Raw genomic sequence first — 57,671 nt, 5'->3', positions numbered from 1 at the left:
CAGGGTCCATGGATGGCAAGCCGCGTACAAGCTGCTAGACTAAACCACACTCGCTTGACGGGGTGCCGGTGGAACCGGCTGAGATGGCGCAGGAGTGGCAGAACGGCTCCCGAGCGCCGATCCCGTTGAACCTGATCCGGGTAAAGGGTGCGATGCACCGCTGAACCGGCGTAGGGAATCAGGCGTGGCTCGGTCTGTTTTTATCCTTCCGTACCACCCCTGCTCCTTCAGCCCGGATCGACGCATGAATGGAGTTGACATGGGGTATCGCTTCGACGATCTGAAAGCCGCCTGCCAGGACGATTGGGCGCGCTATATCGAGCATGACTTCGTCCGCCAGCTCGGGGCAGGCACCCTGCCGGCAGACGCCTTTCGCCACTACCTTCAGCAGGACTACCTGTTCCTGATCCATTTCGCCCGCGCCTTTGCGCTGGCCATTTACAAGAGTCGCTCGATCGGTGAGTTGCGTCATGCCTATGACGAGTTGAAGACCATCCTCGATATGGAACTCGATCTCCATATCGACTATTGCCGGGCATGGGGAATCGACGAACAGCAACTGAGCAAACTGCCCGAAGCACGGGCCACACTGGCCTATACCCGCTACGTGCTGGATATCGGAGCGCGCGGTGACCTGCTCGACCTGCACGTGGCGCTCGCCCCCTGCCTGGTCGGTTACGGCGAAATCGCCAACTGGTTGAACCGGCAGTCGTTTACCGTCAGAGGCAATGACAACCCTTTCGATGCCTGGATCGCCATGTATGAAAGCCGGGAATTTCAGGACGCCATGGAACGCGAGAGGAACTGGTTGAACGCAAGCTTGAACGACGTGACCCCGGCACGTTTCCACGAGCTGACCACGGTCTTTCATGATGCGACCCGACTGGAGATCGACTTCTGGCAGATGGGATTGGATCAGGCCGACTGACCGTCCCATTGCCACGGCCGGACGGGGTTCCCGTTCGGCCATCCAGGTATCGCGCAGCGCGATGCCATCGCTTGACGGGGTGCCGGTGGAACCGGCTGAGATCATGCAGCGTCATCAACGCCGAGCATGGGGCCCGTTGAACCTGAACTGGTTAATTCCTTCGGGAGGGTACCAGCGTAGGGATCAAGCGACATGCAGGACGACAACCGATACCTGCCACTGTCCTACCTTCGCGACCTCCCCATGACAATGGGAGAGCAACACCGATGGCCACTACCCATCACTTTCTCGCTGAAACCGCGCACGTCGACGACGCAGCCGTTCACGCCCTGCCCGGTTCGCGCAAGATTTACGCCGAAGGCTCACGGGAAGACATCCGCGTGCCCTTTCGGGAGATATCACTGTCGCCGACCAAGACGTCTGGAACCGATGAGGAGAACCCTCCGCTGCTGGTCTACGATACGTCCGGCCCCTATACCGATCCCGATGCCGACATCGATCTGCGCAAGGGACTACCGGAACTGAGACGGCGCTGGATCGACGAGCGTGACGATACCGAATGGCTCGACGGACCGACCAGCGAGTACGGGCGGCGACGCGCCAACGACCCGATGCTCGCGCCGCTGCGTTTCGACCTGACCCGCACACCGCGACGGGCGAAGTCCGGCAGGAATGTCACCCAACTCCACTATGCTCGCCAGGGCATCATCACGCCGGAAATGGAATTCATCGCCATCCGCGAAAACCAGCGTCGTCAGGCACTGGGATCCGACGAGGTGGAACGCATTCTGGGCCATCAGCACGCCGGGCAAGGCTTCGGCGCCAAACTGCCCGAGGAGATCACCCCGGAGTTCGTGCGCCGCGAGGTCGCCGAAGGTCGCGCCATCATTCCCAACAACATCAATCACCCGGAAACCGAGCCGATGATCATCGGTCGCAATTTCCTGGTGAAGATCAATGGCAACCTGGGCAACTCGGCGGTGACCTCCTCCATCGAGGAAGAAGTCGACAAGATGACCTGGGGCATCCGCTGGGGTGCCGACACCATCATGGATCTTTCCACCGGCCAGAACATTCACGAGACCCGCGAGTGGATCATTCGCAACTCGCCGGTACCGATCGGCACCGTACCCATCTACCAGGCGCTGGAGAAGGTCAATGGCGTCGCCGAGGACCTGACCTGGGAGGTGTTCCGCGATACGCTGATCGAGCAGGCCGAACAGGGGGTGGACTACTTCACCATCCATGCCGGCGTGCGATTACCGTTCGTGCCCCTTTCCGCCGACCGGGTCACCGGCATCGTCTCCCGCGGTGGCTCGATCATGGCCAAGTGGTGCCTGTTCCACCATGAGGAAAGCTTTCTCTATACCCACTTCGAAGACATCTGCGAGATCATGAAGGCCTATGACGTGGCCTTCTCCCTAGGCGACGGTCTGCGCCCGGGCTCGGTGGCCGACGCCAACGACGAGGCGCAGATGGCCGAGCTCCGCACTCTGGGCGAACTCACCAAGGTTGCCTGGAAGCATGACGTGCAGGTGATGATCGAGGGCCCCGGCCACGTGCCCATGCATCTGGTGAAAGAGAACATGGACAAGCAGCTCGAGTACTGTGACGAAGCGCCCTTCTATACCCTGGGGCCGCTGGTCACCGATATCGCCCCGGGCTACGACCACATCACCTCGGGGATCGGGGCGGCGATGATCGGCTGGTACGGCTGCGCCATGCTCTGCTATGTCACACCCAAGGAGCACCTCGGCCTGCCCAACAAGGACGACGTCAAGACCGGCATCATCACCTACAAGATCGCCGCGCACGCCGCCGATCTGGCCAAAGGTCATCCGGCCGCCCAACGCCGCGACAACGCCCTGTCCAAGGCACGTTTCGAATTCCGCTGGGAGGATCAGTTCAACCTGGGGCTCGACCCGGACACCGCCCGCGCGTACCACGACGAAACCCTACCCAAGGACTCCGCCAAGGTCGCGCATTTCTGCTCCATGTGCGGACCGAAGTTCTGCTCGATGAAGATCAGCCATGAAGTTCGTGACTACGCGCGGGAGAAGGGCCTGACCGGCGACGAGGAAGCGATCAAGAAAGGCATGGAGGAACAGGCCGAGAAGTTCCGCCAGCAAGGGGCCGAGTTGTATAAGGAGGTGTGAACCCGGTCACGATTCAGCGACGCGGGGGTGCCCCCTGCGTCGTGCCGCGAACCGCATCAGACGCCCAGCGATTTGACGCTGGCGACGAAATCGCTGAAACGCTCGCCCTGGATCAGGACGTGATCGCGCAATTCCTGCTGTGCCCGCTCGGCATCACCATCGACGATCGCTTCGACAATGCGTCGATGTTCGTTCATCGAGTGGTTCATACGCTTGCGCACCTGTAACTGAAGACGCCGGTAGGGCTTGAGCCGCTGCTTCAACTGCCGCGCTTCTTCGGCCAGGAAACCATTATGACTGGCCGCATAGATACACTCGTGGAAAGCTTCGTTCTCGTAATAATACTCGTCGGTATCGCCTGCCGCGGCCGCAGCTTCACAGCGCTCGAGAGTGGCGCTGAGTGACGCAAGTTCCGCGGCACTGATCCGCCGCGCTGCCAGGCGTCCGCACATCCCCTCCAACTCGGCCATCACCTCGAACATCTCGATCAACTGTTCGATTCCGACCTTGGCCACGAAGGTCCCTTTCTTGGGTGACACCGTAACCAGGCCGCTGGCGACCAATTGCTGGATCGCTTCACGTACCGGGGTACGGGAGACATCGAACTCGCGACACAGGGTATCGGGATCCAGGCGCTCCCCGGGCACCCGATGGCCATTGATGATGTCATTTTCCAGAGAGTCTCGCAGCCGCTGGGCATTGGATCGCTTCATGCCATCTCTCCTTCCTGCATGGGCTTCGCTCGCTCTACCACCATTGTCTACCCCGGGACGTTTGACACTAGTATATCTATAGGCCTATAGAAGTATACATCAGCAGTGCTGATGAATATGAGATACCACAACAACAATCTATTGGAGCTATCATGACACGCCCACTCACTCCCGCCGTCACAGCGTTATCGCTGGCGGCGCTGACAGCCAGTTCTCTTGCGTCCGCCGACACCGTATTGCGCGCCTCCCACCAATTCCCCGGCGGCCAGGGGGACGTCCGTGACGAAATGGTGCAGATGCTGGCCGAACGCGTCGCCGAAGCCGATGTCGGCCTGGAAATCGAAGTCCATCCGGGCCAGTCACTGTTCAAGGCTGATGAACAGTGGGGCGCCCTGGTTCGTGGCCGCCTCGACATTACCGCTCTACCGCTGGACTATGCCAGTGGTCGCCACCCTGAGTTCTCCGCCACGTTGATGCCCGGCCTGGTCCGCAACCATGAGCATGCCCAGCGTCTCAATGACTCCGAATACATGGACATGATCAAGGACGTCATTCAGGAAGGCGGTGCCCGCGTGCTGTCAGATGCCTGGCTGGCCGGTGGTTTCGCATCCAGCGAACGCTGCATCACCTCACCGGATACCGTCGAAGGCCAGAATTTCCGTGCCGCGGGTCCGGCGTTCGAGCAAATGCTGGAAGCCGCCGGTGCGTCGATCTCCTCCATGCCTTCTTCGGAGATCTACACCGCCATGCAGACCGGCGTACTGGATGCCGCCAACACCTCGTCCATGTCGTTCGTTTCCTTCCGACTCTACGAGCAGGTGGAGTGCCTGACCGAGCCGGGCGACTATGCGCTGTGGTTCATGTATGAACCGATCCTGATCTCCGAACAGAGCTGGCAGGACCTCGATGAAGAACAGCAGGCGGCCCTGATGGCCGCAGCGGAAGAGGCGGAAGAATTCTTCGCCAACGAGGCTGCCGGCCTGGACGACAAGATGGTCGAAGTATTCGAAGAGAACGGCGTCGAAGTCGTCAGCATGTCAGAGGAGGACTACAACGCCTGGCTGGAGATTGCCAAGGAAACCTCCTACAAGAACTTTGCCGAGGAAGTCGAGAACGGTCAGGCGATCATCGACGCCGCTCTCGCAGTGGAGTGATCCCCGGCCGCACGCCCTGCGGACCGGAGGGACCGCCCCTTCGGGGGCGGACATCCTGTTATTCCGGAGAGATCCATGTCTCATACGACGTCATCCTCGGCCCCCTCTCGCAGCGTGATCGTCGGCGGCTACATCCGGCTGATGGATGCTATCAGTCAAGCCTTGGCTTATCTGGCAGCCGCACTGTTCATCGGCGGTACATTGGCGGTCACCCAAATGGTCTTCGTACGTTACGTACTCGGTATGAGTACCAGTTGGCAGACCGAGTTCACGGTTTTCTCGGTCACGGGCGCGATGCTGTTGGGTAGCCCTTATGTGTTGTTGACCGGTGGACATGTAGCCGTACGCGTACTGCCGGACAAGCTCAACGGTATGCCTCGCAAGTTGATGAACCTGGCTGCGTCGTTATGTGGACTGGCCTTCTGCGCCTGCCTCGCCTACGCCTCATGGGTGTATGTGTATGAAGCCTGGCATGGCGGCTGGACAACCGGTTCGGTATGGAACCCACCGTTATGGCCGGCAGTCCTGCCCATGGCCATAGGCGCGACCCAGTTGTCCTTGCAGTACATTGCCGAAATCCTGCGTGGGGAGGAGTGAGTATGGATCCCATTACCGCCGGTATCCTCGTCGCCATCGGGCTGATCGTACTGATGGGCATCGGCATGCCGATAGCCTTCGCCCTGGGCGGCATCTCACTGATCGCTCTGGTCAGCAGTCGCGGCATCGCGGAACTCACCTATTTCGGTGAGACGTTTTTCGACCGGATCGCCGAATTCGGCTTCATCGCCATCCCCATGTTCATCCTGATGGGCGCCGCGGTGGCGTCCTCACCCACCGGGCGCGACCTTTATCGCTCGCTGGACCTGTGGCTGGGCCGACTGCCTGGAGGGCTGGCGATCTCCAACATCGGCGCCTGCTCGATTTTCGCCGCCCTGTCCGGCTCCTCGCCGGCGACCTGTGCAGCCATCGGCAAGATGGGCATCCCCGAAATGCGTACCCGTGGCTATCCGGACGGCGTGGCCGCCGGCTGTATCGCCGCTGGTGGCACACTGGGCATCCTCATTCCCCCCTCGGTGACGATGATCATCTACGGCATCTCCACCGAAACCTCCATCGGCAGACTATTCATTGCCGGCGTAATCCCAGGCTTCATGCTGGCGGGGCTGTTCATGGCCTGGACGCTGATCGCCTGCAAACTGGCCGGGGGATACCACAATCCGCTGGCAACGACTACCGAGAGCCTCAAACGCAACATGCGTGAAAACATCGATGCCAATCTCAAGGCATTGGTGCGGGTTCTCCCCTTTCTGGTCGTGGTACTGGGAATCCTGTTCGCTCTCTACGGCGGTGTGGCCACGCCGTCAGAAGCCGCCGGTGTGGGCGCCATACTATGCCTGGCACTGGCGATCCTTATCTATCGCATGTGGCAAATCGGGCCGATCAAGCTGATCATGCGTGATTCGTTGCGTGAGAGCGTGATGATCATGTTGATCATTGCCGCCGCCGAAGTTTTCGCCTATGCCCTGTCCTCTCTGTTCATCACCCAGACCGTGGCCGGAGCGATTGCCGACCTGGAAGTCAATCGCTGGGTTCTGATGGGCGTGATCAATATCTTTTTGCTGGTAGCCGGTTTCTTCCTGCCACCGGTGGCGGTGATCGTGATGACCGCGCCGATCCTGATGCCGATCATTCTGGCTGCCGACTTCGATCCTTACTGGTTCGCCGTGGTACTGACCATCAACCTGGAGATCGGACTGATCACGCCGCCGGTCGGCTTGAACCTGTTCATTATCAACAGTATTGCACCGGATATTTCACTACGAGACGTATTACTCGGCAGCCTGCCCTATGCCCTGTGCATGGTGCTAGGCATCCTCCTGTTGTGCTTCTTCCCGGGACTGGCTACCTGGTTGCCCGATCTGGTGATGAGCTGAAGGACTCCGCGATCATGAACATGACCTTCCTGCAAGAGTTGTTTCAATCCATCACCCAGCGCGATGCGCTGTTGCGGCGCCGACAGGGCGATGGAGAGCCTCCGGATCACCGGCGCCTCATCGAGGCGTGCCACACCCTGCTGGCCAGTGACGGCGAGGCGTCCAGTATTGCCCTGGCGAGTCGAACGCTCGGCATGTATCAACGGCTTGGCACTGACGAACGCGAACGCTTCTTCGAGCGACTGGCCGACGACTTTGCCGCCGACCCTGACGCGATCGACGCGGCCTACACTCGTTATGCCGAGCGGCGAGACAACGACAGTCTGGGGGCGTTGTTCAGGGCATGCGAGCCGCGACGCCAGGAACTGATCCGGCGTCTCAATCTGACCAGCGGTGGCACCACGGAACTGGTGCACATGCGTGAAGACCTGCTGGCCTTATTGCGCGACCGACCGGAGCTGACACCTATCGACGCTGATTTCGCTCATCTCTTCGGCTCCTGGTTCAATCGCGGTTTCCTGGTACTCAAGCGTATCGACTGGAATACACCGGCCTCGATTCTGGAAAAGATCATCCACTACGAAGCCGTGCATGAGATTCGCGACTGGAACGATCTGCGCCGTCGCCTCGATGCCCGGGACCGGCGCTGTTTCGCCTTTTTCCACCCGGCCATCGGCGATGACCCGTTGATCTTCGTGGAGGTGGCACTTCACAAGGGACTGCCCGACCGCATTCAACCGATTCTTACCGGCGACGACTCAGGCGTTCAGGATCCGGAATCCGCGGACAGCGCTGCCTTCTTCGGTATCAGCAACTGTCAGATGGGGCTGCGCGGCATTTCCTTCGGCAACTTCCTGATCAAACAGGTGGTGCAGGAACTCAAACAGGAACTGCCCCAACTCAAGCATTTCGTGACTCTTTCCCCCGTCCCGGGCTTCGCTCACTGGCTGGCCGAACAACGTGAGAACGAGACGCTATCCAAGGACGTGCTGGACACGCTCGCCGAACTCGATACGCCTGACTGGCATGCCGATGTCGAGCGCTGCGAACGACTCAAGTCCGTGATCAAACCCTTGGCAGCCCGTTATCTGGTCGACGAGAAGAACAGCCGTGGACTGCCGCTCAACCCAGTGGCGCGTTTTCATCTGGGCAATGGCGCGGAATTGCATCGCATCAACTGGCTTGGCGACGTCTCCACCAAAGGTCTCAAGCAAGCCGTCGGGTTGATGGTCAACTACCTCTATGTCCTCGACAATATCGAGCGCAACCACGAAAACTACATCGCCAACGCCACCGTGGCCCGTTCCAGCGAGGTCCGTGACCTGGCCCGTAAAGCCAGGAAGCTGGCCAAGGGAGAGACTGTCAAATGAACCATAACCTCTTCGCCATCTTCGAACGACGCATGCGAACGCGCGGTGATGCCGATTTCATCGGTACCCGCGATAGTCGTCGCTACGCTTACCAGGAAGCACTCGATGCCACCGAGCGTCTGGCCGGGGCCCTCACCAAACTCGGGGTCACTCCCGGTGATCGGGTCGCGGTGCAGGTCGACAAGAGCCCGGAGACGATCCTGCTCTATCTCGCCACACTACGGATCGGTGGCGTTTACCTGCCCTTGAACACCGGTTATACGAGCGACGAGGTTCACTACTTCCTGAGCGATGCCGAACCGGCACTCTTCGTTTGCCGACCTGCCGATCGCCCGGATGCCGAACGCGTGGCCACTGCCGCCGGTTGCCCACAAGTCGCCACACTGGGTACCAACGCCGACGGCAGCCTGATGGACATTGCCGAACAGACTGCGCCCCGCACCGATATCGTCATGCGGGAAGAGAACGACCTGGCGGCCATCCTCTATACATCGGGCACCACCGGTCGCTCCAAGGGCGCCATGCTCACCCATCGCAACCTGAGTTCCAATGCCGAGGCACTGGTCAAGTACTGGCGCTTCAGCGCCGATGACCGACTGATCCACGCACTGCCGATCTTCCACACCCACGGACTGTTCGTAGCGTGCAACGTCTCGCTGATGGTGGGGTCAAGCATGCGCTTCCTGCCACGATTCGATGCCGAGGCGATCCTGGATGAGCTACCACAGGGCACGGTGATGATGGGCGTCCCGACCTTCTATACCCGGTTGCTTCAGGACGAACGGCTGACACCCGAACTCACCGCCAACATGCGCCTGTTCATCTCCGGTTCGGCGCCATTGACCGCCGAAACCCATCGGGAATTCGAGCAGCGGACCGGGCATGCCATCCTCGAACGTTACGGCATGACCGAAACCAACATGAACACCTCCAATCCGTACGATGGGGAACGTCGTGCCGGCACGGTGGGTTTTCCCCTGCCCGGCGTGGAGATCCGTATCACCGATCGCGAAACCGGCGACGAGGTTCCCAAGGGGGACATCGGCATGCTTCAGGTACGCGGACCAAACGTCTTCATCGGGTACTGGCGCATGCCCGAGAAAACCCGCGAAGAACTGCTCGACGATGGCTTCTTCATCACCGGCGACCTGGCCATGGTCGATGAACGCGATTACGTCCACATCGTCGGCCGCGACAAGGACCTGGTCATCTCCGGGGGCTACAACGTCTACCCCAAGGAAGTCGAACAGGTGATCGACGAACTCGAAGGGGTCGTGGAATCCGCGGTGATCGGGGTGCCCCATCCGGATTTCGGCGAGGGGGTGACCGCTGTCGTGGTCCCCGACGCCGATGCCGATATCGACGAGGACAAGGTGCTGTCCTTTCTCGACGGCCGACTGGCGCGCTACAAGCAACCCAAGCGGATCTTCTTCGTCGACAGCCTGCCTCGCAACACCATGGGCAAGGTACAGAAGAACCAGCTTCGCCAGCAGTTCCGGGATAGTTATCGGTGAGCCATCAACGCCCCTTCGACACGCTCAGCACCACGATACCGGCCAGCACGACCGCACCGCCCATTAGCTGGATGGGGGTCAGAACCTGGCCGAGCACCAGGTAGCCCAGCAACAGGGCGGCCACCGGCTCGATATTCATGACCGGGGCATTACGCGGCATGTCGAGCCGTGGGACGCAGGTGAAGAGGACCGAAAAGCCGACACCGTAGAGCACCGCCAGCAGGATCAGGCCATACCAGCCCTCGATACGGCTCGGGGTTGCCAGACCACCCGGCAGTATTCCCGACATACCGGCGAGCACCATGCAAATGAAGACGGTAACCATCGTCAGCAGGGTGCGCACGGCACCGTCGAGGCCTTTCAGCTTGCGATCGGTGACCCATAGTGCACAGGAAAATGCCGAGGCCGCCCCCACACCGAAAAGGATTCCCGGCAGCCATTGCGGCCCCATCGCTTCCGGCCGGGACAACCAGGTGGGGATGTCGAGCACCAGCACTAGACCGATCAGGATACCGCCCATGATCAGGCTTGCCCGTAGTGATGGCCGTGCACCGCCCAGCGCCCAGGTCAACAGGGCCAACTGGATGGGGAAGGTATTCATCAACAGCAATGCCACGGCCACCGGCACCCGAGCAACGGCTGAATAGAGACACAAGCTCTGCAGGGTAATCAGAAAACCGACCAACAGCTGCCAGCGTCGTTGTCCCGACGGAACCGCCAGGGTTTCGCGCCGCCAGACCACGATCGCCGACAGCACGACGATCGCCACGCCCGAACGCGCCAGCACGGCCAATAGCAAGCCGGTGTCGGCATCGAAAGCGATGCGGGCGGCCACATGATTCGAGGCAAACAGGCAGGCCACGCTCATCAGGATGGCGATGGCCAGTTGGCGAGAGAAAACCGCCGGCGTGTCCGGGGCTGCGGACGATATGGATGACGAGCGTTGTGACGTCATGAAACTGACTCCGATTCAACGTGGGCGGACCTTCGCTCGCGAGTGGTCAGGACGACACCGGCGATCACGACAATACTGCCCACGATCTGCGCCGGCAGGATGCGATCGCCCAGCAACCACCAGGCGCCGAGCATGGTGAAGATCGGTAACAGATTGAGGAACACCGCTGCCTGGGTGGGACCCACGTCGCCGATGGCACGGGTATAGCACAGCAGCGCCACCACGGACGGGAAGATCCCCAGATAGAGCAATCCCAGCCAGTGGCCAGTATCCAGGGCCGGCGGCGTCCCGAGGGCCAGATTCTCCCACAAGGCAATGGGCGCGAGCGCGAGATTGGCGATGACCAGCATCACCAGCAGTCCCCCGAATCGTGGGAACGTCGACAAATGATCCTTGACCAGCAGCGAATAGCCAACCCACATCAGTACCGCTACTGCCATGATGCCATCGCCGATGTTGACCGATGCCAGGCCAGCGTCGGCTGAATCCGCCATGACGATCACCGCGATGGCTCCCGCCAGCGACATCGCCACACCCAGCCACTGGATGGGCCGATAGCGCTCACCCAGTAATAAAAAACTGAACAGAATCGTCACCACCGGAATCGTGCTCTCCAGGATGGCGACATTGGTGGCCGACGTGTATTGCAATGAGGTGTAGATCAAGGCATTGAAGAATGTCACGCCACTCAATGCCAGTCCCAACAGCACACCCCAGTGTTGACGAAATGCTTGGCGCGCTTTTACCGCCTGCCGCCAACCAAGCGGTATCATGAATAACAGGGCGATGAACACGCGACCGAAGGAAATGGTCAACGGTGGCAAATCGCTGAGGGCCTTGCCGACCAGGATGTTGCCCGAAAAAATGATCGCGGTCAGCAGCAGCAACATATAGGGAACGAAGGCGCGCATACCCCTCCACTGGTTAGCGGGATTTTTTGTATGGATGGCTAAAAACCGGCGTTTTTCCCTGGCTTTTGGCCCGGCCAACGCCATAGTCTAATGGGTTACATAACGAAATAGGGAGTGAATGCCATGCCCGGTCTATTACCCGACGTCGATCCGGATGGATTGCTCGAGTATTCGGTGGTCTATACCGACCGATCGCTCAATCACATGTCGCAATCGTTCCAGCAGGTGATGCGCGACATTTCCCATACCCTCAAGGCAGTCTACCATGCCGAAGCGGCAGTGATCGTACCCGGTAGCGGTACCTTTGGAATGGAAGCCGTGGCACGCCAGTTCGCTACCAACGCCTCGACCCTGGTGATCCGCAACGGCTGGTTCAGTTACCGCTGGACCCAGATCTTCGAGATGGGCGATATCCCGGCGTCTTCACGAGTCATGAAAGCCCGGAAGATCGCCGACGGTGCTCAATCCCCTTTTTCCCCCGCTCCCATCGAAGACGTGGTGGACGCCATCGAAACGGACAAACCGGATCTGGTCTTCGCTCCTCATGTAGAGACCGCCGCCGGCATGGTCCTGCCCGATGATTACCTTCGCCAGGTTGCCGAGGCGGTGCATCGCGTCGGCGGCATGTTCGTGCTCGACTGCATCGCCTCCGGAACGGCCTGGGTCGACATGCAGGCGACCGGCGTGGATGTGTTGATCAGCGCTCCCCAGAAAGGCTGGAGCGGTTCGCCCTGCTGCGGCATGGTGATGCTGTCACCGCGGGCACTGGAACGACTGGAGACCACCACCAGCACCAGTTTCGCCGCCGACCTGCGTAAATGGCACCAGATCATGCAGGCCTACGAGAATGGCGGGCACGCCTACCACGCCACCATGCCCACCGACGGGCTACGTCGCCTGCGCGACATCATGCGGGAAAACGAAGCCTATGGTTTCGACAAGGCATGCGATGACCAATGGCAGTTGGGGAGACGCGCCCGTGCAGTGCTGGAACGACACGGCTTTCCCAGTGTCGCCGCCGAAGGCTTCCAGGCACCCGGTGTCGTGGTCAGCTACAGCGACGACCCCGCGATCGCCGCGAAATTCATGCAAGCTGGATTGCAGGTCGCTGCCGGCGTTCCCCTGATGTGTGATGAAGGAGCAGACTTCCAGGTCTTCCGTATCGGTCTATTCGGTCTCGACAAGTTGCAGAATATCGACCGAACCGTCGACCACCTGGAAACCGCACTCTCGCAATTGCCACGCTAACCGCCCGACCGGCCTGTATCCAACTCGTGACGACCCCATGCGTCGTCACGAGACGGGCCACGCCGGGCCTGGATGTGACAACCTGCGACAAATCGTCCCTTCCCTTTACCGCCTCTGATCACGATAATGCCATCCCCGTGAGAAGAGGCTCGATCGGCGACTCCCATTTTCCGCCCCGAGCCTGACACCCGACTCCCTTGCGGTTTCCGCTCCGTAGCATCTCAGGATAGCTTATAGCGAGTGCCACGACAGGGAGAGTCCTGGAATTGCCGTTTTTAGCCTGCTAACAGGTGATATGGATGATGTCCTGCCTCCAAGCCCTGACGAGGTCGTAACATGAGAAGACCCCACCACTTGCGCGTGCTCGGCATCTTGCTGCTGCTGACGCTTACCCTGCTGCTGACGGGATGTAGTTCGGAGTTGCTGGATCCCATGGGCCAGATCGGTTCGGAACAGCGGACCCTGATTCTGACGTCATTTGCCCTGATGCAGATTGTCGTCATTCCCGTCATCGTGATGACACTGCTGTTCGCCTGGCGCTATCGCCGTAGTAACAAGGACGCGGCCTACCATCCGGAATGGGCGCACAATAACTGGATCGAAGGGATCGTCTGGTTCATTCCCTGCATCATTATCATCTTCCTGGCCGGGCTGACCTGGTATACGTCGCACAGCCTGGACCCACACAAACCGATCGCGGATGACCCATCAGAGCAGATGGAGATTCAAGCGGTATCGCTGGATTGGAAGTGGTTGTTCATCTATCCGGAGCAGGGCATCGCAACGGTCAACGAAGTGGCCTTCCCCACTGACGTACCGGTGCGCTTCCGGGTCAGTTCAGGTTCAGTGATGAACGCCTTTTTCATTCCGACCCTGGGTAGCCAGATCTACGCCATGGCCGGCATGGACAATGATGTTCACCTGATCGCCAATCACGAGGGGGTCTACGACGGTCGCTCCACCAACTACAGTGGCGCCGGCTTCTCAGGCATGACGTTCGATGCGATCGCCACATCACAGGAGGAGTTCGAAGCGTGGGTCGACGAGGTTCGTGAATCCGACCAGACGATCGACTTCCCCGACGGCTACAACGAGCTGGCACAACCGACCGAAGACCATCCGGTGGAGTATTACTCGGAGGTCTCACCCGGCATGTACGAAGACATCATCAGGAGCTTCCATACCGGCAGCGACGATGGCGATATGCACGCCGGTCACGGCGAGGCAGAGGACGACCACGGCGATATGCCCATGAGTGCGGAGGCAGCGGAGTAACACTATGTTCGGAAAACTCAGCATAGACGCGATCCCTTTCCACGACCCCATCATCATGGTGGTCGCGGTCGCGATGGCGATCGGAGGCATCGCGTTGATCGGTGCCATCACCTATTTCCGTAAGTGGAAGTGGCTGTGGACGGAATGGTTCACCTCCGTCGATCACAAGAAACTCGGCATCATGTACTTCATCGTCGCTCTGGTGATGCTGATCCGAGGGTTTGCCGACGCCATCATGATGCGGACCCAACTCGCCATGGCTTCGGCCGGCGCTGAGGGATATCTGCCACCCGATCATTATGACCAGATCTTCACCGCCCACGGCGTGATCATGATCTTCTTCGTCGCCATGCCCATGGTCATCGGCCTGATGAACCTGGTGGTGCCGCTGCAAATCGGAGCGCGCGACGTTGCCTACCCGTTCCTCAACAACTTGAGTTTCTGGCTGTTCGCGGCCGGTGCGATCCTGGTCAACATCTCGCTGGTGGTGGGTGAATTCGCCAAGACCGGCTGGTTGGCCTATGCGCCATTATCAGGGATCGAATACAGTCCCGGGGTCGGGGTCGATTACTGGATATGGGCATTACAGATATCGGGGATAGGGACGACGCTCACCGGTATCAACTTCTTCGTGACGATCCTGAAGATGCGTACCAAGGGCATGACAATGTTCCGCATGCCGATCTTCACCTGGACGTCGCTGTGCGCCAACGTATTGATCATCGCCTCTTTCCCGATTCTGACCGCGACCATCGCCCTGCTGACGCTGGATCGCTACTTCGGGATGCACTTCTTCACCAATGACTTTGGCGGCAACATGATGATGTACGTCAATCTCATCTGGGCCTGGGGCCATCCGGAGGTGTACATCCTGATCCTGCCGGCTTTCGGCGTCTTTTCCGAGGTCATCGCCACTTTCGCCAGGAAGCGTCTGTTCGGCTACGGCACGATGGTCTGGGCCACGGTGGCGATCACCATCCTGTCGTTCATTGTCTGGCTGCACCACTTCTTCACCATGGGGGCGGGCGCCAACGTCAATGCGTTCTTCGGCATCATGACGATGATCATCGCCATACCCACCGGGGTGAAAGTGTTCAACTGGCTGTTCACCATGTTCCGGGGACGTCTCGAGTTCACCTCGCCGGTACTGTGGACCCTGGGCTTCATCATCACCTTCACCCTCGGTGGCATGACCGGTGTGATGCTGGCCATTCCAGGGGCGAATTTCGTGCTGCACAACAGCCTGTTCGTGATCGCGCACTTCCACAACGTGATCATCGGCGGTGTGTTGTTCGGCATGCTGGCCGGCCTGACCTACTGGTTCCCCAAGGCGTTCGGCTTCACGCTGAACGAGAAATGGGGCAAGCGTTCTTTCTGGTGCTGGCTGATCGGCTTCTATCTGGCATTCATGCCGCTCTACGTGCTGAGCTTCTTCGGTGCCGTGCGTCGCATGCAGTCCTACGACACCGCTGAATGGCAGCCATGGATGCTGTTGGCCTGGGTCGGTGCCGTCATCATCCTGTTCGGTATCATTTGCACCGTGATCCAGTTCTACGTGAGCATTCGTGACCGCAAACAGAATCAGGATGTCAGCGGCGATCCCTGGGACGCTCGTACGCTGGAGTGGTCCACCTCGTCGCCGGCGCCGTTCTATAACTTCGCCCATCTGCCGAATGTCAGCGGCATCGATACCTTCTGGGCACAGAAGCAGGCCGGTGCCAAGACGGTAAGCGAAGGACCGTATCAGGATATCCACATGCCAAGAAATACCGTAGCAGGGCCCATCATCAGCCTGTTCGCCCTGATCCTCGGCTTCGCCCTGGTATGGCATATCTGGTGGCTGGCAGCGGTCGGTGCGATCGGCACCTTCGTCAGCTTCCTCGCGCGCGTGTTCAATGACGACATCGATTACTACGTACCCGCTTCCGAGGTCGAACGTATCGAGCGCGAACACAAAGAACGGCTGGAGATGCAGGCGTAACTATGACAACGGAAACCATGAGCAATCACGACGCCCATGCCGATGAGCATGAGCACCACGATGCCGGTGGCATAAAGATCTTCGGCTTCTGGGTCTACCTGATGAGCGACCTGGTGATCTTCGGATCCCTGTTCGCCACCTATGCCGTGCTCATGAAGGGCACGGCCGGCGGCCCCACTGGCGCCGATATCTTCGAACTCCCGCTGATTCTGATCAGCACCTTCCTGCTGCTGTTCAGTAGTTTCACCTATGGCATGGCCGTACTGGCCATGAATGCCAACCGTGTGACGCAACTGAAGGCTTGGCTGGGCATCACCTTCCTGCTGGGAGCCGGATTCATCGGGCTGGAACTCTATGAATTCCAGCACCTGATTCATCTCGGTTACGGGCCGGATCGCAGTGCCTTCCTGTCCTCGTTCTTCACATTGGTCGGCACTCACGGCCTGCACGTCTTCTTTGGCCTGGTCTGGCTTCTGGTGATGCTGGTGCAGCTACAGACCAAGGGGCTCAACGACATGACCCGCCCGCGCATCATGTGCCTGAGCCTGTTCTGGCACTTCCTGGATATCGTCTGGATCTGCGTTTTCTCTTTCGTCTACCTGATGGGAGTCCTGTGAGATGAGCGAGTCGCACTCTGCACACGGCGAGCACAGTCACGGCAGCGTCAAGTCCTATGTCATCGGATTGATCCTGTCCCTCGTACTGACCATTATTCCGTTCGCCGTCGTCATGACCGGAGCCATGGCCACGACGCCCACGGTATTGATCATCGTGGCCACTGCCGTAGCGCAGGTTCTCGTCCAGCTGGTGATGTTCATGCACATGAACACCAAGGCGGATGAAGGCTGGAACTTCATGTCCTTCGTCTTCACCATCACCATCCTGCTGCTGGTCATTGGCGGCACATTATGGATCATGCACCACCTGCACCTGAACATGATGATTGGCTGATCAAGATTCGACGATAGTAGCGAGTTAGCGCGACGGCTAGGCAAAGCCGTCGCACTCCTGCCTATAATGTCAGTGAGGCCCGTTAGCTTACGCAGGGCACGAACTGGAATGTTCCAGTTTCAATTCTGACAGGTAGGAGGTTGTGGATGCTGACTCATGTTTGGGGGCTTCTTGCCCATCCCCACCGCGAGTGGAAACAGATCCAGCATGAGCGTGAAACGCTGACGCATCTCTATGCGCATCACGTTCTCGCCCTGAGTGCCGTTCCCGTCGTCTGTGCCTTCATTGGCACCACCCAGGTCGGGTGGGGCCTTGGCGGCGACCGTACCATCCTGCTACATCCGTTGGACGCGTTCTACGCGGGCTGTGTCTTTTATCTCACGATACTTGCCGCCGTCTATCTGATGGGCAGCGTCATCCATTGGCTGGGCCAACGCTACTCGGCCCACCCGAGCCGACGCGCCTGCGTCATCTTTGCCGGCTATATCGCCACGCCCATGTTCCTGAGCGGTATCGTCGCGCTCTATCCGATTATCTGGCTATGCCTGCTGGCCGGGATCATCGGGCTGTGTTACACGGCGTACCTGCTTTATATCGGGATCCCTGCCTTCCTCGGCATTAGTAGTGAGGAAGGGTTCATCGTCTCCAGTTCGACACTGGCCATTGGCGTGCTGGTACTCGAGGCGATGCTGGCGGCCACCGTGCTGTTGTGGGGCTACGGCGAACGCATCATACTCTCGATATTGTGACATGATTCCCCGCGGTCATACCCCCACGATGCGGGGGGTATGACCGGGCAGGCCTTCACGCAATGCGTCGTCCGCATCGCCGTCAGTGACGATGACATCGAACTCATCCAGCCGAGCGAAATAGGCAGGCCGGACAACACCCAGCTTGCTGTCGTCGCAGACCAGGATGCGTTGCATGGCGGACGCAATGGCCGCTTGTTTGGGCACCACCTCGTGAAAATGGAAACAGCTCACACCGCGCTCGACGTGCATACCGGCCGCGGAGATGAAGGCTTTATTGATCCCCAGCCGACGAATGGCCTGCGGCATGTCTTCGCTGCCGAACGACAGAGATGATGCATAAAACAACCCGCCGAGCAGCACCAGTCGCACGTTCGGTAAATGACCGACGGCATTGGCGACATTGAGTGCATATGTCACGACCGTGACCTCATACTCTACGGATGCCAATGACGATGCCAGCGGCATGAGTGTCGTCCCGCAGTCGACGAACAGCGTATCACCCGCCTCGATGAACGCTGCGGCTCCTTGGCATAGACGCTGTTTTGCCAAGGAGTGACTCCCCTTCTCTGCATCCAGATCATAGAGCGGTGCGTATTGCGGATTATCGGCCATCACCAACCGACCGCCCAGAAAGACCATGGCACCATCACTGGCAGCCACATCGCGACGAATGGTCATCTCCGAGACACCACACAGTCTTGCCGCCTCCGAAAGATGGATCGTGCCCCCCCGGTTGAGAATATCCTGCAGACGTGCCAGACGCTGTGCACTTCGGCCTTTCATTACCCCTTGCTCCTTGCTCCCGTCGTGTAGTTCCAGTCGAGTGGCTTATATCTTATCAATCAGAGAGTTACTCGAGCCATTCAACACCCTCTTGACCCATCCATGCTGCGACAGGCGTCAGCAGAAAACCAGCGAAAAGCGAATCGGCCTTAAAAAATGTTAGAAAAATAACACTAGATGTTATATTTTTCACTTGTTATGCGCTGCCGGGTTCCCGGTAACCACAACGACAACTCCGAGGTCCCCATGACACTACTCATGAGCTTGGTCGGGATGGCGACGCTCATCCTGATCGCCGTACTGTTCTCGTATAATCGCAAGGCAATACGACTTCGCACCGTGGGCGGCGCTTTTGCTATCCAGGCGGCAATCGGCGCCTTCGTACTCTATGCGCCTTTCGGTCAGGCCGCTCTTCAGACGATATCCGACGGTGTCAGCCAGGTCGTGCTTTATGCCAACGATGGTATCGAATTCCTGTTCGGTGGCCTGGTCGATGAAGAGGACATCGGCTTCGTCTTCGCCATCAATGTACTGCCGGTCATTATCTTCTTTTCGTCGCTGATCGCCGTACTCTATTACCTCAACATCATGCAGTGGGTCATCCGCATACTTGGAGGCGCACTGCAATGGGTGCTGGGTACCTCGCGTACCGAATCGATGTCCGCCACGGCGAATATCTTCATCGGGCAGACCGAAGCACCACTGGTGGTTCGTCCCTTCATTGCTCGCATGACACCCTCGCAACTGTTCGCCGTGATGTGCGGCGGTCTGGCCTCGGTGGCCGGTTCAGTACTGGCCGGTTATGCCGCGCTGGGCATCCCCATGGAATACCTCATCGCCGCCTCGTTCATGGCAGCACCGGGAGGCTTGCTGTTCGCCAAGCTGCTCATGCCCGAAACCCAGCAACCGGAAGACAGCGTGTCAGCTGCGCAGGAAATCATCGAAGAAGAAGACCATCCAACGAATGTCATCGATGCCGCCGCTTCCGGGGCCACGTCAGGACTCAAGCTGGCGGGTAATATCGGCGCCATGTTGCTCGCTTTCATCGGCCTGATCGCGCTTATCAATGGCTTGTTGGGGGCGGTCGGCGGCTGGATCGGTATGGATTCACTGAGCCTGGAGATGATTCTGGGCTGGTTGTTCGCCCCGCTTGCCTTCCTGCTCGGTGTGCCTTGGGAAGAGGCCAACTTCGCGGGCTCGTTCATTGGCCAGAAACTGGTGGTCAACGAGTTCGTGGCCTATATCAATCTCGCGCCCTATGTGAATGGAGAAGAAATGGTCCCGGGAACCGGTGACGCCTTGAGCACGCATACCACGGCGATCCTGTCGTTTGCGCTGTGCGGTTTCGCCAACCTGTCTTCGATCGCCATTCTGCTGGGAGGCTTGGGGAGCATCGCGCCGAGTCGCCGACACGATATCGCACGCTATGGCATCAAGGCGGTACTGGCCGGTACCCTCTCCAATCTCATGTCGGCAACAATCGCCGGTTTCTTCATTGCGCTGGCCGCCATGGGTGGCTGAACGCATCATAATGACAGGTAACGATCGGGGCACCTCCAGGAAGCGCCCCGAAGGAACGCCACTTGCACTTGGTTGACACGATGACAACATTATCACAAGCCGCTCAGCGGGCTCTAACGCTGATGGACCTGACCAGTCTCAATGATGACGACACCGACCGCAGTATTCGCCAACTCTGTGCCCGTGTCTCCACGCCGGTAGGCCATCCCGCCGCCGTCTGCATCTATCCCGATTTCATCACCACTGCGCGTCACGCGCTGGCGGAACAGGGCCTGGCCGGGCGGGTGAAAGTGGCCACCGTGGTCAATTTTCCCGCCGGCAGTGACGACATCCAGCGTGCCGCCGGGGAAACCCGCGACGCCGTCGTGCGGGGTGCCGACGAAATCGATGTCGTCTTTCCTTACCGAGCGCTGATGGACGGCGATGAGTCGACCGGTCGAACCCTGGTCGAAGCCTGCAAGTCCGCCAGCGGCGAACGCTGCCTCAAGGTGATTCTCGAAACGGGCGAGCTCAACGATCCTGCCCTGATTCGCCGTGCCGCTGACATAGCCATCGATGGGGGAGCCGACTTTCTCAAGACCTCTACCGGCAAGGTCCCGGTCAATGCCACGCTGGAGGCGGCCGAGATACTGCTGACGGCCATTCGCGGCAAGACAGACCGGCATGTCGGCTTCAAGGCCGCCGGCGGTGTGCGCACCACGGAAGATGCCAAAGCCTACCTCGACCTGGCCGCCGGGCTAATGGGCGATGAGTGGATCACTCCCTCCTACTTTCGATTCGGCGCCTCCGGCCTCCTCGACAACCTGCTCGAGACGCTCGGGCTCGATCAGGTACACCCACAACCCGAAGGGAGCTACTGATGCTTCCTCAGGAGATCATTCGCCACAAGCGCGACGGGAAGACGTTGGACGACCACGCGATCCAAGCGTTCGTGAAGGGCATGACCGACGGCTCGATCGGGGATGCCCAGATCGGCGCTTTTGCCATGGCCGTATTTCTCAACGGCATGAGCGATGCCGAAAGCGTGGCACTGACGGAAGCGATCCGCGATAGTGGCAACATTCTGGAGTGGACCTCCCTGGACCTGCCCGGTCCGGTCGTCGACAAGCACTCCACTGGTGGTGTGGGTGACCTGGTATCGCTGATACTCGGCCCATGGGTCGCGGCCTGCGGCAGTCATGTACCAATGATTTCGGGACGTGGTCTCGGCCATACCGGCGGTACCCTCGACAAGCTCGAGGCCATCCCCGGCTATGATGTCCGCCCCGATCACGACACCTTCCGTCGGCTCGTCAAGGAGGTCGGCGTCGCCATTATCGGTCAGACCGGCGATCTTGCACCGGCAGACAAGCGTCTCTACGGGATTCGTGACGTCACCGCCACGGTGGAATCCATGCCGCTCATCGTCTCATCGATCCTGGGCAAGAAACTTGCCTGCTCACTGGACGGGCTGGTCATGGACGTCAAGGTGGGTAATGGAGCATTCATGCCCACCGAAGATGCCTCCCGCCATCTGGCTCGCATGATCGCCAATGTCGCTACCCGCGCCGGTACCCCCACCACTTCCATGCTGACGGACATGAGTCAGCCGCTGGCACCGGCCGCCGGCAATGCGCTGGAAGTGCGCGAGGCACTGGCCGTCCTGACCGGCAAGACCGTGGATAGCCGCCTGCTGAGCGTCACCCGGTCACTGGCTGTCGAGATGCTGCGGACCGTCGGGATTGTTACCGACCCTGACGACGCCACCCGCCGACTCGACCGAGCTCTCGCCTCGGGTGCAGCAGCCGAGCGATTCGAGCGCATGGTGGCGGGGCTCGGCGGCCCGAATGATCTGCTCCACAATAGCGATCGCCATCTTCCCACCGCTCCCGTGATACGTACCGTTCATCTCGAACACCACGGTTATCTGGCATCGGTCGATACCCGAGCCCTGGGCATGGCAGTCGTCGAACTAGGCGGAGGCCGACGCCAGCCGGGCGAGTCGATCGACCATCGGGTCGGCCTATCCGAGTTGGCGGCGATCGGCGACTATGTCGACAGTGAACGTCCGCTGGCACGCATTCATGCCCGCGACGACGATAGCGCCGACCAGGCGATCCGACAGGTGCGCACCGCGATTCGATTGAACGACACGCCTGTCAGCGCACCCACCTTGATCCACGACGTTCACCCTGCGGAGGTATCATGACGCGAGCCATCGTTCTTGTGCTGGATTCCTTCGGCATCGGGGCCGGTCCGGATGCCGACCGTTTCGGCGACCAAGGGGCCGACACCCTGGGCCATATCGCCAGTGCCTGTGCACATGGGCAAGTCGACCAGGAACGGCAAGGCCCGTTGTCGCTACCCAATCTGGCCAGGCTGGGTCTCTTCCACGCCCATCATGACAGTACCGGCCACTGGGCAGAGGGCGTTACGCCACCGGTTGCGACCATCGGCGCCTATGGCCATGCCAGCGAGATATCCTCCGGCAAGGACACGCCGTCCGGCCACTGGGAACTCGCCGGCGTGCCGGTACGTTTCGAGTGGGGCTACTTCGAGTCGAAGGAGAATAGTTTTCCGGCCGATCTGCTCGATGCGCTGGTACGCGACGCCGAACTCCCCGGCGTACTGGGCAACTGTCATGCCTCAGGCACCGACATCATCGCGCGATTGGGCGAGGACCACCTGACCAGCGGCAAACCGATCGTCTATACCTCAGCCGATTCGGTATTCCAGATCGCCGCCCATGAGAACGCGTTCGGGCTGGAGCGTCTCTACCGGGTCTGTGAAGTCGCCCGGCGACTGCTGGAACCCTACAATATCGGGCGCGTCATCGCCCGCCCCTTCGTCGGCGACGATGCCGACAGCTTTGCTCGCACCGGCAACCGGCGTGATTATTCCGTCGAACCGCCTACGCCGACCGTCCTGCAGAAGCTCGCCAACGCAGGAGGCAATGTCGTGTCGGTCGGCAAGATCGCCGACATCTATGCGCATTGCGGCATCACGCATGCCGTCAAGGCCAGCGGGCACGAGGCCCTGTTTGACGCCACCCTCGCCGAAGTCGATGCAGCCCATGACAACACCCTGATCATGACCAACTTCGTCGACTTCGACATGGTCTATGGCCATCGTCGTGATGTGGCCGGCTACGCCGCTGCACTGGAAGCCTTCGACACGCGGCTCCCGGAGTTGCTGGACCGGCTCGGCAGTGACGACCTGCTGATCATCACCGCCGATCATGGCTGCGACCCGACCTGGTCGGGTACCGACCACACCCGTGAACAGGTGCCTGTTCTGACACTTGGTGGCGGGCTGCTTCCGGGGGCACTGGGCGCTCGCGCCACCTTTGCCGATGTCGGCCAGACTCTGGCCAGTTACTTCGGACTGCCGCCCATGGCGGATGGCGACAGTTTCCTGGCCCACCCGTCGCAACCGGCTTGATCAGACAGGAGAGTATCGATGCCTACCCCGCACATCCAGGCCGAACGTGGTGATTTCGCCGATACCGTATTGCTGCCTGGTGATCCGCTGCGCGCCCAATACATCGCCGAGACCTTCCTGACCGATGTCCGGCGCGTCAACGCGGTCCGCAATATGTATGGCTATACCGGCCGTTATCGCGGACGCGCCATCTCGGTCATGGGTAGCGGCATGGGCATTCCATCGATCTCGATCTACGCCAAGGAGTTGATCACCGATTATGACGTCAAGCGTCTGGTACGGGTCGGCTCCTGCGGCGCCGTACGCGATGACGCCCAACTGCGCGATATCGTCATCGGCATGGGCGCCTGCACCGACTCGAAGGTCAACCGCATCCGCTTCATGGATCATGACCTGGCTGCCATCGCCGACTTCACGCTGGTACGCCGCACGGTCGAAGCGGCGGAACACAAAGGCCTTCCCGTGGCCGTCGGCAATCTCTTCTCCACCGATCTCTTCTATTCACCTCAGGAGGAGCTCGCCGACATGATGAAACGCTATGGCATCGTCGGCGTGGAGATGGAAGCCGCCGGCTTTTATGGTGTCGCCGCCGAGTTCGGCGCCCGTGCGCTAACGGTATGCACTGTCTCGGATCACATTCTGAGGGGAGAATCACTGAGTTCGGAGGAACGTCAGAGCTCGTTCGACGACATGATGGAAATCGCCCTGGAGGGCGTATTGCGTGATGACAACCCGGCAGGAGTCTGACGATGTCTCAACTGAACGGTGAACAAACAAGGCGATTGATCGCCACACGCGACAGGGCTTATGTGCCCTACTCACATCACCCGGTCGGCGCCCTGATCGAAGCCGATGATGGCAGCCTGTATCTCGGCTGCAACGTCGAGGTCGCGCATTACAAGGGGTTATGCGCCGAAGCGTCCGCGATCGCCGCCATGATCACCGCCGGCCATCGGACGATACGAGCTGCCTATGTCCTCGGTCCGGGAGATCATCTATGTACTCCTTGCGGCGACTGCCGACAGCGCCTGCGCGAATTCGCCACCCCGGAAACCCGCATCCATGTGCTGAATGCCAACGGCGTGGCCTTGAAGCACTATCGCATGGAAGACCTGCTACCGGACTCCTTCGGGCCGGAGAACCTGAATGACTGCACTTAACCGAACCGCCGACGTAGATAGGCGATAATGTCATCCGACTCGTAGAGCCACTCCTCACGGCCATCGTCATGCGTAATATGCAGGCAGGGCACCTGGATACGACCGCCTCCGGCTTTCAGTGCCTGGCGATGCTCGGGATCCAATCGGGCATCCCGCACCTCGATCGGCAGATCCAGTCGGGTCATCTCCCGACGTACCTTGATGCAGAAGGGACAACTCATGAACTGGTAAAGAATCAGCTGGCGGCAAGCGCGTTCGACTTCCGCCTGAGAGGCATCATCGCGCTGCACCTCGCGCGAGGTGCCCAGTGTATCGGCGACCCAGATGACCGGCGCCAATATCTTGCCGACAATGCGTTGCGATCTCGAACTCATACCTGCCTCACTCAACCCTAGATTACCTGTTACAGCATAACGTTTATGGCATGTCGTTGTCGGCGGGCACCGCACCTATCAATATTTTACAATATCCGCCGATACCACCACCGGACTGGTGGGGCTTGCCAAGCATGGGGCGCCGAGGCGACCATAAAAGAAAGAACATGGCTCGACCGTCCACGACAAGAACATGAACGCCCTGGGAGTCACAAGGCATGCCCCTTGCCCGCTTTTCATCGTTTGAACTGCTGCTACTCAAGAGCCGGCACCAGACCGATACGGCCAGTTTGCTGTTGATGGCCTGGGTGCTGGCCAGCAGAGGACACATCACTGCTCCCGACCGGCAGCGTTTTGCCGAGCTGGCCCACGATTTTCGACACGGCCACGACCTGGACCCGTTGATCGAGATTGCGGCATCCCATGACCTGGCCGCCATCCAACTGGCCGCCGAAGTATTGCACAAGGATGCCAGTGGCGAACGTGCCTATCCATTCCTGCGTCAGGTAACGGCGCTGGCAGCCAGTGATGGCCCATTGACGGCAGCCAACTACCACATCCTTTGTTTTCTGGCGGATCTGCTGGGTGTCCCGCCCAACGAGTTCTCGGGCCTGTTCGAAGCGACGACCGGTCAGCCATTCAAAGCCCCCGACGATCCCAGTTGCACCGCCTACTGGCAGGCCAAGGAGCGGCAACAGGAACAACATCACCAGCGCGAGTCCGAAAACCGACGCGACAGCTCGTCCCGCCAGCAACATCAACACGATCACCACAGGCAAGATCAGCGCTCTCAGCAACAGCAACGTCACCATCATCAGCGGCAGCATGAGAAGCGATCCAATACTCATCAAAGCCCGCCACCCAATGATCGCACCCGCCGCGCACTCGCCGTGCTCGGACTGGAACCGGGCGCGAGTCGCAGCGAAATCCGCAAGGCCTATCGCCGCCTGGCCCAGGTGCATCACCCCGACCGCGTCTTTGCCAGGGGGGATGCCATCACCGCGTCGGCCTCACAGCGCTTTCAGCGCATCAAGAAAGCCTACGATTATCTGATGGAAGCGAGTTGAGCCATGCGTGACCTTTATCAACGTCTGGGTATTGATCGTCAGGCCGGCACCGACGACATCCGTCAGGCCATCGATGCCTGCGATCACAATGCTCTCAAGACCGATGCAAGCACGGTGCTCGAAGTGCCGTCACGTCGTGAAGAGTATGACCGGCTACACGCCACCCTCACGGATATTGGCTGCTTGCGTGCCCGGTTGGGTCTGACGCACGGCCCCTACTGGCGGGACAGCGTTGCCAACGATTTTTCGCTGCCCCCCGATACCAGCCGCCCCCTCCATGAAGTCCTGCTTTCCCGGATCGGGGAAGCGGTCATGCTGCACAATCGCTGGCGACGTTATCGAGGGCCCTGGTTGATCGGGGGCATCTTTGTGCTGGGCTTTCTCATGGGCGCCGCCTTGTGTCACTGGTGGCTCTGAGTCGCCCCTTCTGCTGCGTTCGATCCCTGATCACTTACTGCGGCGCAGGATCCGGCGAACCGCCTCGCGGACTGGTATCGCCCTTGGGATCGGCAACGCCGGCCTCGCCCGGTTGGCGCCCCGCCGCGTCTTGCTCGTCGCTCTTCATGGTGTCATCGATATCCAGTGATTGCCCGGCTTGCCCTTCCATGTGCAGGCTCAGACGTGGCATGGCCATCTCCATGCCATCCGCCTCCAGTCGCTGCTTGATGCGAAGATTAAAGGCGCGCGCCACGTCCCATTGCATGACCGGTGCCGTGCGCATGCGCATACGCAGGATCGCTGCCCCATCCTCGAACCCTTCGATGCCCTGCATCTCCAGTGGCGACCAGATATGATGGCGCATCACCGGATCCTGACGCAGTTCCTCGGCCACTTCCCGCATCAGCGTGATGGCATCATCGATCTTCATGGCATGTGGAATACGCAACTTCATCAGGGCGATGCCGAACTGTCGCGACATGTTGTGGATCGAGGTGATCTGGCTGAAGGTGATGATATGCACGATGCCATCCAGATCACGCAGACGAACGGTACGCAACGTCAACCCCTCGACCGTGCCCATATGACCGCCCAGGTCGACGAAGTCGTCGATCGCCAGGGAATCCTCGATCAATATGAACATCCCGGTGATGAGATCCTGCACCAGCGTCTGTGCCCCGAAACCGATCGCTAGCCCGATCACCCCGGCACCGGCCAGCAACGGCGTGACATTGACGCCCAGATTGGCCAGGCCGACGATGACGGCGATCACCACGATGGTGGCGAAAATCACATTGCGGATCAGTGGCGTGATGGTTTGTGCCCGGGCACTGTTGACACGCCGGCCACGGGTCTTGGCCGATGAGGTCAGTGCTCGCTGGATCGCTGTATCGGCGAATATCCATACCAACCAGGCCAGTAACACGGTAAATCCGATCGCCAACAGAGCCTGCCCGATTCGAGCAGTGGCCGCGTCGTTACCGACGCCGAGTAATGAGGCCCCCCAGACACGCAGTGAGAGCTCGGCGAACACCACCCAGCAGAGCATATGGGCCAGAGTATAACCAAAACGCTCCAGACGTTTGCGGTATTGCGAAATTCGTTTGCGGCGGGTGATCAATTCGCTATGTCGGCGCAGCAAGCCGGTCACGACCAGGGTCAAGACCAGCAAAGCGGAGCAGATGATGGCGCGTGTCAACGCATCGCCGACATTTCCCACCGAGACGAAGATGGCAATCAGCGAGGCGACCACCATCAACATCGCAGGAATATGCCATAAACCGCCCAGCACCCGGACCACATCATAGCTGGTACTGTGCTGCTTGCGTTGTGAATAGGGGCGATTACGAATCAAGTGCTTGATATGGCGCTTGAAACGCAGGATGAAACCACCGCTCAGGATGGCAGCCAGAATATTGGCCAGTACCGAAACCAGATTAGCCAAGTGATCACCGAGCATCTCGATGAGGTGACTGGAGTCCATGGCATCGCCCAATGCCACCAACGCACCGATCGCGAACAGACGTCGCATTGCCTTTTGGCGCAACAGCGTAACGGCAACGTAGCGGTGTCCACGCGTAAAGACCGAGAAGACGATTTCGCAGACCAACGAAAGCAATCGGCCACAAAGGGCGACGTAGGCGATTACCAGCGCCAGCGTACGTCCCGGACTGGAAGGAATGAACTGGGCCAGTGCCAGCATCAATGCGAATGACAGCAACCAGGGCGCCAAGCGACGCAGAAAATGGACGACCAGCCACCAGGCACGTGGCTCACGGGGCAGTGTCAACGGCCAGTTCCGCCGTTTTGCCAACAGACGGCTCGCGGCGATCAATAGCAACAGCAAGCCGACCCATACCCCCAGCATGACCGCGGCTTCCGCAGCCAAACGCAGCATTTCAGCGGTACCGGTTTCCGTGGCGATCGCCTCGACTTCCAACCCAGCCTGCCTCAGCTGCCGTTGCCAGACATCGAAAGGCGACCGGCCTGACTCGGCCTGCTGCCCCATGTCGTTGAACGTCTCCGCCAACGCTCCGAGCAGACCTTCCCTCGGCGCCTCACTGTCCTCGCCCTCGGCAGCGCCGGCGGTTTCGCGCAGTTGCTTGAGGTTCGACACGAGTTCCTCACGCTGCTGGTCATTCTCCAGCGTGGTGATCACCTCATCCAGGGATTGCAGGAACTCCTGGGGGTCGCGCTGCTCCTCCTGCGACTCATCATTGCCGCTCGCGAATCCCGGCAACGTCAACGACTGAGCACTGGCAACCGTCGGTATCGCTAACAACAGAACCAAGAGCATCACCGACAAGCAGTGAACGATACCGACGGGTGACAAAGAAGGGTGACGGGGCATGATTCCTCCATGACGTACGCAATAGGGCGCGATAGGGAGAGTCTGCACGGCTTGCCATCCGCGGTACAGTAGGAAGCTTTGTCGAATCATCTCAGAACGTAAGGATACGCAACGTCATGCTGCCGGATTACTCGCTTTTTGCCTGGGGACTGATCGTTTTTGCGACTTACATCACCGGAATTTCCAAAGGAGGCTTCGCGGGTGGCTTCGGTGGTCTTTCAGTCCCGTTGATGGCGATCGCCATCGGCCCCGTCGAGGCTGCCGGGCTGTTGCTGCCATTGTTGATCGCCATGGATGCATTCAGCATACGCGCCTGGTGGGGCAAGCACTCACGCGTCGAAGTTCGCCACCTGATCCCCGGTGCCATCGTCGGGATCGTGATCGGCACGCTGCTGAGCGGGGTACTCAACGACGATGCCATCCGATTGATCCTCGGCGTTCTCTCGATCCTGTTTGCTGCCTATATGCTCTTCCAGCCTTCCAACCCCCGGCAACCTCATCCGGTCTGGGCCTGGCCGGCCGGTATCGGCTGCGGTTTCACCAGCTTTCTGGCCCATGCCGGTGCACCGCCGATCAATCTTTACCTGATACCTCGCGGTCTCGACAAGGCCACCTTCATCGCCACCTGTGTCGTGACGTTCACGGCGGTGAACCTGCTCAAGCTCGGACCCTATCTATGGCTGGGAGAAATCAATATTGCCAGCGCCTGGGCATCGGCACTACTGGTTCCCGTGGCATGGGCGGGGGTCCGCAGCGGTTTGTGGTTGCAGCACCGTGTCAGCGAACGGCTGTTCTTTCGTCTGATCATCGTTTCCATGGCGGTCATCGGCGTCCAGTTGATCACACAGGCACTGCGCAGCTGACGTACCGCGCGGCCTGTATGGTAGGCTCATGACACGTTCAACGGGGATGTCGCCATGATTCCACAGTCACCACCTCAACCCTACACGCGCCAAGGCAGCCCCCGTCGTGTAGGAGTGGAGATCGAATTCGCCGGCATGCTGCCTCAGGACGCCGCGCAACTCGTCAATACGCTTTTCGGCGGCGAGATCGAAACACTCAGTCCACACCGTCTGCGTGTCGTCGATACCCGCTGGGGTGATTTCGCCATCGAGCTCGACGCCCAATACGCCCATCCCGACAGTAAAATCATCGGCAACTTACCCCAGGACAAGGATGAATCCGGGCGTAACCCCATGCGCGTCGAGTTACACAATCGGACGCGTGAATGGATCGGCGATGTCGTCGCCGGTCTGGTGCCCACCGAGATCGTCTGCCCTCCCGTACCGTGGAACGAACTCGGTGATCTCGATGCCCTCTTCAATGCCTTGAGGGACCAGGGCGCCAAAGGCACCGATGCCAGCCTGCTTTACGGGTTCGGTCTGCATCTCAATCCGGAAGTGCCTTCGACCGAGGTCAGCAGTCTGCTCGCCCATTTGCGGGCCTACCTGTTACTGGCCGAGTGGCTACGCGACCAGATCGACATCGATATCACGCGGGAGGTGCTCCCTCACGCCAATCCGTTCCCCAAGGCCTACGGTATCAAGGTACTCGACCCGGCTTACGACCCGAGCCTGGAAGTGTTGATCGACGACTATCTCGAGTACAACAATTCACGCAATCGGGAACTCGATCTACTGCCTCTATTCGCCCATTTGTGTCCGGATCACCACCACAGTGGCCTGCAGGATGAATTGATCAAACCGCGGCCGACGTTCCACTACCGCCTGCCCAATGCCCAGCTGTCCTCATCCGATTGGGGTGCCGTCATCGAGTGGAACCGTTGGCTGGAAGTGGAGCGACTCGCTGCGGATAGCGCATGTCTCGAAGCCCGTTCGCGCGAGTATCTCGACTACCATACGCAATCGCCCATGTCGCGCTGGTTGGACAAACTGCGAGGCTGGATGAAGGAATGACGCGTCCACGGATCGGCATCACGACATCGGATCGAAAGAGCCGCATTGCCTGGTGGTTCGACTGGTTCGCGGTACGTCGACATGGAGGCATTCCCGTACGACTCTCCCCCTCGCGGGAACGTCCAGACCATCTCGACGGCCTCATCATTGGCGGCGGGGATGATATCGAGGCCCACCTCTATGGTGGTGAAATGCAGCTCGACGTACGCGTCGACCCTGAGCGGGACCGTCTCGAACTCGAGCTGCTCGAACGTTTCATTCCGCAAAACTGCCCGGTTCTGGGGATCTGCCGTGGAGCGCAATTGATCAATGTCTATCTTGGCGGCACCCTGGATACCGACATCTACACGACCCATAAGAGCCTCAAACGGCGACGCACGGTGCTACCGCGCAAAACTGTCGATATCGTCCGTGGCAGTCATTTGCATCGCATCCTGCGTGTCAGTTGGTGCCGTATCAACAGCCTGCATCACCAGGCCGTGCAACGTACCGGGGACGGTATCGACATCGTGGCCCGCGACCGTAACGGCCTCGTGCAGGGTATCGAGTCACGCGAGCACCATTTCTTGATCGGTGTGCAGTGGCATCCTGAGTGGCTGATCTTCAACCGCCCACAGCAGCGCCTGATTCGGGCATTGATCCGCGCCGCCTCGCGTTGATCCGCGGGCGCCATGCGACCGTTGTCGTCTCTGAATCACCTGCGATGCCGACCCGGACCGGGCCGGCATCACGGAACCATCGGAAGGATGACAGCCAGGATCAGCTGTCGAGCTTGGCCGTCAGTGTGATTTCCGCCTTCAACAGCTTGGAAATCGGGCAGCCGGCCTTGGCTTTGTTGGCAGCATCCTGAAAATCGCTCTCACTCGCTCCAGGGACACGTGCCGCAGTATCCAGATGGATGTGTGTCACACTGAATCCGTCATCATCCGGCTCCAGAGTGACCGTCGCTTCGGTCTTGATGCTGTCGGCCTCGAACCCGGCCTCGCCCAGAATCATTGATAACGCCATCGAATAACAGCTGGCATGCGCCGCACCGACCAGCTCTTCCGGATTCGTGCCCGGCTCACCCTCGAAGCGATGCTTGAAACCGTAAGGATTGTCCTTGAGTGCACCACTTTGGGTCGATACCGTGCCTTTGCCTTCCTTGAGACTGCCTTGCCATTCGGCGGAACCTGTCTTCTTGATACTCATACAACCTCCTGGTTGATCACGCTGAGTGAGTTTCCTTGGTGAAGCGACTCGGCCAAGTGACTGGCGCCGATCACCTCAGTGTAGATGGAGTCTAGCCACGGCTGCCATCACCTGAGCGCAGCCATGGCGGCATCGTAATCCGGCTCTTCCTTTATTTCCGGCACGAGCTGGCTATGGATCACCCGGTCATCCTCATCGAGGACTATCACGGCACGCGCCGTCAACCCCGACATGGGTCCGCTCGATAGAGCGACACCGTAATCTTCATGGAACTCGGGATGGCGGAATGTCGACAGGGTAATAACGTTCTCCAAGCCTTCCGCCCCACAGAACCGTTTGGCAGCAAACGGCAGATCGGCGGAGACAACGAGAACCACCGTGTTATCCATCTGCGAGGCCAGTTCGTTGAACTTGCGAGTCGATGTCGCGCACGTCGGCGTATCGACACTGGGGAGGATATTGAGCACCTTGCGTTTGCCTGCAAAGCTCTCCAGCGTCACATCCTGCATTTCCTGCGTCGTCAGCGTCAGTGCCGGCGCCGGCCTACCCGGCTGAGGAAAAGTACCGACCACCTCGACGGGGATACCGGCACGCGTCACCTGTGTCATGGGATCTCCTAGATACGAACCATGAAAAACACCTTCTTACCCACCCCATTCATGCGGCAATCGTCGCCAATATTCAAGCCTGATCGTTGATGTCACGACCGCCTCTTGCCATGAAGCGGTCTGCTAATCCAACATGATGATGAAAACAATTTCCACTATAAGGACAAACCATGACATCCGATTCAAGACCGACGGTCGAACTGGCGGCCACCAATGATCAGCCGGCCGAAACACTTCCGGTGATCGGCCAGGGGACCTGGTACATGGGGGAAGGCCTGGCGGCCGAACGAGACGAGATCCGCGCTCTGCAACAAGGACTGGATCTGGGCATGACCCTGATCGATACGGCCGAAATGTATGGAAACGGCGGCGCCGAAACCGTCGTGGGCAAGGCCCTTTCCGACCGCCGTGACGAGGCTTTTCTGGTCTCCAAGGTCTTTCCCTGGAACGCCGGACGCGACAGCGCCATCAAGGCCTGTGAACACAGCCTGGCCCGGCTGAATACCGAGTATCTGGACCTGTATCTACTGCACTGGCCGGGCAGCATCCCCCTCGAGGAAACTCTCGAGGCCTTCGAGCGTTTGCAGGCGCAAGGCAAGATCCGTCGCTTTGGGGTATCCAATTTCGATGTCGACGACATGCAGAAACTCACAGCATGTCCCGGCGGCGATGCCTGTGCGGTCAATCAGGTGCTCTATCATCTCGGTTCACGCGGTATCGAACACTCGCTGCGTCCCTCGCTCCGCCAACACGCAGTACCGCTGATGGCATACTGTCCGCTGGCTCAAGGTGGACGACTGGGGCGGGACCTTCTGAACGACGCCGATATCGTGTCAATGGCCAGGGAACGTCGCCTGACACCGGCACAGTTGCTACTGGCATGGGCCACACGCCCCGTCGAAGGGCAGCGCGACGTCATCGCCATTCCCAAGGCGGTCGACACGGGGCATGTCACCGACAACGCCAATGCACTCGACATTGAACTCGACACTGAAGCCATCGAACGTCTGGATGCACTGTACCCCGCTCCATCCGGCAAAACAGCGCTGGATATCGTGTGATACTTCTCATCCCCGCCGAGATGCCAGCCGATCCGCCAGCCGGGTCGGCTCCGGCAACTTGGTTCGTCCCAGGCAGCGCACCACCCATGTCACTGCGGTATCGAGGCCAATCCGGTGGCCAGGCGACACGTAGACCGGTTTGACACCCTGACGTGAGCGCAAGACGGCTCCCAGCTCTTCACGCTGGCCTTGTGCATCCTGATCCCAGAACGGTGTCCAGGCGCCACGCGCCTCGGGAACACTGTCATGACGACCGCACAGACGCTTCTTGGCAACCCCGATCGTCGGCAGGTCGAGCCATAGACCCAGGTGAGATGCAACACCGAGACGGCGTGGGTGCGCAATGCCCTGTCCATCGACCATGACCAGATCGGGAGAGTGTGTCAGTCGTGCGAAGGCTTGCAGCGCGGCGGGCACTTCGCGGAATGACAGCAGGCCGGGAATATAAGGCATACGAGTCGGTTCACGGTGCACGGCCCGTTCCAGTTCACCGAGCCCTGGCCACTTCAGAACCACGACAGCGGCACGAGTCGTCTCGCCGTCATCCTCGAAACCGATATCGACACCGGCGATGCGCTGGACATCGGCGATGCGATCGTCCCGTTCGACGCTGGCCGCCAGACACTGTTGAAGTGCCACCGCCTGGGCCGGCGTGACATCCCAGTCATGCAAGGATTCCATCATGCTCCTACGTTAATCGCAGAAGCCCCACCCTTCCAACAGCATACGCAGCTTTTCGACACGCGCCCGGTTCTTGCCGAGATCGGTAACGCCCAGGCGGGATGCACTACGGACGTGACAGACTCCTTCGTCGTCACTCCAGAGAAATTCCAGGTCGTCGACGAACCCCAGCAACGGTGAGTGACATTCCGCATGCAGATAGCCATCATCCACTGTCACGACTTCCACATCCTCACAACCTTCGATGGCGATTCGCAGACGTGCCATCAACTCCTGCTTGCTGCGGTTACCGGGATCGAGCGGTGCCACATAATGGGCGTTGTCCTCGGCCTGGCTGCAGACACTGTTGGGAGAGTTCGGGCAACTGGCCAGTCGACCATGGTGAACCCCGATGTGGGATGGGCGCTTACGCGTCAAGGGATTGGTCATCATGGTGGCGTTCCTCGCTATCTATGGACCTATCAGCAAAACATTATGACCACTGTCATCAACCATCGGAATCATTTATGGAAAATAATTCCATATGCTGGATTAACCATAGCAAGTCCCGATTCCGCTGCCAAGACACATCGTTAAAGCGCGTCGTGGAAAAGCGCCATCAGTTCACGTTTGTCCTCGAACCCGATTCCCGGTATCTGCGGCATTGCCACCCGCCCCTGCTCGATCGGGGTGGAGTCGGCAAATCCCCCGAACGGAGCGAACACCCGGGGATAGGACTCGTTACCGCCCAGCTTGAGTCCAGCGGCAATGTTCAAGGCAAACTGATGTCCCCCATGAGGAATGCACTGACGCGGCGACCAGCCATGCGTCTTCAGTACATCGAGCATGCGAAGGTATTCGACCAGGCCGTAGGAGAGCGCGGGGTCCATCTGCAGCACGTCTCTATCCGAACGCATGCCGGCATAGCGCAGCAGATTGCGCACGTCCTGATGAGAGAAAAGGTTTTCACCCGTCGCCGACGGCGGCGCATAATGCTCGCCGAGTTGCAACTGCAATGCGTAATCGAGTGGATCGCCGGCCTCCTCGAACCAGCGCAATCCATAGGGAGCCATGCCTTGGGCAAATGCCAGCGTGGTCTGGAGATCGAAACGACCATTGGCATCCACTGCCAGACACGCCGGGTCTCCCACGATATCCAGGGCCGCTTCGATGCGGCGCAGGTCATCTTCCAGCGGCACGCCCCCGATCTTCATTTTGGTGGCGGTATAGCCCATATCCAGGTAATCCTGCATCTCCTCCTGGAGACCGCGAATTTCCTTATCGGGATAGTAGTACCCACCGGCAGCATAGACGGGGACGCGTGGATCCGGTTCACCGTCGCCGTAACGTTCTGCCAGCAATTGTGCCAACGAACGGCGCTCAACCTTGGCGACGATATCCCAAATCGCCATATCGATGATGCCCACCGCCACCGAGCGTTCTCCGTGCCCTCCCGGTTTCTCGTTGGCCATCAGGACATCCCAGACCCGGAACGGGTCCAGGTTGGTTCCATTGTCATCCAGCAGTGAAGCGGGGTCGGCTTCTCTCAGGCGTGGCAGGAATCGTTCCCGCAACAAGCCACTCTGCGCATAGCGACCGTTGGAATTGAAGCCATAGCCGATCACCGGCTGACCATCGACCGTGACATCGGTATGAATGGCCAGCACCGAGACATCCATCCTGGCAAAGGAGATATAGGCATTGGCGATATCGGACGCGATCGAGACACGGGCCTCGCGAATGTCGGTAATTTTCATGCTGTCACCTTTAGATCAAGAAGCCGGCCGGCAAACGAATGTTGAGCACTTCCTTGAACGTCAGATAGAAGACACCGACCAACAAGAGAATCGCCGGGCTCCAGCGCAGGAGCCGATGCCAGCTGACGGGTCCCTCGACGCTGGCGAGGTACCAGGTCAGGGCGTAGAAGGCCACCACCGTCGAAACCAGAAAGCCGATATGATTGATAGCAATCCACCATACGAAAAAACCAATCGCAACGACCATCAGTCGGCGTGGACTACCGGTAATTTCGACACGACGCTCCCCGGGCCGAATGAATCCCTTGATGATCAACACCACGGACAGCAGTACCAGAATCACCAGTACCGCTCGCGGAAAGAGGATGCTCAAGCGCCCCATGCTCCCATGAGGCAACCAGAGGAGCGCGGCAAAGGCGAGCCCCACCAGGCCGGCGACGACATCGGTATTGAGACGCAGGATCATGTCTCCTCCTTCTGGTCACCCGGGGCATTCGGTTCCTGATCGACTCGTGCCAACCGGCCGCTACGCTCCAGCCAGATGGGAATCAGGGCCGTGGCCGCGCCGACCAGCACCAGTCCGGCCAATATCTTCGACAAGGGATTCTGGAGCAGCCGCAACCAGGGAACAGGATCCGCTACCGCAGCCAGCATCGTCTGCACATAGCCTTGCTCGGCGATACCACCGAGAATCAGCCCCAACACGATGGGGGCGGCATGAATGCCGATCAGCCGTAGAAAATAGCCTGCTGTGCCCAGAATCAGCATGATGCCGACATCGACGATACTGTTGCGTAATGCGAAGGTGCCCAGAATAGTGACCATGGCAATACTGGGTACCAGGAAGTAGTACGGCGTACGGATCACCGCACGATGAATGATCCGACCACCCAATAAACCAATCGGCAGCAGCATCAGGGCGGCCAGCCCCATCGAAAGGATGAAGCCGTTGGTCAAGACGCCCGTTTCGGTGAACAGGTCGAGTCCTGGACGCAGGCCATGCAGCAGCAGCACGCCCAAGATGATGGCATCCGGGGGCGCGCCGGGAATACCCAGCGTCAACAGCGGTATCATGCTGCCTGCGACCATGACGTTATTGCTCGATTCTGAAGCGACCACACCTTCCAGGTTGCCTTTGCCGAAACTTTTCGGATCCTTGGAAAATCGACGCGCTTCGTTATAGGCCACCAGACTCGTGACGTTCCCGCCTGCACCGGGAATGATGGCGACGAGCTGTCCGATCAAGCAGGAGCGGATTAGATTGGCCGGTCTGCCGAACACCTGGCGGGCGATACGGCCGATGGATAGCTCGCGCTTACGCAGTTCACCACCACTGGGAATGGCTCCCCGACCCTCCGCCGCCATGGTCAGCAGTTCAGGAATCACGAACAGACCGATCAGTGCCACGATCAACTCGATCCCACCCTGGAGTGGCGGATAGCCGAATGTGAAGCGGGTTTCGCCACCCACGGGTGATACCCCGATGGTGCTCAACATCATGCCGATACAACCTGCCAGCAGCCCCTTGAGCAGCGAGCCGCTTGACAAGCTGGCAACCAGCGTCAGCCCCAGCATCGCGACCCAGAACATCTCGGCAGGACCGAAAGCCACGGCCAACCGCGCCAGCGGCGGTGCCAGTAGCAACAGGAAGATAACCCCGACGACCCCACCCACGACCGAGGCCATGGTCGCTCCCGCCAGCGCTTCGTAGGCTCGCCCCTGTTTCGCCATGGGGTAGCCATCGAAGGTGGTGGCAATGGATGAGGGGGTACCGGGGGTATTGATCAGGATGGCGGTGAAGGCGCCACCATAAATCGATCCCATGTACACGGCGCCCAGAGCGATCAGTCCCTGCAAGGCCTCCATGGAAAATGTGAAAGGCAGCAATACCGCCAGTGCCATGGTCGCCGTCAAGCCAGGCAACGACCCGATGAACAGCCCCAGCGTCACACCGACCAATACCGTCAAAAAGCTTTCCAGCGTCAGCACCGAAGACAGTGCCTGCAGCAGCATCTCCATCTATCTCTCCAGCGTGGCGTCGGGCGAAATCATGGCGTTACCCACATAATGAGGATCACGCCTGAAGATGAAGAAGAATCCACTAAAAAAGCCACCCAGCTCCGCGATTCACGAAACCGGGTAGCGAGGGAGAGCAACTTACTCCTCTTCTTCGGCAGCTTCTTCGAGGATCGGTCCGTAAGCGTCTCGTAGTTGGCCAATGACCTCGTCGACTTCCTCACCGGTGATATCTTCCATCACGAAGCCGAGCGGCTCCTGCTTGGAAGCGATTTCCTCGTTAGCCTTGGCAAAGGCATCTTCCAGGGTTTCGACCACTTCATCCGGTGTGTCTTTGGGGACCGCCACACCTCGGTAGGCGCCACCGACGATATCGTAGCCCTGCTCCTTGAAGGTCGGCGCATCCGGCAATGCCTTGACACGTTCTTCTGAAGCCACGGCCAGGACACGAGCTTCATCCTCCATCTCGGTTCCCAGCATGGTGTAGTTGAAAATACCGGACAGATGGTTACCTTCGATGGCTCCCTTGAGGGGGCCTGTGCCGGTGAAAGGGATGTAAGTCAGATCAATGTCGGCAGCCTCTTCGAAACGCAGCATACCGAGATGGTTGGCACTATAGGTGCCGCTACCCCCCAGCGTGATGGATTCCGGATTTTCCTTGGCATCCTCGACCAGATCATCGAGCGTTTCATAGGGGCTGTCGTCAGGCACGATCAGCGCATTGGGAGTGGAGTGGAAGAACGTCACGATACGCCAGTCATCGGTTTCGAAGCCGGCGTCGCTACGCTGAATCGGCTGACCGATGATATGGGGGATATTGACGCCGATGATCTCGTACCCATCGGGTTCCGCATCATTCTGGAACTGGCTCCAGGCCACGGCACCACCGCCGCCGGGCTGGTGCGTCACATTCACGCTGACCCCCAGTTCTTCTTCCAGAATCGGTTCCTGGAATCGCGCGGTCACATCCGATTCACCACCAGGGTCGAAGGGAATGATATAGGTGATGTCTTCTTCCGGATAGTCTGCCTGCGCCGCCATACTGAACCCGACTACGGCCAGGGTTGATATGGCCACGACAAGTGGTTTGCGATTGAACTTCATTTGGCATGCTCCCGATCGTTGTTATGCAGTAAGCGTTACCTCGATGCAGTCGCCCTGTTATGTCTTATCGTATGGACGCTGCGTCTGAATCAGGCCGCCATTGGGACGATGGCAGGGCCCTGATTAGGAAGCTAGCCAAGTTGTAAAAGTTGTCAAGTACGGGTGCTGACACTGACGTCGTACTCAGCCCTGAAATACCCGACGGCGGGAGTTGCCGAGATGCGCCTGCATGTGGCGTGCAGCGGCCTCGCTATCGCCCGTCAGGATGCTATCGGCTATGTGTCGATGTTCTTCCTGCACTTCCGGAAGATGATGCAAGGGGCGTCGCAAACCAAGACCGCGTGCCAGGTTCTGGCCATACGTGATCGGTTGCTCGAGCGATAGCAGAGTATCGGAAAAGTAACGATTGTGGGTGGCCCTGGCGATGGCGAGATGAAAACCGAAGTCGGCATCCACCCCGAGGGCGTTGTCACGGATGCGTTGTTCCAGCAATCCCAGCGCCTCACCCACGGCCTGACGGTCTTCATCAGTGGCGTTGAGAGCAGCCAACCGGGCAGACTCCGTCTCGACAGCGATACGGAATTCGAAGCAACGCTGAATGTCCGCGAGGCTTTCCAGCGGGGCAAAGTCCAGCATCGCACGTGTCGGACGGCGACGCACGAAACTGCCGGCACCGCGATGTGAGTCCACCAATCCATCCTTGCGCAACCGTGCCAGTGCCTCGCGCACGATCGGACGAGACACCCCATGGGAGCGTGCTAACGCCTCTTCCGAAGGCAGTCGGTCCCCTTCCTCGAATTCCCGTTTGATAATGCGATCGATGATGTCGCCATAAACTCGATCACTCAACTTGGTCGTCTGCCCCCCACTTTGCGCTCGCCCAGGCAGTTCCTCTCGCTGCTGATGGTTAGCCATCAAGCCCCCTCTCCTGTGTCGACAGCCTATGCCCTACGCTAGCGTGGATTGCGATGATTCGCTAATCGTATCAACATCATGGCCAAATGCTGTCATGATAAGCGCATGTGCAACGCTGCTGGAGGCATCCCATGACGACCGCCAAACAAATGCTCGAATCGCTGGTCGGTTTCGCCACGGTATCCCGCGACTCCAATCTGGCGTTGATCCAGTTCATCGAGCGCTTCCTCGATAGTTACGGCGTGCCTCATCAACGCATCGACAGCGACGATGGCAGCAAGGCCAACCTGCTGGCACGCATCGGTCCCAAGCACGAAGACGGCGTCGTACTGTCGGGGCATACCGACGTCGTTCCGGTCGACGGTCAGCCCTGGAGCAGTGATCCATTCACGCTCACCGACAAGGGCGATGGTCGCCTTTACGGTCGCGGCAGTTGCGACATGAAAGGCTTTATTGCCTGTGCACTGGCACAAGTGCCCGCGTGGACACAACAGGAACTCGATCGTCCCATCTACCTGGCACTCTCCTATGACGAAGAAGTCGGTTGTCTGGGGGCCCCACGCTTGATCGAACGGCTGATGGAAGACCAGCCTCGCCCCGCCGCCGTCATCGTCGGCGAACCGACCTCCATGGCACCGGTCGTCGCGCAAAAAGGCGTGACCAACCTGCGCACCACCGTCACGGGCCGTGAAGCGCATTCCAGTCAGATCTATCAGGGTGTCTCCGCCATTCACGTCGCAGCGCGTTTGGTGACGAAGATCGAGGACATCATGAGCGAACTGCGCACGGAAGGTCGTGTCGATGAAGCTTTCAATGTCGCGCACTCCAGCTTGCATGTCGGCAAGATTCAAGGGGGAACCGCCATCAACATCATGGCGCGGGAATGCCACTTCGACTGGGAGATTCGCCATCTTCCCGACGATAAGGCCGAGGAACTGCTCGAGCGGTTGACGGCCTACGCCGATGAACTGCAGGCCGGCCTGCGCCAACGAGCCCCGGAGATACGCATCGAGACCAAGTGCTTGACCGATACCGTGCCCGCCCTGGCCGACCGCGACAACCAGACTGCCCTGACGCTATGCCATCAATTGCTGGATTCGCGTCGTAACGAAGCGGTGGCCTACGCCACCGAAGCCGGCCAATACCAGGGGGCCGGATTGTCGACGATCATCTGCGGTCCCGGCAGCATTGCCCAGGCACACCAACCCGACGAATACATCGACCATGAACAGCTGGAAGCCGGTGAGCGTTTCATGGTACGCCTGGGAGAGGTCTTGTCAGAGACTGAGTGACTCACAACATATTGCCTGTATGTTCAACATATGGCACGTTGAAACGACATTTATCCGGACTGACCCCCTATCGTGAAGGCAACCGCATCCAAGTCATCTCCACGCCCGAGTATCGCCGAGTATCTGGCGGAAACCATCTTCTCCGGACGTTATCAACCCGGCGATTTCGTCCCCAAGGAGGTCGATCTCGCCCAGCAGTTCGCCCTCAATCGTTCCGCCGTACGGAGTGACCTCCGGCAACTCGTGGATACCGGCATCATCGAGCGTATTTCCGGCCACGGCTCGAAAGTCAGAGATTACGAATCCTGGAATATCCTCGACCCCATGGTCACCGACTGGATGACGCGCTATGCCGCACCCAATCCCCGCATCCACCGCGAGATTCTTGCCTTCCGGCTGGATGTCGAGCCCTATGTTGCCATGACGGCCGCCCGGCGCGCCAAGGCACGCGACCTGGTGGCCATCGAGGAAGCCTTCGAGGGCATGGAGCAGAACTTCAACAACGCCAGTTGTGCCGAGGAACGCCGTCTCCACAATGACTATGACGTGGCATTCCACGTTGCCATCTACAAGGCGACGCACAATATCGTCTGGTCGCAGCTATCCCACATCCTCAAACCATCGATCTACCTGCTGGTATCGATGTCCAATGTCAGTGCCACTGACCCGGAAGACAGCCTGGAACGCCACCGTCAGGTCATGGAGTGCATACGGGCGCGCCGGCCACGGGATGCCTTTCTGGCCGCCCAGGCGGTACTCGACGGTACCGCCGATGCGTTAGGACTGGAGCCCGGCGGCAGTACCTTGGGGCGGGACCTGGACCCTTATTGATTGACCGTGACAGTCTCAAGTGGCCGACGAAGGGTCGAAATCGGGATACCGACGACGCTCCAGTCGACGTTCGTACAAGCCCTTGGCCAGCAGGGTACCAATCACCAGTGCACCACCCACGAACGACAATGGCGCCGGCTGCTCACCCAGGATCCACCAGACCCACAGCGTGCCCACCACGACTTCCAGCAGCAGGAGCAGCCCCACTTCGGCGGCTGGCAAGTAGAGCGGCCCACGCTGAATCAGTGTCACTCCCAGTGGCACGATGACCAGACACAGTACTACCACGACCAACCAGCGATCGATCGGAGGCAACGACAGCCCGCCGGACGAGAATTCGACGAAGCCGGCACCGATCGCCACGATCAAACCGGCAAAGGTCAGCATGGGGCTCATGTCGATCCCGGGGCGAGTGCGACACAGGGTAAAGTTGATCGCCAGCGTGGACGCAGCCAGCAACGCAAAGGCATTGCCCTGCCAGGAGCCCACACCGCTATCGTCGAGCGCTACCAGTACGATGCCGATGACGCACAGCGCTATGGCCAACCAGGTTCGCCGTGGCAATCGCTCCTTGAGAATCACCCATGACAACCCGGCGGCAATCAACGGCGCTCCCGCCAGGATCATCAGCACATTTCCCCCTTTGGTGTACTGATTTCCCAGCACGAAACCGCAGGTCGTCATGCTGAACAACAGCGCGACACCGATGCCGACCCAACCACAACGCCGGTATGCCGCGACAGTATTGCCACGATGGCGCGCCACCACGATCAGAAAGAAACCCAATGCCGACAGCAAACCACGCCACATCAGAATCTCGGCATCCGGCAGGCCGGCCACCTTGATCAACAGTGCATCGGGCGACATGACCAGTGCCCCACCACCAGTCAACAGAAGTCCCTGCTGGCGGTGGGACAAGGTATTGAAACCGCTCATATCAGTGATTATCGCGCGGCGGACTGCGACGAGCGACATCCCGATACTTGGTCGCCGGCTCCAGTGTCATGCCGCGATCGAGCGGCTCGACCATGCTGCGTTGAATCTCCTGCCAGGGCGTCTGATGATCGGGATACGCATACCCCCCTTGGGATGCCAGACGCTGACGGCGAGCCTCGAGTTCCGCCTCGTCGATCAATACGCGGACTTCACCGCGACCGAGATCGATGCGGATGCGATCCCCGGTCTCCAGTAGCGCCAGGCCACCCCCGGTGGCCGCTTCCGGTGACGCGTTGAGGATCGATGGCGACCCTGACGTCCCCGACTGGCGACCATCCCCCAGACACGGCAGCGACTCGATGCCTTGTCGTATCAGTGCTTCCGGCGGCTGCATGTTGACGACCTCGGCACCGCCAGGATGGCCGACCGGCCCGGCGCCCCGCATCACCAGGATGGTGCTTTCATCGATGGCGAGCGATGGGTCGTCGATACGGGCGTGATAGTCCTCGGAACCATCGAACACGGCCACCTTGCCTTCGAAGGCGTTGGGGTCATCGGCATCGTTCAGAAAGCGCCGACGGAATTCGCGCGAGATGACGCTGGTCTTCATCAATGCCGAGTCGAACAGATTGCCCTTGAGATTGATGAAACCGGCATGCTCCACCAACGGATTGTCATAGCGCCGGATCACCTCGGGATCGCTCGTTTCACGACCCTGAACGTTGGTCGCCAGTGATCGGCCGTTGACCGTCACGACATCGCCATGAAGACGCCCGGCACCCAGGAGCTCATGAATGACGGCAGGCACCCCGCCGGCACGATGGAATTCTTCACCGAGATACGCACCAGCAGGCATCACGTTGGCCAGCAACGGTATCTCGTGGCCGAGCCGCTGCCAATCGTCGTTGTCGAGTTCGACGCCGGCATGGCGGGCGATGGCGTTGATGTGAATGGGGGCGTTCGAGGAGCCACCCAACGCCGAGCAGACCACGATGGCATTCTCGAACGCCTCACGGGTCAGGATCTCGGAGGGGCGCATATCCTCCCAGACCATGGCGACACTGCGCTCCCCGGTCTGGTAGGCGATCATGCTGCGCTCCTTGTAGGGCCCCGGAATCATGGCCGAGCCGGGCAGGCTCATACCCAGCGCTTCCGCCATCGAATTCATCGTCGAGGCCGTACCCATGGTATTGCAGTGACCGACGGACGGCGCCGAATCCGTCGCCCGCGACAGGAACTCTTCGTAATCGATATCGCCGGCGGCGAGTCGCTTGCGCAGTTCCCAGATGATGGTGCCCGAACCAACGCGCTCACTACCGCGCCAGCCGTTGAGCATCGGTCCACCGGAGAGCACGATGGCCGGGATGTTCACCGTGGCCGCCGCCATCAGGCAAGCCGGTGTGGTCTTGTCGCATCCCGTGGTCAACACCACGCCATCCAGCGGATAGCCGTGCAACACTTCCACCAGGCCCAGATAGGCTAGATTGCGGTCCAGCGCCGCCGTGGGTCGGCGCGCATTCTCATGGATGGGATGCAACGGGAACTCGAACGGCACGCCTCCCGCCGCACGAATTCCATCCTTGACCCGCTTGACCAGTTCGATGTGATGGCGATTACAGGGCGTCAGATCGGAGCCCGACTGGGCGATACCGATGATCGGCTTGCCACTGGAGAGCTCTTCCAGGGTCATGCCGTAATTCATGTAGCGCTCGATGCACAATGCCGTGGTCGCGGGGTGGTCGGGGTTGTCGAACCACCAGCGGGAACGCAGTTTGTCGGGTGTCATAGGATAGTTGGAATCGCTCATGGCGTGCTCGTCTCTCATCGCAAATTCGCGGCATACGCCGCGCGGCGTCACGGCCGATTAGTCATGTACCAAGGGACAACGATAGTTCAGGCGCTCATCGAGAGGCAGTCCGAGGAGCCCGGGGGCGCTTCCAGTAACAACGCCCCTGGTACAGCGTGATCATCGTGTTCTGCCTACCTTACGCTATCGTGGTCCTCTACAGTAGCACGCCTCTCGGTATTCGTGGATCAGTGCGAGTGCCGCGGGACTTCCGCCCCCCGCTTGCCGACCAGGAAGTCGAAATCGCACCCCTCATCGGCCTGCAATACGTGCTCGATATAGAGCTGACGATAACCGCCGTCACTGGCAATGCGTTGTGATTCCGCCGTCGGATCACGCTCGGCCAGACGACGCTGGAGTTCTTCATCACTGACATCCAGGTGAAGACGCCCGGCGTCGCAATCGAGATCGATCCAGTCACCGTCCTGAACGGCCGCCAGTGGACCACCCGCCGCCGATTCAGGCGCCACATGCAGCACGACGGTGCCGTAGGCCGTACCGCTCATGCGAGCGTCGGAGATGCGCACCATGTCGGTAACGCCCTGTTCCAGCAGCTTGGCGGGGAGACCCATGTTGCCGACTTCCGCCATGCCATGATAACCACGCGGCCCGCAATTCTTCATCACCAGGATGTCGTCGGCAGTGACGTCGAGATCGGGATCGTTGATGCGCGCCTTGTAGTCATCGAAGTTCTCGAAAACCACGGCACGACCTCGGTGCGTCATCAGTTCGGGGGTCGCGGCGGACGGCTTGAGGACGGCCCCATTGGGTGCGAGATTGCCACGCATCACGCACATCCCTCCATCGTCGCGTAGCGGGTTATCGAGCGGACGGATCACGTCGTCATTATAGAGCGGTGCCTCCTTGACGTTCTCCCACAACGACTTGCCATTGACGGTCATCGCGTCCTTGTGCGGCAACCGGTCGGCCTCGCCCAGGCGACGCAGCACGGCAGGGAGTCCACCGGCATAGTAGAACTCTTCCATCAGGAAGCGACCGGAGGGTTGCAGATCGACGATGGTCGGCGTGCCCCGTCCGATACGTGTCCAGTCGTCGAGCGCCAGATCGACCCCGATACGACCGGCGATCGCCTTCAAGTGCACGACGGCATTGGTCGAGCCACCAATAGCGGCGTTGGTGCGAATGGCGTTCTCGAATGACTTGCGCGTCAGAACCTTGGAAAGATGCAGATCCTCATCGACCATCTCGACGATACGGTTGCCGGACAGGTGTGCCATGACGTAACGCCGTGAGTCCACCGCCGGAATCGCAGCATTGTGTGGCAACGAGACACCCAGAGATTCCGCCATGCACGCCATGGTGGATGCCGTCCCCATCGTATTGCAGGTTCCCGCCGAGCGTGACATGCCGGCTTCGGCCGCCATGAAATCGTGCATCGAAATCTTGCCTGCCTTGACGTCTTCGGAGAGCTGCCAGACCACGGTGCCGGAACCGATATCCTTGCCCTGGTGCTTGCCATTGAGCATTGGTCCGCCCGTAACCACGATGGTGGGAATATCGCAACTCGCCGCCCCCATCAGCAGTGCCGGCGTGGTCTTGTCGCAACCGACCAGCAACACGACGGCATCGACCGGATTGCCCCGGATCGATTCCTCAACGTCCATGCTAGCCAGGTTGCGGGTAAACATTGCGGTCGGCCGCAATAGAGACTCACCGTTCGAGAACACGGGAAATTCGACCGGATAACCGCCCGCTTCCAGCACTCCCTTCTTGACGTGCTCGGCAAGCTTGCGGAAGTGGGCATTGCACGGGGTCAACTCCGACCAGGTGTTGCAGATGCCGATGATCGGTTTTCCCTGGAATTCATGGTCCGGAATGCCCTGGTTCTTCATCCAGCTCCGGTACATGAACCCGTTCTTGTCAGCGTTGCCGAACCACTGGGCACTGCGCAAGGGACGCTTGCGATCGGTCATACAAATACTCTCCTGAAGCAAAGGTTCATGCGCGCTGACGTCGCGTCTGCTTCCAGCGATCGAACATCACCGCCAGCAGCAGTATGGCGCCACGCACCAGGTACTGATAAAAAGTGGGAACGTTGAGCAGGCCCATCGCGTTCTGGACACATCCCATGATCAGGACCCCGACCAGCACGCCGGTAATGGTCGCGACACCGCCGGAAAGGGCCACTCCCCCCAGGACACATGCCGAGATCACGGCCAGCTCGAGACCCATGGAGGTGTTGGGGTCCCCCATGCCCATGCGAGAAGCGAGCAGGACACCGGTCACACCGGCAACCACGCCCTGCAGCCCGAATACGATGATTTTCAGTCGCCGCACATTGACACCCGCCAGGGCGGCCGCTTCGCTGTTACCACCGGTAGCCAGCACGTTACGCCCGAACGCGGTCAGGTTGAGCAATACGCCAAAGATCACGAAGCATGCGATCATCGCCCAGACGGGTAGCGTCAGTCCCAGGAAGGACGCCTTGCCCAGTGCAAAGAAGCCGGGCACAGTCACCATCACGGCATCGCCGCTGGAGGTGATATAGGCCAATCCACGGACGAATTCCATGGCCGCCAGTGTGGCGATCAGGGAATTGATCCCGAACTTGGCAATCACGAATCCGTTGAAGGCCCCGACGGCGCCCCCGGCCGCCACCCCAGCGATGACACCAATGAACACACTACCCACCGCTGAAGTGACAACGGCAGCCACCACGCCGGTGAACGCCACGATCGACGCGACCGAAAGATCCACTTCGCCAAGTGCCAGTACCATCATCATGGTGGTGGAAATCGTGCCGATCAGCGTCACCGACAACAACAGGCCGACCATGTTGCGGCCGGTCAGGAAGTCGGGAATGAAGATCGACAGCGCCACGAACAGAATCACGAAAATGCCGATCAATCCTGATGTATCCAGCAGGGTACGCAGCGGCTTGGCCAACCCCTGGCGGCCCTCCGGCCGCGCGTCGGCCCCGATCTCTTCCTCTTGCGCCACTTTTTGTGTCGTCATGATCCACTCTCTAGCAATCGTTCATTAGGAAATCAGGCAGGCAGGGCGAGACCGAGCAAGCGCTCCGGTGTCGCCTCATCACGCGGCACGATGTCGACCAGGTCGCCATCCCGCATTACCCCGATGCGGTCGCAGATGGAGCTGACTTCCGCCAGGTCACTGGAAATCACCACCACGCTCTTGCCCTTCTCCGCCAGGTCGTAAAGCAGGGTGTAGATATCGCGTCGCGCACCGACATCAATCCCTCGGGTGGGCTCATCCATGACGAAAAGCTCGATCTTTTCGGAGAGCCAGCGCCCCAGAATCACCTTCTGCTGGTTACCGCCGGACAGGGTGCTGATTCGTGTTCGAGGACCCGGTGTCTTGATGCTCAAGCGACGGATGTATTCTTCCGTGTTGGCGAGTTCACGCTTGGAATTGCGAAAGATTCCCCACCGCTTGAAGAAACGACGACAACTGATGTTGAGATTGTCCGTCACGCTGGCGATGGGAAAGATCCCCTGCGATTTGCGGTCTTCCGGGCACATCGCGATGCCCGCCCGGATCGCCTCCGAGGGATGCGTGAACCGGCGTGCTTCGCCACCGAATCGAACGCCGCCGGCGCTCGGGGCTTCGACACCACACACCAGACGCATCAATTCACTGCGCCCTGCACCCACCAGTCCGAACAGGCCGAAGACCTCGCCACGACGGAGGTCAAAACTGACCGGAGAATTGATTCCCTTGCCCTCGATGGCATTGATATCCACCAGCACGTCACCCAGATCACGCGGTCGAAAGCCGTATACGTCCTCGATGTCACGCCCGACCATCTCGCTGACCAGTGCGTCATGATTCAACGCGCCGAGACCTTCGTGCGTGCGAATGTGTTGGCCATCCCGGAATACGGTCACGGCATCGCACATTTCAAAGACCTCTTCCATGCGATGAGTGACATAGAGAACGACGCGCCCTTCGTCACGTAAGCGCTGGATGATCCGCTTCAACTGCCGGGTTTCCTGAACAGAAAGACTGCTGGTCGGCTCATCGAAAGCGATCACTCGCGCATCGCGTAACAAGGCCCGGCCGATCTCGATCATCTGCTGTTGACCGATCGACAGGTCACGCACCTTGGTTCGAGGGTGAATGTTCTCTTCGCCCAACTCCTTCAAGATTCGACGCGCCGAGGCATCGAGAAGGGAACGATCGACCAGGCCCCGTTTCTTGGGCAACTGCCCCAGCATCAGGTTTTCGGCCACCGTCATGTTCGGCGACAGAGTCAACTCCTGATAGATGATGGCAATACCGTGCCGCAAGGCTTCACGTTCGTTGGCAAACACATGCTGTTCACCATCGATCCATAGCGTTCCCTCGGTAACCTGATTGACTCCACTGAGCACCTTGAGCAGCGTCGATTTGCCGGCACCGTTCTCGCCCATCAGAGCGTGGACCTGCCCTGCGTGAGCGCCGAAACTGACGCCATCCAGGGCACGTACGCCGGGAAATTCGACGCTGATGTTGTCGAAACGCAGATAGGGTTCACTCATGTTCGTGCTCCATGCGCCTGCCGAGCCTCCGACAGGCACCTTACCTTTGGATTACAGGCCGAGTTCTTCCCGAACCTCTTCCCAGTTGTTGCGCGTCATGAGTTTGCCCTTGGTTTCCGTATTGGCTTTCGGCTTCTCGCCTTCGGTAATCCATTGATAGAGATTTTCCGCTGTTTCACGGCCATGCATGGTCGAGCTTACAGCGATGGTGCCGTGGAAACCGGTCGGCTCATCACGAGAAAACTCAGCAAATGCCGCGCCGGAGCCATTGATGCCGACACCAATGACGTCCTCGGCATCGATACCGTACTGTTCGGTCGCACGGACACCACCCAGCACGCTCTCTTCGTTCAGGGCGTAGATGATCCAGTGTTCGATATCTTCATTCTGGGAAATGACCGGTGCAGCGGCGGAAAAGGCACTGTTGGTATCGGTATTCTCCTGCGGTGCATCGAGGATGTTGTCTTCAGGGAAGCCGTTATCAATCAAGACATCACTGGCGCCCGTCGTCCGTTTGACGGCAGTGGGCAATTCTTCATTGGTGATGCGCAACGCGGCGACATTATCTGCATCCCATCCCCGCTCCTGCATTTCTTCATGGATCGCCTCACCGACCTGCTCGCCGATCTTGTAACCCGACATGCCCAGATGCGGCACCTCCTCCATCGGATCGCCATTCGAGTCCACGAAACGATCATCCACGGTGATCACTTTCATGTCGTACTCTTCCGCACGGTTCATGATCGTGGGACCCAGGCGCACATCCGGGGGACAGATCACGAAACCCTCCGCCCCTTGGGAGTTCAAGTTATCGATGGCGCTCAGCACGGCCTGGCCGTCTTCGCCGCCCATCCTGACGACCTCGAAGCCCATCTCTTCACCGACCTCGGTAGCGGCCTCTTGTTCGTTGATGAACCAGGCCTGTTCAGGCTTCTTGACGATAAAACCGATCTTGACCTCGTCTTCCTCGGCCTGGACCGTGCTCGCAGCGCTCAATGCGACGGCGCTGCTGAGCAGTAATGGAGTCAATCGCGTTGTGAGTGGCATATTCCTCTCCTTTTCCCGATACCGGGGATTTGTTGTTGTCGCCGAAGCGGTTACCGCGACTCATGCACACCATAATCCGATACAGCTATAACCATCCAATACTCATATTGTCAGATATCGATATCATTTTTTATATCACCCAACTGACAACAGCCGAGATACCGTCCAGCGCATTCGCCTATGCTGCGACTAAAGTGTGGATAGCGCTCGACCTGCCGAGGACAACGGCCAAAAGCGCTGACGCCCCGGCGGAGAGCCAGGGCGTCGATGCAAGTCTCATGGGGTCGCTATTATCGAAGTGCCGTTACTGCTCGGCATCACGGACTGAGAAGTCATAGCGGGTCTGACTGCTATACGTCTCACCGGGCGATAACAAGGTTGATGGAAAGTCAGGCTGGTTGGGTGAATCGGGAAAATGCTGGGTTTCCAGTGCGAGGCCGGAGCGGTGGCCGTAATCCGTGCCTGATTTCCCGGTCAGTGAACCATCGAGAAAATTCCCTGAATAGAACTGGAGACCCGGCTCGCTGGTCTGGACCTCCATGACCCTTCCGCTTTCCGGAGCGACCAGTCGGGCGGCTGTAACCAACTCGCCCTCCTCCACCTCGCGTCGATCCAGCACGAAATTGTGATCATAGCCGCCCCCTTTCTCCAACTGTTCATCGTCGTTGTCGATACGAGCACCGACAGAGGCGGGATCGCGGAAATCAAACGGCGTGCCGTCCACGGCGCGGATCTCTCCAGTGGGAATCAGACCGTCATCCACCGGGGTGAATGCCTTGGCATTTATCATCAAACGATGATCGAGAATATTGTCATCACTGGCGCCGTCTCCAGTGACTCCATCGAGATTGAAGTAGCTGTGCTGAGTCAGGTTGACTGGAGTCACGGCATCCGTCGTGGCCTGATAGTCGACGACCAGCTCGTCGCTATCGGTCAGGGTGTAGCGAACCCGAGCCTGCAACTCTCCCGGATAACCTTGATCGCCATCCGCACTGGTCAATGACAGGATCACCCCGACCCCACGTTCATCCTCGACCGTCTCGGCATCCCATAAGCGCTGGTCAAAGCCCTTGTCGCCACCATGCAGATGATTGTCACCATCGTTGGTGGGGAGCCTATGGGTTTCCCCATCGATCGTGAACTCACCATCGGCGATACGGTTACCATAACGACCGATCAGTGCGCCGAAATAAGGATTGGCCTCGCGATAGCTATCGGACAAGTAACCATCCAGAGAATCGAATCCCAGCACCACGTCATCGAATGCTCCTGACGCATCCGGCACGCGGAGCGCTACGATGATCCCCCCGTAGGGGGTCACCGAAAGACTCGCCCCGTTGGTATTGGTCAGGGTGTAGAGTGCCACGTCTCGCCCATCGGGCATTGTGCCGAATGCGCTCTGCTCGATATGCCGATCGCCTTCCGTTCGAGTATCGTTGTTATCGTTCGAGTCCTCCGCCGTGGCGGCCGCCGTCACAAGAGGTAATGCCGTCAACGCCGCCCACACCCACCGAGAGGTGGCACCTGGGTAGCCCCTGGCCTTCCTGGCAGTCATTTTATTATCAGTCATGTCGTCTCCTGGTTTGTTGTTTTCCGTTGAGCCGGCACGCCCCACGTTAGACAGGCGACGACTTAACCGCTAATACTAGATAGCTCGTCTATCCATATTCATTCGGTTATCACTGCATGACACGACGCTCCGTCATGGGCGAACTACCGCCCGACTGGTTTCTCAAGGTAAGACTAAAGTTACGCCATCTTCAGTTGTTCCTCGCACTGGACGACCATCGCAATCTGCACCGTGCGGCCGACACCCTGGGCATGAGTCAGCCGGCCGCGTCCAAACTCCTCAATGAGCTGGAGGAACGGTTGGGAATGCAGTTATTCGAGCGCCACTCGCGGGGCATCGAACCCAACTGGTATGGCGAAATCGCCGTGCGACATGCCCACGACATTCTTTCCTCGCTGCAGCAGACAGGTGAGGAGCTCAACGCTCTCAATGATGGCAATGCCGGAGTCGTATCCGTTGGTACGGTGATGGCGCCGGCCGTGACCTTGATTGCCCAGACCCTGGAACGTGTGCACCGCCGACTCCCGGGACTCAAGGTCAACGTCCATGTGGATGTGAGCCCGGCGCTGATCCCACGCTTGCTCGAAGGCGAGTTCGACATGGTTGTCTCACGAATTCCCGCCGGTTTCGACCCGGGCCATTTCGTCTTCGAAGAGATCGGCGAAGAGGCGATCTGTATCGTGTGCCGGCGGAATCACCCTCTGGCCGACAAGGGCTCGCCGACACTCGCCGAGATGACGGCCTATCCCTGGTCCCTCCAGCCACCCGGAGCACTGATGAGACAACGTGTCGATCACCTGTTCATGTATCACGACCTGTCGCCACCGGCCCGGATCGTCAATACGCCGGACATGCTGGCATCACTGGCGCAGGTCGCGGTTTCGGATACCCTCACGGTCGTCAGTCGTGAAGTCGCCGAACTGCTTTGCGACCCACAACGCTTTCATCTACTGCCCACCGAGGAATCGCTCAGCGTCCAGCCTTATGGTCTTGTCACCTTGCGCAAGCAACGCCTCTCTCCCGGAGCCGCGGCGTTGAGCACAGTGCTCCGTGAAGTGATCGAAGACAGTCGTTCGACTGAGTGACGACAAGGGTGAGTCGCCAGCTCCCGCTGGCAGTGCCCAGCACGCCACTGGACTCTCTCGTGACAAGGCATCGAAGGGACGCTCGACTAAAGTATATGTTGAACATAAATACCATATGTTCAACATATACAGACTCAACTCACACCAACCACGCATCAACAACAACACGTTGCGGAGAGAGTCATGCTCAAACATCCTCTTATCATTACCAGTTCCGTTCTTCTGATCGGTATGTCCGCTGCCCAGGCCGCGGAATACGAATGGTCGTTCCAGGCCTCGGAGACATCCGGCGAACCCAGCTTCAAGATCAAGCAAGAGTGGGCAGACAAGATCGAGACCATGACGGATGGCCGTGTCAGTATCGAGGTCATGCCCATCAACTCCGTCGTCGGCCCGACCGAAACACTGGATGCCGTCAGTTCCGGTATACTCGACGGCCACATGACAGACCCGAGTTACTTTTCTGGGCAGGATCCCGCCTTCGGCATGCTGGGCAACCTGGTCGGTGCCTGGAGCGACCCTTATGACTTCCTCGAGTACATGAAATATGGTGGGGGCGAAGACCTTTACAACGAGTTGATCGAACCCTACGGCGCTCACAACATCGCTTCCGCCACCTTCCCGCTCGAATCGGTGCCGACGATCGAAAAGATCGAAACGATCGAGGACTTTGAAGGCATCAAGATCCGTGCCCCGCAAGGGATGGTCTACAACATTTTCGAGCGCATCGGCGCCTCACCGGTCAATCTGCCGGGCTCCGAGGTCTTTACCGCCATGGAGAAAGGCACGATCGATGCCGCCGACTCCACCGTACTTTCGAACAACGATGCGATGGGGCTCCACGACTTCGCCAAGTATCCGCTCTATCCCGGCTTCCACTCCATGCCGATGATCGATATCTCCATCAACAAGGAAACGTGGGACAGCCTGCCCGAAGATCTGCAGACCACGCTGGAAACCGGTTTCGATGCCATGGCTTACGACTTGATCGCACGCCTCAAGGAACAGGATCTCGAAACGCTGCAGGAACTCAAGGAAAATCCCGATGTGGAGCCTGTCGACCTGTCAGCCGAAGAGCGCAAGAAGTTCCGCGAAGCGGCCAAGGAAGAGTGGGCAGAATGGGCTGAAAAGAATGACATGACACAAAAGATCTACGATTCCGCCACCGGCTTCCTGGAATCCCGCAACCTTCTCTGAGGCATCGACAATCACTTCATCATACCGGTGTCCCATCCTGATCCCGATCGGGATGGGGCCGGAGAGTTCCCATGTCAGAAAAGTCTCCACAGTCCACCGATATCACCGAAGTCCTCGAAACCGTCGAGGATGTATCCCCTGAACGCAATGGCCTTGATCGTCTGATATCACGCGGTGCCCGTGGTGCTGCCTGGATGATCCTGTTCGCCATGGGCATCAGCGTGGTCGAGGTCTTCCTGAGGTACGGCTTCAACTCGCCGACGTCCTGGGTGCACGAAACCGTCGTTTTCCTGGTCGCCACGAGTTTCGCGCTCGGCGGACCGGCGGCACTGGCCAAGAACAGCCATATTCGCGTCAAGGTACTCTACGACAATGTCGGACCTCGTATGCGGCATTGGATGGACCGTTTCAATGACCTGGTAATCCTGGGTTTCTGCATCACCATGAGCTATGCCGCCTTTCATTTGTTCTGGCGCGCCTCACACAATCCCATGGGTGATTGGCAACTGGAACGCTCCGGTACGTCCTGGAATCCGCCGATCCCCGGGTTGCTCAAAGGCATCATCCTTTTTGCACTGCTGTTAATGACGGTACAGGCCCTGCTGCACTTCATTCAGTCACTCCGAGCCACGCCTGAGGAGCGCACGTAATGGATATTTCGACGGCAACGATGCTGATGGTCGGCGCGATCTTTGCGTTGTTGGTCACGGGCCTGCCCCTGGCATTCATTACCGGCCTGGTCGCCATGGTGTTTACCTTCGGATGGTTCGGTACCGACGCTTTGCCATTGGTCACCAGTCGCGTTTACGGATTCATTACCGAATATTCACTGGTCGCCGTTCCCATGTTCGTGCTCATGGCGTCCTTATTGGACCGATCAGGCATTGCCAAAGACCTGTTCAATGCCATGCGAGTGTTCGCAGGGCGGCTGCCTGGCGGGGTAGCCATACAGACTATCGTCGTCGCCTTTTTCCTGGCGGCCCTGTCCGGCATCATCGGTGGTGAAATCGTTCTGCTGGGCATTCTCGCCCTCCCGCAGATGCTGCGTCTGGGCTACGACAAGCGACTGTCCATTGGCGTCGTGTGTGCCGGTGGCGCCCTGGGAACCATGATGCCGCCCTCGATCGTATTGGTCATCTATGGGTTGATTGCCAGTGTATCCATTGCCGATCTGTTCGCGGCAGCGGTGACGCCGGCAGTGATCCTGATGGGCTCCTATATCGCTTATGTCCTGGTCCGTTGTCTCAAGGATCCGCAAAAGGGACCGCCACTGACGGAGACGACACGAGACAACCCTTTCGCCAGCAGGCTGGACGCCATCAAGGCGATCCTGCTCCCCGCCCTGATCGCTCTCATGGTGCTCGGCACCATCTATGGCGGCATCGCCTCAGTGACGGAGGCGGCGGCCATGGGTGTTTTCGGTGTCATGCTGGCCATTGTCATCCGTCGCGAATTCTCGATTACCATGTTGCACCATAGCCTGGCTCAGACGCTCAATACGTGTGGCATGATCATCTGGATCGGCATTGGTGCTGCGGCACTGGTCGGTGTCTACAACCTGATGGGTGGCGATCGCTTCGTCTCGAACCTCATCCTCGGCATGGACGTCGCCCCGATCGTGGTCATTCTGGTCATGATGGCGATCATGCTGGTGCTGGGGCTGTTCCTGGACTGGATCGGCATTGCCATGCTGGCGCTGCCCATCTTCCTGCCGATCGTGACGCAACTAGGGTATGACCCCATCTGGTTCGGCATCCTGTTCGCCGTCAACATGCAGGTATCGTTCCTGTCGCCGCCATTCGGTCCCGCTGCGTTTTATCTCAAGAGCGTGGCACCGCCCGACATCGCTCTCAAGGATATCTACCTGTCGGTACTGCCGTTCATGGCTATCCAACTCGTGATACTGGCGATCCTGCTACTATGGCCGTCGCTGGCAATATGGCCCCTGTAACCCGCTCCCCGCAGTCAAGAGAGACGATCATATGCGACTGATTCAATGCTTGTACCAAAACCAGCCACGGGCCGCACTGGTCGAAGACAATGATCGTGTCCGGGTGCTGGATACCGATACCTACCACCTGGCATCCCGAGCCATCTCCCACGGTCGCCCGCTCGCGGAGATGGTCGAATCGGCCCTGACCGATACTCGGCTCGACTATCAGACTCTCATCGATGAAAAGCGACTGTTACCGCCACTGACTCACCCCGATCCAGCCCATTGCCTGGTGACCGGCACCGGTTTGACCCATCTGGGCAGTGCCGATACCCGGGCCTCGATGCATGCGAAGACACAGATCGACGACAGTGAGTTGACCGACTCCATGCGTATGTTCAAATTGGGAGTGGAAGGTGGCAAACCGGAACCTGGCGAGGTTGGCGCCCAACCCGAATGGTTCTACAAGGGGGACGGTGACTGCATCGTCGCGCCGGAGGACGACATCCCTGTGCCCTCCTTCGCCCAGGATGCCGGCGAAGAACCCGAACTGGCGGGTCTCTATCTGATCGGCGAGGATGGAACACCCTGGCGGGTCGGCTATGCACTCGGCAATGAGTTCTCCGATCACGTCACTGAGCGCTATAATTATCTGTGGCTGGCCCATTCCAAGCTACGCGCCTGCAGTTTCGGCCCGGAGTTGCTGATCGGTGAGCTTCCGGAGCATCTGGAAGGCACCAGCCGCATCGTTCGCGAAGGAACGACCTTGTGGGAGAAGCCGTTCCTGACCGGCGAAGCCAACATGGCACACAGTCTCGCCAACCTGGAATATCACCATTTCAAGTATGCGAATTTTCGTCGGCCAGGTGACGTCCACGTGCATTTTTTCGGCACGGCGACCTTGAGTTTTGCCGATGGAATCCAAACACAAGGGGGGGACCGCTTCGAGATCGTGTTGGACACGTTCGGACGACCACTACGCAATCCCCTCAACACTGACAATGCCCCTGATACTGTCACCCTACATTCACTTTAATGCCTGACGCTGTCCCTGACATTCAGGAAAACGACAAGCGCTATTTCAGGAGGTCAAGATGACACTCGAAGGAACTTCGCTAATCGGCCAACAATCCGTGGCCGGTAATGCAGCCAGCATCAACGCCATCAACCCTGCCACCGGCGAGACGCTGGAACCGACCTACGCCGGCGGCAGCAAGGCCGAAGTCGACAAGGCCTGTGAACTGGCCGA

Annotated in this window: 54 protein-coding genes and 2 riboswitches; of the genes, 32 read left to right on the top strand and 22 right to left on the bottom strand. The window is 59.4% G+C overall.

The annotated features are described in order from the left end of the window. Positions 1-48: 48 nt before the first annotated feature. A riboswitch (TPP riboswitch) is annotated at positions 49-195 on the top strand. Positions 196-259: 64 nt separating this feature from the next. Together tenA and thiC are read left to right on the top strand one after the other, a co-directional pair. Beyond that, positions 260-928, top strand: a complete 669-nt coding sequence (tenA, locus tag BLW01_RS13840) for a thiaminase II (protein WP_092570733.1) — start codon at positions 260-262, stop codon at positions 926-928. Between the two features lie 65 nt (positions 929-993). Next, positions 994-1,128: riboswitch (TPP riboswitch) on the top strand. A 66-nt stretch (positions 1,129-1,194) separates the two neighbouring features. Next, on the top strand, positions 1,195-3,084 hold the full coding sequence (gene thiC, locus BLW01_RS13835; protein ID WP_092570731.1) for a phosphomethylpyrimidine synthase ThiC: 1,890 nt from the start codon (positions 1,195-1,197) through the stop codon (positions 3,082-3,084). Between the two features lie 56 nt (positions 3,085-3,140). Here thiC and BLW01_RS13830 read toward each other — a convergent pair whose 3' ends face one another. Then, the gene (locus BLW01_RS13830) at positions 3,141-3,797 is read right to left on the bottom strand and encodes a GntR family transcriptional regulator (protein ID WP_092570729.1); all 657 of its coding nucleotides are present in this window, start codon (positions 3,795-3,797) and stop codon (positions 3,141-3,143) included. A gap of 152 nt (positions 3,798-3,949) precedes the next feature. Between BLW01_RS13830 and dctP the strand changes: the two genes are divergently transcribed. From dctP to BLW01_RS13805, 5 genes are all read left to right on the top strand, one after another. Next, entirely contained in the window at positions 3,950-4,951 is a 1,002-nt protein-coding gene (gene dctP, locus BLW01_RS13825; protein ID WP_092570727.1) for a TRAP transporter substrate-binding protein DctP, read from the top strand. Between the two features lie 75 nt (positions 4,952-5,026). After that, positions 5,027-5,548: a TRAP transporter small permease subunit gene (locus tag BLW01_RS13820; RefSeq protein ID WP_092570725.1), complete on the top strand. Its 522-nt coding sequence runs from the start codon at positions 5,027-5,029 to the stop codon at positions 5,546-5,548. Positions 5,549-5,550: 2 nt separating this feature from the next. After that, complete coding sequence (locus BLW01_RS13815; RefSeq protein ID WP_092570723.1) at positions 5,551-6,885, top strand: TRAP transporter large permease; 1,335 nt, start codon at positions 5,551-5,553, stop codon at positions 6,883-6,885. Between the two features lie 14 nt (positions 6,886-6,899). Next, positions 6,900-8,255 carry a malonyl-CoA decarboxylase gene (locus BLW01_RS13810; RefSeq protein WP_092570721.1) on the top strand — a complete coding sequence of 452 codons (1,356 nt, stop codon included), beginning with the start codon at positions 6,900-6,902 and terminating at the stop codon, positions 8,253-8,255. Then, positions 8,252-9,769 carry a malonate--CoA ligase gene (locus BLW01_RS13805; RefSeq protein WP_092570719.1) on the top strand — a complete coding sequence of 506 codons (1,518 nt, stop codon included), beginning with the start codon at positions 8,252-8,254 and terminating at the stop codon, positions 9,767-9,769. Before BLW01_RS13810 ends, BLW01_RS13805 begins: the two co-directional genes overlap by 4 nt. Positions 9,770-9,773: 4 nt before the next feature. On the opposite strand, the gene BLW01_RS13800 is transcribed toward BLW01_RS13805, so the two are convergent. Together BLW01_RS13800 and BLW01_RS13795 are read right to left on the bottom strand one after the other, a co-directional pair. After that, complete coding sequence (locus BLW01_RS13800) at positions 9,774-10,724, bottom strand: DMT family transporter (protein ID WP_175529848.1); 951 nt, start codon at positions 10,722-10,724, stop codon at positions 9,774-9,776. Further along, a complete protein-coding gene (locus BLW01_RS13795) occupies positions 10,721-11,635 on the bottom strand; it encodes a DMT family transporter (protein WP_175529847.1) in 915 nt (304 codons plus the stop codon). The genes BLW01_RS13800 and BLW01_RS13795 overlap by 4 nt, the downstream gene beginning before the upstream one ends. A 123-nt stretch (positions 11,636-11,758) precedes the next feature. Here BLW01_RS13795 and BLW01_RS13790 point away from each other — a divergent pair, with 123 nt between their 5' ends. The 6 genes from BLW01_RS13790 to BLW01_RS13765 all read left to right on the top strand — a co-directional run bounded on the left by BLW01_RS13790 (position 11,759) and on the right by BLW01_RS13765 (position 17,839). Continuing rightward, entirely contained in the window at positions 11,759-12,883 is a 1,125-nt protein-coding gene (locus BLW01_RS13790; RefSeq protein WP_092570715.1) for an aminotransferase class V-fold PLP-dependent enzyme, read from the top strand. A 336-nt stretch (positions 12,884-13,219) separates the two neighbouring features. After that, a complete protein-coding gene (cyoA, locus tag BLW01_RS13785; protein ID WP_092570713.1) occupies positions 13,220-14,158 on the top strand; it encodes a ubiquinol oxidase subunit II in 939 nt (312 codons plus the stop codon). A gap of 4 nt (positions 14,159-14,162) precedes the next feature. Then, on the top strand, positions 14,163-16,139 hold the full coding sequence (gene cyoB / locus BLW01_RS13780; RefSeq protein ID WP_092570711.1) for a cytochrome o ubiquinol oxidase subunit I: 1,977 nt from the start codon (positions 14,163-14,165) through the stop codon (positions 16,137-16,139). A gap of 2 nt (positions 16,140-16,141) precedes the next feature. Continuing rightward, entirely contained in the window at positions 16,142-16,756 is a 615-nt protein-coding gene (gene cyoC, locus BLW01_RS13775; RefSeq protein ID WP_092570709.1) for a cytochrome o ubiquinol oxidase subunit III, read from the top strand. Between the two features lies 1 nt (position 16,757). After that, on the top strand, positions 16,758-17,090 hold the full coding sequence (gene cyoD / locus BLW01_RS13770; RefSeq protein ID WP_092570707.1) for a cytochrome o ubiquinol oxidase subunit IV: 333 nt from the start codon (positions 16,758-16,760) through the stop codon (positions 17,088-17,090). 146 nt (positions 17,091-17,236) lie between these two features. Continuing rightward, positions 17,237-17,839, top strand: a complete 603-nt coding sequence (locus BLW01_RS13765; RefSeq protein ID WP_092570705.1) for a Yip1 family protein — start codon at positions 17,237-17,239, stop codon at positions 17,837-17,839. A 15-nt stretch (positions 17,840-17,854) separates the two neighbouring features. On the opposite strand, the gene BLW01_RS13760 is transcribed toward BLW01_RS13765, so the two are convergent. Then, the gene (locus BLW01_RS13760) at positions 17,855-18,625 is read right to left on the bottom strand and encodes a DeoR/GlpR family DNA-binding transcription regulator (protein ID WP_092570703.1); all 771 of its coding nucleotides are present in this window, start codon (positions 18,623-18,625) and stop codon (positions 17,855-17,857) included. A gap of 246 nt (positions 18,626-18,871) precedes the next feature. Here BLW01_RS13760 and BLW01_RS13755 point away from each other — a divergent pair, with 246 nt between their 5' ends. From BLW01_RS13755 to cdd, 6 genes are all read left to right on the top strand, one after another. Beyond that, positions 18,872-20,146 (top strand): NupC/NupG family nucleoside CNT transporter, encoded by a 1,275-nt coding sequence (locus tag BLW01_RS13755; protein ID WP_092570701.1) that lies wholly within the window; start codon positions 18,872-18,874, stop codon positions 20,144-20,146. An 80-nt stretch (positions 20,147-20,226) separates the two neighbouring features. After that, a complete protein-coding gene (deoC, locus tag BLW01_RS13750) occupies positions 20,227-21,006 on the top strand; it encodes a deoxyribose-phosphate aldolase (protein ID WP_092570699.1) in 780 nt (259 codons plus the stop codon). Further along, a complete protein-coding gene (gene deoA, locus BLW01_RS13745; RefSeq protein WP_092570697.1) occupies positions 21,006-22,334 on the top strand; it encodes a thymidine phosphorylase in 1,329 nt (442 codons plus the stop codon). Before deoC ends, deoA begins: the two co-directional genes overlap by 1 nt. Continuing rightward, complete coding sequence (locus tag BLW01_RS13740; RefSeq protein ID WP_092570695.1) at positions 22,331-23,566, top strand: phosphopentomutase; 1,236 nt, start codon at positions 22,331-22,333, stop codon at positions 23,564-23,566. Before deoA ends, BLW01_RS13740 begins: the two co-directional genes overlap by 4 nt. An 18-nt stretch (positions 23,567-23,584) precedes the next feature. After that, positions 23,585-24,313 carry a purine-nucleoside phosphorylase gene (deoD, locus tag BLW01_RS13735; RefSeq protein ID WP_092570693.1) on the top strand — a complete coding sequence of 243 codons (729 nt, stop codon included), beginning with the start codon at positions 23,585-23,587 and terminating at the stop codon, positions 24,311-24,313. Between the two features lie 2 nt (positions 24,314-24,315). Further along, the gene (gene cdd, locus BLW01_RS13730; protein ID WP_092570691.1) at positions 24,316-24,726 is read left to right on the top strand and encodes a cytidine deaminase; all 411 of its coding nucleotides are present in this window, start codon (positions 24,316-24,318) and stop codon (positions 24,724-24,726) included. On the opposite strand, the gene BLW01_RS13725 is transcribed toward cdd, so the two are convergent. Continuing rightward, complete coding sequence (locus BLW01_RS13725; RefSeq protein WP_092570690.1) at positions 24,723-25,100, bottom strand: glutaredoxin family protein; 378 nt, start codon at positions 25,098-25,100, stop codon at positions 24,723-24,725. The two genes, cdd and BLW01_RS13725, sit on opposite strands and share 4 nt — an antisense overlap. Before the next feature lie 218 nt (positions 25,101-25,318). Here BLW01_RS13725 and BLW01_RS13720 point away from each other — a divergent pair, with 218 nt between their 5' ends. Then, a complete protein-coding gene (locus BLW01_RS13720) occupies positions 25,319-26,167 on the top strand; it encodes a J domain-containing protein (RefSeq protein ID WP_092570688.1) in 849 nt (282 codons plus the stop codon). Positions 26,168-26,170: 3 nt separating this feature from the next. Continuing rightward, the gene (locus tag BLW01_RS13715; protein WP_092570686.1) at positions 26,171-26,584 is read left to right on the top strand and encodes a hypothetical protein; all 414 of its coding nucleotides are present in this window, start codon (positions 26,171-26,173) and stop codon (positions 26,582-26,584) included. A gap of 34 nt (positions 26,585-26,618) precedes the next feature. Here BLW01_RS13715 and BLW01_RS13710 read toward each other — a convergent pair whose 3' ends face one another. Further along, positions 26,619-28,955, bottom strand: a complete 2,337-nt coding sequence (locus BLW01_RS13710; protein ID WP_092570685.1) for a mechanosensitive ion channel domain-containing protein — start codon at positions 28,953-28,955, stop codon at positions 26,619-26,621. Between the two features lie 116 nt (positions 28,956-29,071). Between BLW01_RS13710 and BLW01_RS13705 the strand changes: the two genes are divergently transcribed. From BLW01_RS13705 to BLW01_RS13695, 3 genes are read left to right on the top strand one after another with little or no spacing between them, the layout of a single operon-like run. Continuing rightward, the gene (locus tag BLW01_RS13705; RefSeq protein WP_092570683.1) at positions 29,072-29,818 is read left to right on the top strand and encodes a sulfite exporter TauE/SafE family protein; all 747 of its coding nucleotides are present in this window, start codon (positions 29,072-29,074) and stop codon (positions 29,816-29,818) included. A 54-nt stretch (positions 29,819-29,872) separates the two neighbouring features. Next, positions 29,873-30,871, top strand: a complete 999-nt coding sequence (locus tag BLW01_RS13700; RefSeq protein WP_092570680.1) for an amidoligase family protein — start codon at positions 29,873-29,875, stop codon at positions 30,869-30,871. Continuing rightward, the gene (locus BLW01_RS13695) at positions 30,868-31,530 is read left to right on the top strand and encodes a gamma-glutamyl-gamma-aminobutyrate hydrolase family protein (protein ID WP_092570678.1); all 663 of its coding nucleotides are present in this window, start codon (positions 30,868-30,870) and stop codon (positions 31,528-31,530) included. Before BLW01_RS13700 ends, BLW01_RS13695 begins: the two co-directional genes overlap by 4 nt. Positions 31,531-31,630: 100 nt before the next feature. Here BLW01_RS13695 and BLW01_RS13690 read toward each other — a convergent pair whose 3' ends face one another. Together BLW01_RS13690 and tpx are read right to left on the bottom strand one after the other, a co-directional pair. Beyond that, positions 31,631-32,062, bottom strand: a complete 432-nt coding sequence (locus BLW01_RS13690; RefSeq protein ID WP_092570676.1) for an OsmC family protein — start codon at positions 32,060-32,062, stop codon at positions 31,631-31,633. Between the two features lie 107 nt (positions 32,063-32,169). Beyond that, entirely contained in the window at positions 32,170-32,670 is a 501-nt protein-coding gene (gene tpx, locus BLW01_RS13685) for a thiol peroxidase (RefSeq protein ID WP_092570674.1), read from the bottom strand. 170 nt (positions 32,671-32,840) lie between these two features. Here tpx and BLW01_RS13680 point away from each other — a divergent pair, with 170 nt between their 5' ends. Next, positions 32,841-33,731 (top strand): aldo/keto reductase, encoded by an 891-nt coding sequence (locus tag BLW01_RS13680; RefSeq protein ID WP_092570672.1) that lies wholly within the window; start codon positions 32,841-32,843, stop codon positions 33,729-33,731. Positions 33,732-33,737: 6 nt separating this feature from the next. On the opposite strand, the gene nfi is transcribed toward BLW01_RS13680, so the two are convergent. The 7 genes from nfi to BLW01_RS13645 all read right to left on the bottom strand — a co-directional run bounded on the left by nfi (position 33,738) and on the right by BLW01_RS13645 (position 40,183). Next, a complete protein-coding gene (nfi, locus tag BLW01_RS13675; RefSeq protein ID WP_092570670.1) occupies positions 33,738-34,415 on the bottom strand; it encodes a deoxyribonuclease V in 678 nt (225 codons plus the stop codon). A 9-nt stretch (positions 34,416-34,424) separates the two neighbouring features. Then, the gene (locus BLW01_RS13670) at positions 34,425-34,844 is read right to left on the bottom strand and encodes a DUF1499 domain-containing protein (RefSeq protein ID WP_217635543.1); all 420 of its coding nucleotides are present in this window, start codon (positions 34,842-34,844) and stop codon (positions 34,425-34,427) included. Positions 34,845-34,984: 140 nt separating this feature from the next. Further along, positions 34,985-36,148 (bottom strand): mandelate racemase/muconate lactonizing enzyme family protein, encoded by a 1,164-nt coding sequence (locus tag BLW01_RS13665; RefSeq protein WP_092570668.1) that lies wholly within the window; start codon positions 36,146-36,148, stop codon positions 34,985-34,987. A 10-nt stretch (positions 36,149-36,158) separates the two neighbouring features. Continuing rightward, on the bottom strand, positions 36,159-36,614 hold the full coding sequence (locus tag BLW01_RS13660) for a tripartite tricarboxylate transporter TctB family protein (protein WP_092570667.1): 456 nt from the start codon (positions 36,612-36,614) through the stop codon (positions 36,159-36,161). Beyond that, positions 36,611-38,167, bottom strand: coding sequence for a tripartite tricarboxylate transporter permease (locus BLW01_RS13655; protein ID WP_092570665.1), 1,557 nt, complete (start codon positions 38,165-38,167; stop codon positions 36,611-36,613). Before BLW01_RS13655 ends, BLW01_RS13660 begins: the two co-directional genes overlap by 4 nt. Positions 38,168-38,305: 138 nt before the next feature. Then, positions 38,306-39,268: a Bug family tripartite tricarboxylate transporter substrate binding protein gene (locus tag BLW01_RS13650; protein WP_092570663.1), complete on the bottom strand. Its 963-nt coding sequence runs from the start codon at positions 39,266-39,268 to the stop codon at positions 38,306-38,308. Positions 39,269-39,451: 183 nt separating this feature from the next. Continuing rightward, entirely contained in the window at positions 39,452-40,183 is a 732-nt protein-coding gene (locus BLW01_RS13645) for a FadR/GntR family transcriptional regulator (protein ID WP_092570662.1), read from the bottom strand. 131 nt (positions 40,184-40,314) lie between these two features. Here BLW01_RS13645 and argE point away from each other — a divergent pair, with 131 nt between their 5' ends. Both argE and BLW01_RS13635 read left to right on the top strand, forming a co-directional pair. Next, a complete protein-coding gene (argE, locus tag BLW01_RS13640; protein ID WP_092570660.1) occupies positions 40,315-41,475 on the top strand; it encodes an acetylornithine deacetylase in 1,161 nt (386 codons plus the stop codon). 69 nt (positions 41,476-41,544) lie between these two features. Continuing rightward, positions 41,545-42,306 carry a FadR/GntR family transcriptional regulator gene (locus tag BLW01_RS13635; RefSeq protein WP_373294272.1) on the top strand — a complete coding sequence of 254 codons (762 nt, stop codon included), beginning with the start codon at positions 41,545-41,547 and terminating at the stop codon, positions 42,304-42,306. A 15-nt stretch (positions 42,307-42,321) separates the two neighbouring features. Here BLW01_RS13635 and BLW01_RS13630 read toward each other — a convergent pair whose 3' ends face one another. From BLW01_RS13630 to BLW01_RS13600, 7 genes are all read right to left on the bottom strand, one after another. After that, complete coding sequence (locus BLW01_RS13630) at positions 42,322-43,242, bottom strand: DMT family transporter (protein ID WP_092570656.1); 921 nt, start codon at positions 43,240-43,242, stop codon at positions 42,322-42,324. Position 43,243: 1 nt separating this feature from the next. After that, entirely contained in the window at positions 43,244-45,049 is a 1,806-nt protein-coding gene (locus BLW01_RS13625; RefSeq protein WP_092570654.1) for an IlvD/Edd family dehydratase, read from the bottom strand. A 227-nt stretch (positions 45,050-45,276) separates the two neighbouring features. After that, positions 45,277-47,022, bottom strand: a complete 1,746-nt coding sequence (locus BLW01_RS13620; RefSeq protein WP_092570653.1) for an IlvD/Edd family dehydratase — start codon at positions 47,020-47,022, stop codon at positions 45,277-45,279. A gap of 25 nt (positions 47,023-47,047) precedes the next feature. Beyond that, entirely contained in the window at positions 47,048-48,064 is a 1,017-nt protein-coding gene (araH, locus tag BLW01_RS13615; RefSeq protein WP_092570651.1) for an L-arabinose ABC transporter permease AraH, read from the bottom strand. A gap of 32 nt (positions 48,065-48,096) precedes the next feature. Then, positions 48,097-49,590, bottom strand: coding sequence for an L-arabinose ABC transporter ATP-binding protein AraG (araG, locus tag BLW01_RS13610; protein ID WP_092570649.1), 1,494 nt, complete (start codon positions 49,588-49,590; stop codon positions 48,097-48,099). A gap of 51 nt (positions 49,591-49,641) precedes the next feature. Continuing rightward, on the bottom strand, positions 49,642-50,637 hold the full coding sequence (locus tag BLW01_RS13605; protein ID WP_092570648.1) for an arabinose ABC transporter substrate-binding protein: 996 nt from the start codon (positions 50,635-50,637) through the stop codon (positions 49,642-49,644). 304 nt (positions 50,638-50,941) lie between these two features. Next, positions 50,942-52,207: an aldose epimerase family protein gene (locus BLW01_RS13600; RefSeq protein WP_229806498.1), complete on the bottom strand. Its 1,266-nt coding sequence runs from the start codon at positions 52,205-52,207 to the stop codon at positions 50,942-50,944. 134 nt (positions 52,208-52,341) lie between these two features. Here BLW01_RS13600 and BLW01_RS13595 point away from each other — a divergent pair, with 134 nt between their 5' ends. The 5 genes from BLW01_RS13595 to araD1 all read left to right on the top strand — a co-directional run bounded on the left by BLW01_RS13595 (position 52,342) and on the right by araD1 (position 57,458). Then, positions 52,342-53,292: a LysR substrate-binding domain-containing protein gene (locus BLW01_RS13595; RefSeq protein ID WP_092570646.1), complete on the top strand. Its 951-nt coding sequence runs from the start codon at positions 52,342-52,344 to the stop codon at positions 53,290-53,292. A gap of 183 nt (positions 53,293-53,475) precedes the next feature. Next, entirely contained in the window at positions 53,476-54,489 is a 1,014-nt protein-coding gene (locus tag BLW01_RS13590) for a TRAP transporter substrate-binding protein (protein ID WP_092570645.1), read from the top strand. Positions 54,490-54,560: 71 nt separating this feature from the next. Beyond that, entirely contained in the window at positions 54,561-55,139 is a 579-nt protein-coding gene (locus BLW01_RS13585) for a TRAP transporter small permease subunit (RefSeq protein ID WP_092570643.1), read from the top strand. Beyond that, positions 55,139-56,440, top strand: coding sequence for a TRAP transporter large permease (locus BLW01_RS13580; protein WP_092570642.1), 1,302 nt, complete (start codon positions 55,139-55,141; stop codon positions 56,438-56,440). The genes BLW01_RS13585 and BLW01_RS13580 overlap by 1 nt, the downstream gene beginning before the upstream one ends. A 31-nt stretch (positions 56,441-56,471) precedes the next feature. Then, positions 56,472-57,458, top strand: coding sequence for an AraD1 family protein (araD1, locus tag BLW01_RS13575; protein WP_092570640.1), 987 nt, complete (start codon positions 56,472-56,474; stop codon positions 57,456-57,458). Positions 57,459-57,671: the final 213 nt, after the last annotated feature.

It is taken from the genome of Aidingimonas halophila (assembly GCF_900106955.1).
Taxonomy (GTDB): domain Bacteria; phylum Pseudomonadota; class Gammaproteobacteria; order Pseudomonadales; family Halomonadaceae; genus Aidingimonas; species Aidingimonas halophila.
The sequence above is the reverse complement of the archived record's forward strand: the minus strand, read 5'-3'. Positions and strand labels throughout refer to the sequence as shown.

What these genes read in the sequence shown, in the direction of transcription:
- tenA (WP_092570733.1), top strand. Translation starts at nt 260, where the DNA reads ATGGGGTATCGCTTCGACGATCTGAAAGCCGCCTGCCAGGACGATTGG.
- thiC (WP_092570731.1), top strand. Translation starts at nt 1,195, where the DNA reads ATGGCCACTACCCATCACTTTCTCGCTGAAACCGCGCACGTCGACGAC.
- BLW01_RS13830 (WP_092570729.1), bottom strand. Translation starts at nt 3,797, where the DNA reads ATGAAGCGATCCAATGCCCAGCGGCTGCGAGACTCTCTGGAAAATGAC.
- dctP (WP_092570727.1), top strand. Translation starts at nt 3,950, where the DNA reads ATGACACGCCCACTCACTCCCGCCGTCACAGCGTTATCGCTGGCGGCG.
- BLW01_RS13820 (WP_092570725.1), top strand. Translation starts at nt 5,027, where the DNA reads ATGTCTCATACGACGTCATCCTCGGCCCCCTCTCGCAGCGTGATCGTC.
- BLW01_RS13815 (WP_092570723.1), top strand. Translation starts at nt 5,551, where the DNA reads ATGGATCCCATTACCGCCGGTATCCTCGTCGCCATCGGGCTGATCGTA.
- BLW01_RS13810 (WP_092570721.1), top strand. Translation starts at nt 6,900, where the DNA reads ATGAACATGACCTTCCTGCAAGAGTTGTTTCAATCCATCACCCAGCGC.
- BLW01_RS13805 (WP_092570719.1), top strand. Translation starts at nt 8,252, where the DNA reads ATGAACCATAACCTCTTCGCCATCTTCGAACGACGCATGCGAACGCGC.
- BLW01_RS13800 (WP_175529848.1), bottom strand. Translation starts at nt 10,724, where the DNA reads ATGACGTCACAACGCTCGTCATCCATATCGTCCGCAGCCCCGGACACG.
- BLW01_RS13795 (WP_175529847.1), bottom strand. Translation starts at nt 11,635, where the DNA reads ATGCGCGCCTTCGTTCCCTATATGTTGCTGCTGCTGACCGCGATCATT.
- BLW01_RS13790 (WP_092570715.1), top strand. Translation starts at nt 11,759, where the DNA reads ATGCCCGGTCTATTACCCGACGTCGATCCGGATGGATTGCTCGAGTAT.
- cyoA (WP_092570713.1), top strand. Translation starts at nt 13,220, where the DNA reads ATGAGAAGACCCCACCACTTGCGCGTGCTCGGCATCTTGCTGCTGCTG.
- cyoB (WP_092570711.1), top strand. Translation starts at nt 14,163, where the DNA reads ATGTTCGGAAAACTCAGCATAGACGCGATCCCTTTCCACGACCCCATC.
- cyoC (WP_092570709.1), top strand. Translation starts at nt 16,142, where the DNA reads ATGACAACGGAAACCATGAGCAATCACGACGCCCATGCCGATGAGCAT.
- cyoD (WP_092570707.1), top strand. Translation starts at nt 16,758, where the DNA reads ATGAGCGAGTCGCACTCTGCACACGGCGAGCACAGTCACGGCAGCGTC.
- BLW01_RS13765 (WP_092570705.1), top strand. Translation starts at nt 17,237, where the DNA reads ATGCTGACTCATGTTTGGGGGCTTCTTGCCCATCCCCACCGCGAGTGG.
- BLW01_RS13760 (WP_092570703.1), bottom strand. Translation starts at nt 18,625, where the DNA reads ATGAAAGGCCGAAGTGCACAGCGTCTGGCACGTCTGCAGGATATTCTC.
- BLW01_RS13755 (WP_092570701.1), top strand. Translation starts at nt 18,872, where the DNA reads ATGACACTACTCATGAGCTTGGTCGGGATGGCGACGCTCATCCTGATC.
- deoC (WP_092570699.1), top strand. Translation starts at nt 20,227, where the DNA reads ATGACAACATTATCACAAGCCGCTCAGCGGGCTCTAACGCTGATGGAC.
- deoA (WP_092570697.1), top strand. Translation starts at nt 21,006, where the DNA reads ATGCTTCCTCAGGAGATCATTCGCCACAAGCGCGACGGGAAGACGTTG.
- BLW01_RS13740 (WP_092570695.1), top strand. Translation starts at nt 22,331, where the DNA reads ATGACGCGAGCCATCGTTCTTGTGCTGGATTCCTTCGGCATCGGGGCC.
- deoD (WP_092570693.1), top strand. Translation starts at nt 23,585, where the DNA reads ATGCCTACCCCGCACATCCAGGCCGAACGTGGTGATTTCGCCGATACC.
- cdd (WP_092570691.1), top strand. Translation starts at nt 24,316, where the DNA reads ATGTCTCAACTGAACGGTGAACAAACAAGGCGATTGATCGCCACACGC.
- BLW01_RS13725 (WP_092570690.1), bottom strand. Translation starts at nt 25,100, where the DNA reads ATGAGTTCGAGATCGCAACGCATTGTCGGCAAGATATTGGCGCCGGTC.
- BLW01_RS13720 (WP_092570688.1), top strand. Translation starts at nt 25,319, where the DNA reads ATGCCCCTTGCCCGCTTTTCATCGTTTGAACTGCTGCTACTCAAGAGC.
- BLW01_RS13715 (WP_092570686.1), top strand. Translation starts at nt 26,171, where the DNA reads ATGCGTGACCTTTATCAACGTCTGGGTATTGATCGTCAGGCCGGCACC.
- BLW01_RS13710 (WP_092570685.1), bottom strand. Translation starts at nt 28,955, where the DNA reads ATGCCCCGTCACCCTTCTTTGTCACCCGTCGGTATCGTTCACTGCTTG.
- BLW01_RS13705 (WP_092570683.1), top strand. Translation starts at nt 29,072, where the DNA reads ATGCTGCCGGATTACTCGCTTTTTGCCTGGGGACTGATCGTTTTTGCG.
- BLW01_RS13700 (WP_092570680.1), top strand. Translation starts at nt 29,873, where the DNA reads ATGATTCCACAGTCACCACCTCAACCCTACACGCGCCAAGGCAGCCCC.
- BLW01_RS13695 (WP_092570678.1), top strand. Translation starts at nt 30,868, where the DNA reads ATGACGCGTCCACGGATCGGCATCACGACATCGGATCGAAAGAGCCGC.
- BLW01_RS13690 (WP_092570676.1), bottom strand. Translation starts at nt 32,062, where the DNA reads ATGAGTATCAAGAAGACAGGTTCCGCCGAATGGCAAGGCAGTCTCAAG.
- tpx (WP_092570674.1), bottom strand. Translation starts at nt 32,670, where the DNA reads ATGACACAGGTGACGCGTGCCGGTATCCCCGTCGAGGTGGTCGGTACT.
- BLW01_RS13680 (WP_092570672.1), top strand. Translation starts at nt 32,841, where the DNA reads ATGACATCCGATTCAAGACCGACGGTCGAACTGGCGGCCACCAATGAT.
- nfi (WP_092570670.1), bottom strand. Translation starts at nt 34,415, where the DNA reads ATGATGGAATCCTTGCATGACTGGGATGTCACGCCGGCCCAGGCGGTG.
- BLW01_RS13670 (WP_217635543.1), bottom strand. Translation starts at nt 34,844, where the DNA reads ATGATGACCAATCCCTTGACGCGTAAGCGCCCATCCCACATCGGGGTT.
- BLW01_RS13665 (WP_092570668.1), bottom strand. Translation starts at nt 36,148, where the DNA reads ATGAAAATTACCGACATTCGCGAGGCCCGTGTCTCGATCGCGTCCGAT.
- BLW01_RS13660 (WP_092570667.1), bottom strand. Translation starts at nt 36,614, where the DNA reads ATGATCCTGCGTCTCAATACCGATGTCGTCGCCGGCCTGGTGGGGCTC.
- BLW01_RS13655 (WP_092570665.1), bottom strand. Translation starts at nt 38,167, where the DNA reads ATGGAGATGCTGCTGCAGGCACTGTCTTCGGTGCTGACGCTGGAAAGC.
- BLW01_RS13650 (WP_092570663.1), bottom strand. Translation starts at nt 39,268, where the DNA reads ATGAAGTTCAATCGCAAACCACTTGTCGTGGCCATATCAACCCTGGCC.
- BLW01_RS13645 (WP_092570662.1), bottom strand. Translation starts at nt 40,183, where the DNA reads ATGGCTAACCATCAGCAGCGAGAGGAACTGCCTGGGCGAGCGCAAAGT.
- argE (WP_092570660.1), top strand. Translation starts at nt 40,315, where the DNA reads ATGACGACCGCCAAACAAATGCTCGAATCGCTGGTCGGTTTCGCCACG.
- BLW01_RS13630 (WP_092570656.1), bottom strand. Translation starts at nt 43,242, where the DNA reads ATGAGCGGTTTCAATACCTTGTCCCACCGCCAGCAGGGACTTCTGTTG.
- BLW01_RS13625 (WP_092570654.1), bottom strand. Translation starts at nt 45,049, where the DNA reads ATGAGCGATTCCAACTATCCTATGACACCCGACAAACTGCGTTCCCGC.
- BLW01_RS13620 (WP_092570653.1), bottom strand. Translation starts at nt 47,022, where the DNA reads ATGACCGATCGCAAGCGTCCCTTGCGCAGTGCCCAGTGGTTCGGCAAC.
- araH (WP_092570651.1), bottom strand. Translation starts at nt 48,064, where the DNA reads ATGACGACACAAAAAGTGGCGCAAGAGGAAGAGATCGGGGCCGACGCG.
- araG (WP_092570649.1), bottom strand. Translation starts at nt 49,590, where the DNA reads ATGAGTGAACCCTATCTGCGTTTCGACAACATCAGCGTCGAATTTCCC.
- BLW01_RS13605 (WP_092570648.1), bottom strand. Translation starts at nt 50,637, where the DNA reads ATGCCACTCACAACGCGATTGACTCCATTACTGCTCAGCAGCGCCGTC.
- BLW01_RS13600 (WP_229806498.1), bottom strand. Translation starts at nt 52,207, where the DNA reads ATGACTGATAATAAAATGACTGCCAGGAAGGCCAGGGGCTACCCAGGT.
- BLW01_RS13595 (WP_092570646.1), top strand. Translation starts at nt 52,342, where the DNA reads ATGGGCGAACTACCGCCCGACTGGTTTCTCAAGGTAAGACTAAAGTTA.
- BLW01_RS13590 (WP_092570645.1), top strand. Translation starts at nt 53,476, where the DNA reads ATGCTCAAACATCCTCTTATCATTACCAGTTCCGTTCTTCTGATCGGT.
- BLW01_RS13585 (WP_092570643.1), top strand. Translation starts at nt 54,561, where the DNA reads ATGTCAGAAAAGTCTCCACAGTCCACCGATATCACCGAAGTCCTCGAA.
- BLW01_RS13580 (WP_092570642.1), top strand. Translation starts at nt 55,139, where the DNA reads ATGGATATTTCGACGGCAACGATGCTGATGGTCGGCGCGATCTTTGCG.
- araD1 (WP_092570640.1), top strand. Translation starts at nt 56,472, where the DNA reads ATGCGACTGATTCAATGCTTGTACCAAAACCAGCCACGGGCCGCACTG.